50 protein-coding genes and 1 tRNA gene (2 of these 51 cut by a window edge) are annotated in these 57,671 nt (G+C 55.6%); 24 read left to right on the top strand and 27 right to left on the bottom strand.

Translation table 11 applies throughout. The features are described from left to right. From R2A130_RS08400 to R2A130_RS08410, 3 genes are all read left to right on the top strand, one after another. A protein-coding gene (locus R2A130_RS08400; RefSeq protein ID WP_256364873.1) for a response regulator crosses the window boundary here: on the top strand, nt 1-91 show its 3' end. 626 nt of this gene lie to the left of the window's left edge; only the last 91 of its 717 coding nucleotides appear in the window; its start codon lies beyond the left edge, outside the window; the stop codon is at nt 89-91. Nucleotides 92-232: 141 nt separating this feature from the next. Next, on the top strand, nt 233-1,249 hold the full coding sequence (locus R2A130_RS08405) for a TAXI family TRAP transporter solute-binding subunit (protein ID WP_009464623.1): 1,017 nt from the start codon (nt 233-235) through the stop codon (nt 1,247-1,249). A 77-nt stretch (nt 1,250-1,326) separates the two neighbouring features. Further along, complete coding sequence (locus R2A130_RS08410) at nt 1,327-3,582, top strand: TRAP transporter fused permease subunit (protein WP_009464624.1); 2,256 nt, start codon at nt 1,327-1,329, stop codon at nt 3,580-3,582. Here the strand turns inward: R2A130_RS08410 and R2A130_RS08415 are convergent, their stop codons facing one another. From R2A130_RS08415 to R2A130_RS08445, 7 genes are all read right to left on the bottom strand, one after another. Further along, a complete protein-coding gene (locus tag R2A130_RS08415; protein ID WP_009464625.1) occupies nt 3,583-4,560 on the bottom strand; it encodes an ABC transporter ATP-binding protein in 978 nt (325 codons plus the stop codon). Then, nucleotides 4,557-5,540, bottom strand: coding sequence for an ABC transporter ATP-binding protein (locus R2A130_RS08420; protein WP_009464626.1), 984 nt, complete (start codon nt 5,538-5,540; stop codon nt 4,557-4,559). The genes R2A130_RS08415 and R2A130_RS08420 overlap by 4 nt, the downstream gene beginning before the upstream one ends. A gap of 11 nt (nt 5,541-5,551) precedes the next feature. Further along, nucleotides 5,552-6,466 (bottom strand): ABC transporter permease, encoded by a 915-nt coding sequence (locus R2A130_RS08425; protein ID WP_009464627.1) that lies wholly within the window; start codon nt 6,464-6,466, stop codon nt 5,552-5,554. Between the two features lie 4 nt (nt 6,467-6,470). Then, nucleotides 6,471-7,454 (bottom strand): ABC transporter permease, encoded by a 984-nt coding sequence (locus R2A130_RS08430; RefSeq protein ID WP_040305505.1) that lies wholly within the window; start codon nt 7,452-7,454, stop codon nt 6,471-6,473. 58 nt (nt 7,455-7,512) lie between these two features. Next, nucleotides 7,513-9,078, bottom strand: coding sequence for an ABC transporter substrate-binding protein (locus R2A130_RS08435; protein ID WP_009464629.1), 1,566 nt, complete (start codon nt 9,076-9,078; stop codon nt 7,513-7,515). 81 nt (nt 9,079-9,159) lie between these two features. Continuing rightward, complete coding sequence (locus R2A130_RS08440) at nt 9,160-10,740, bottom strand: ABC transporter substrate-binding protein (protein ID WP_009464630.1); 1,581 nt, start codon at nt 10,738-10,740, stop codon at nt 9,160-9,162. An 87-nt stretch (nt 10,741-10,827) separates the two neighbouring features. Further along, nucleotides 10,828-11,610, bottom strand: a complete 783-nt coding sequence (locus tag R2A130_RS08445) for a hypothetical protein (protein WP_040305492.1) — start codon at nt 11,608-11,610, stop codon at nt 10,828-10,830. 61 nt (nt 11,611-11,671) lie between these two features. Here R2A130_RS08445 and R2A130_RS08450 point away from each other — a divergent pair, with 61 nt between their 5' ends. Continuing rightward, nucleotides 11,672-12,361, top strand: coding sequence for a response regulator transcription factor (locus R2A130_RS08450; protein ID WP_009464632.1), 690 nt, complete (start codon nt 11,672-11,674; stop codon nt 12,359-12,361). After that, complete coding sequence (locus tag R2A130_RS08455) at nt 12,358-13,737, top strand: HAMP domain-containing sensor histidine kinase (protein ID WP_009464633.1); 1,380 nt, start codon at nt 12,358-12,360, stop codon at nt 13,735-13,737. Before R2A130_RS08450 ends, R2A130_RS08455 begins: the two co-directional genes overlap by 4 nt. A gap of 695 nt (nt 13,738-14,432) precedes the next feature. Here the strand turns inward: R2A130_RS08455 and R2A130_RS08460 are convergent. The 6 genes from R2A130_RS08460 to R2A130_RS08485 all read right to left on the bottom strand — a co-directional run bounded on the left by R2A130_RS08460 (nt 14,433) and on the right by R2A130_RS08485 (nt 23,707). After that, entirely contained in the window at nt 14,433-15,896 is a 1,464-nt protein-coding gene (locus tag R2A130_RS08460) for a S1C family serine protease (protein WP_009464635.1), read from the bottom strand. 135 nt (nt 15,897-16,031) lie between these two features. Next, nucleotides 16,032-16,742: a hypothetical protein gene (locus R2A130_RS08465; RefSeq protein WP_009464636.1), complete on the bottom strand. Its 711-nt coding sequence runs from the start codon at nt 16,740-16,742 to the stop codon at nt 16,032-16,034. Between the two features lie 163 nt (nt 16,743-16,905). Continuing rightward, nucleotides 16,906-17,958 (bottom strand): serine protease, encoded by a 1,053-nt coding sequence (locus tag R2A130_RS08470; RefSeq protein WP_009464637.1) that lies wholly within the window; start codon nt 17,956-17,958, stop codon nt 16,906-16,908. Between the two features lie 39 nt (nt 17,959-17,997). Beyond that, nucleotides 17,998-18,261, bottom strand: coding sequence for a hypothetical protein (locus R2A130_RS08475; protein WP_009464638.1), 264 nt, complete (start codon nt 18,259-18,261; stop codon nt 17,998-18,000). Then, nucleotides 18,258-21,515: a CHAT domain-containing protein gene (locus R2A130_RS17545; RefSeq protein WP_009464639.1), complete on the bottom strand. Its 3,258-nt coding sequence runs from the start codon at nt 21,513-21,515 to the stop codon at nt 18,258-18,260. The genes R2A130_RS08475 and R2A130_RS17545 overlap by 4 nt, the downstream gene beginning before the upstream one ends. Nucleotides 21,516-21,517: 2 nt before the next feature. Next, on the bottom strand, nt 21,518-23,707 hold the full coding sequence (locus R2A130_RS08485; protein ID WP_009464640.1) for a caspase family protein: 2,190 nt from the start codon (nt 23,705-23,707) through the stop codon (nt 21,518-21,520). Between the two features lie 260 nt (nt 23,708-23,967). On the opposite strand from R2A130_RS08485, the gene R2A130_RS08490 reads away from it, so the two are divergent. From R2A130_RS08490 to R2A130_RS08500, 3 genes are all read left to right on the top strand, one after another. Then, on the top strand, nt 23,968-25,872 hold the full coding sequence (locus tag R2A130_RS08490; RefSeq protein WP_009464641.1) for a DEAD/DEAH box helicase: 1,905 nt from the start codon (nt 23,968-23,970) through the stop codon (nt 25,870-25,872). 156 nt (nt 25,873-26,028) lie between these two features. Further along, on the top strand, nt 26,029-27,285 hold the full coding sequence (locus R2A130_RS08495; protein ID WP_009464642.1) for a GNAT family N-acetyltransferase: 1,257 nt from the start codon (nt 26,029-26,031) through the stop codon (nt 27,283-27,285). A 1-nt stretch (nt 27,286) separates the two neighbouring features. Continuing rightward, on the top strand, nt 27,287-28,228 hold the full coding sequence (locus R2A130_RS08500; protein WP_009464643.1) for a hypothetical protein: 942 nt from the start codon (nt 27,287-27,289) through the stop codon (nt 28,226-28,228). A 128-nt stretch (nt 28,229-28,356) separates the two neighbouring features. Here R2A130_RS08500 and R2A130_RS08505 read toward each other — a convergent pair whose 3' ends face one another. Further along, nucleotides 28,357-29,454: a mandelate racemase/muconate lactonizing enzyme family protein gene (locus R2A130_RS08505; RefSeq protein WP_009464644.1), complete on the bottom strand. Its 1,098-nt coding sequence runs from the start codon at nt 29,452-29,454 to the stop codon at nt 28,357-28,359. A 100-nt stretch (nt 29,455-29,554) separates the two neighbouring features. On the opposite strand from R2A130_RS08505, the gene R2A130_RS08510 reads away from it, so the two are divergent. From R2A130_RS08510 to R2A130_RS08520, 3 genes are all read left to right on the top strand, one after another. Further along, complete coding sequence (locus R2A130_RS08510; RefSeq protein ID WP_040305494.1) at nt 29,555-29,884, top strand: hypothetical protein; 330 nt, start codon at nt 29,555-29,557, stop codon at nt 29,882-29,884. A gap of 63 nt (nt 29,885-29,947) precedes the next feature. After that, on the top strand, nt 29,948-30,517 hold the full coding sequence (locus R2A130_RS08515) for a L,D-transpeptidase (protein ID WP_156798456.1): 570 nt from the start codon (nt 29,948-29,950) through the stop codon (nt 30,515-30,517). Between the two features lie 2 nt (nt 30,518-30,519). Beyond that, nucleotides 30,520-31,218, top strand: a complete 699-nt coding sequence (locus R2A130_RS08520; RefSeq protein ID WP_009464647.1) for a L,D-transpeptidase — start codon at nt 30,520-30,522, stop codon at nt 31,216-31,218. Nucleotides 31,219-31,336: 118 nt separating this feature from the next. Here the strand turns inward: R2A130_RS08520 and R2A130_RS08525 are convergent, their stop codons facing one another. Further along, nucleotides 31,337-31,546, bottom strand: a complete 210-nt coding sequence (locus R2A130_RS08525) for a DUF465 domain-containing protein (protein ID WP_009464648.1) — start codon at nt 31,544-31,546, stop codon at nt 31,337-31,339. 446 nt (nt 31,547-31,992) lie between these two features. Between R2A130_RS08525 and R2A130_RS08530 the strand changes: the two genes are divergently transcribed. Together R2A130_RS08530 and R2A130_RS08535 are read left to right on the top strand one after the other, a co-directional pair. Further along, entirely contained in the window at nt 31,993-32,913 is a 921-nt protein-coding gene (locus R2A130_RS08530) for a hydrogen peroxide-inducible genes activator (protein WP_009464651.1), read from the top strand. A gap of 121 nt (nt 32,914-33,034) precedes the next feature. Then, nucleotides 33,035-33,244 (top strand): hypothetical protein, encoded by a 210-nt coding sequence (locus tag R2A130_RS08535; RefSeq protein ID WP_009464652.1) that lies wholly within the window; start codon nt 33,035-33,037, stop codon nt 33,242-33,244. A gap of 17 nt (nt 33,245-33,261) precedes the next feature. Here the strand turns inward: R2A130_RS08535 and acdA are convergent, their stop codons facing one another. After that, nucleotides 33,262-34,473 carry a 3-sulfinopropanoyl-CoA desulfinase gene (gene acdA, locus R2A130_RS08540; protein WP_009464653.1) on the bottom strand — a complete coding sequence of 404 codons (1,212 nt, stop codon included), beginning with the start codon at nt 34,471-34,473 and terminating at the stop codon, nt 33,262-33,264. A gap of 74 nt (nt 34,474-34,547) precedes the next feature. On the opposite strand from acdA, the gene R2A130_RS08545 reads away from it, so the two are divergent. Continuing rightward, nucleotides 34,548-35,423, top strand: coding sequence for a LysR family transcriptional regulator (locus tag R2A130_RS08545; RefSeq protein ID WP_009464654.1), 876 nt, complete (start codon nt 34,548-34,550; stop codon nt 35,421-35,423). Between the two features lie 160 nt (nt 35,424-35,583). Here R2A130_RS08545 and R2A130_RS08550 read toward each other — a convergent pair whose 3' ends face one another. After that, nucleotides 35,584-36,543, bottom strand: coding sequence for a L,D-transpeptidase (locus tag R2A130_RS08550; protein WP_009464655.1), 960 nt, complete (start codon nt 36,541-36,543; stop codon nt 35,584-35,586). Nucleotides 36,544-36,623: 80 nt separating this feature from the next. Next, nucleotides 36,624-37,415 (bottom strand): hypothetical protein, encoded by a 792-nt coding sequence (locus R2A130_RS08555; protein WP_009464656.1) that lies wholly within the window; start codon nt 37,413-37,415, stop codon nt 36,624-36,626. Nucleotides 37,416-37,541: 126 nt separating this feature from the next. Between R2A130_RS08555 and R2A130_RS08560 the strand changes: the two genes are divergently transcribed. Beyond that, complete coding sequence (locus R2A130_RS08560; RefSeq protein WP_040305508.1) at nt 37,542-39,437, top strand: ABC transporter ATP-binding protein; 1,896 nt, start codon at nt 37,542-37,544, stop codon at nt 39,435-39,437. 2 nt (nt 39,438-39,439) lie between these two features. Here the strand turns inward: R2A130_RS08560 and R2A130_RS08565 are convergent, their stop codons facing one another. Beyond that, nucleotides 39,440-39,775, bottom strand: coding sequence for a hypothetical protein (locus R2A130_RS08565; RefSeq protein ID WP_009464658.1), 336 nt, complete (start codon nt 39,773-39,775; stop codon nt 39,440-39,442). Nucleotides 39,776-39,936: 161 nt separating this feature from the next. Beyond that, nucleotides 39,937-41,697, bottom strand: a complete 1,761-nt coding sequence (locus R2A130_RS08570; protein WP_009464660.1) for a mechanosensitive ion channel family protein — start codon at nt 41,695-41,697, stop codon at nt 39,937-39,939. Between the two features lie 198 nt (nt 41,698-41,895). On the opposite strand from R2A130_RS08570, the gene R2A130_RS08575 reads away from it, so the two are divergent. Beyond that, the gene (locus R2A130_RS08575) at nt 41,896-42,606 is read left to right on the top strand and encodes a response regulator transcription factor (protein WP_156798457.1); all 711 of its coding nucleotides are present in this window, start codon (nt 41,896-41,898) and stop codon (nt 42,604-42,606) included. A 15-nt stretch (nt 42,607-42,621) separates the two neighbouring features. Here the strand turns inward: R2A130_RS08575 and R2A130_RS08580 are convergent, their stop codons facing one another. Further along, entirely contained in the window at nt 42,622-46,143 is a 3,522-nt protein-coding gene (locus R2A130_RS08580; protein ID WP_009464663.1) for an ATP-binding protein, read from the bottom strand. A gap of 245 nt (nt 46,144-46,388) precedes the next feature. On the opposite strand from R2A130_RS08580, the gene mscL reads away from it, so the two are divergent. The 3 genes from mscL to R2A130_RS08595 all read left to right on the top strand — a co-directional run bounded on the left by mscL (nt 46,389) and on the right by R2A130_RS08595 (nt 49,778). Then, nucleotides 46,389-46,808, top strand: a complete 420-nt coding sequence (gene mscL / locus R2A130_RS08585; RefSeq protein ID WP_009464664.1) for a large conductance mechanosensitive channel protein MscL — start codon at nt 46,389-46,391, stop codon at nt 46,806-46,808. Nucleotides 46,809-47,026: 218 nt separating this feature from the next. Further along, nucleotides 47,027-48,193 carry a pyridoxal phosphate-dependent aminotransferase gene (locus R2A130_RS08590; RefSeq protein WP_040305495.1) on the top strand — a complete coding sequence of 389 codons (1,167 nt, stop codon included), beginning with the start codon at nt 47,027-47,029 and terminating at the stop codon, nt 48,191-48,193. Between the two features lie 124 nt (nt 48,194-48,317). Beyond that, nucleotides 48,318-49,778, top strand: coding sequence for an HlyD family type I secretion periplasmic adaptor subunit (locus R2A130_RS08595; protein WP_009464666.1), 1,461 nt, complete (start codon nt 48,318-48,320; stop codon nt 49,776-49,778). A 4-nt stretch (nt 49,779-49,782) separates the two neighbouring features. Here R2A130_RS08595 and R2A130_RS08600 read toward each other — a convergent pair whose 3' ends face one another. From R2A130_RS08600 to R2A130_RS08615, 4 genes are all read right to left on the bottom strand, one after another. Then, nucleotides 49,783-50,091: a YggT family protein gene (locus R2A130_RS08600; protein ID WP_009464667.1), complete on the bottom strand. Its 309-nt coding sequence runs from the start codon at nt 50,089-50,091 to the stop codon at nt 49,783-49,785. Nucleotides 50,092-50,188: 97 nt separating this feature from the next. Continuing rightward, complete coding sequence (locus R2A130_RS08605; RefSeq protein ID WP_040305513.1) at nt 50,189-50,827, bottom strand: TPM domain-containing protein; 639 nt, start codon at nt 50,825-50,827, stop codon at nt 50,189-50,191. 10 nt (nt 50,828-50,837) lie between these two features. After that, nucleotides 50,838-51,740, bottom strand: coding sequence for a YgcG family protein (locus tag R2A130_RS08610; protein WP_198008685.1), 903 nt, complete (start codon nt 51,738-51,740; stop codon nt 50,838-50,840). After that, entirely contained in the window at nt 51,703-52,305 is a 603-nt protein-coding gene (locus R2A130_RS08615) for a LemA family protein (protein WP_009464670.1), read from the bottom strand. The genes R2A130_RS08610 and R2A130_RS08615 overlap by 38 nt, the downstream gene beginning before the upstream one ends. Before the next feature lie 44 nt (nt 52,306-52,349). Between R2A130_RS08615 and pdxY the strand changes: the two genes are divergently transcribed. Further along, nucleotides 52,350-53,312: a pyridoxal kinase gene (pdxY, locus tag R2A130_RS08620; protein WP_009464671.1), complete on the top strand. Its 963-nt coding sequence runs from the start codon at nt 52,350-52,352 to the stop codon at nt 53,310-53,312. Between the two features lie 9 nt (nt 53,313-53,321). Here pdxY and murA read toward each other — a convergent pair whose 3' ends face one another. Together murA and R2A130_RS08630 are read right to left on the bottom strand one after the other, a co-directional pair. Beyond that, nucleotides 53,322-54,617, bottom strand: coding sequence for a UDP-N-acetylglucosamine 1-carboxyvinyltransferase (gene murA / locus R2A130_RS08625; protein ID WP_009464672.1), 1,296 nt, complete (start codon nt 54,615-54,617; stop codon nt 53,322-53,324). Between the two features lie 118 nt (nt 54,618-54,735). Next, nucleotides 54,736-54,921 carry a hypothetical protein gene (locus R2A130_RS08630; RefSeq protein WP_009464673.1) on the bottom strand — a complete coding sequence of 62 codons (186 nt, stop codon included), beginning with the start codon at nt 54,919-54,921 and terminating at the stop codon, nt 54,736-54,738. A 123-nt stretch (nt 54,922-55,044) separates the two neighbouring features. Between R2A130_RS08630 and R2A130_RS08635 the strand changes: the two genes are divergently transcribed. The 4 genes from R2A130_RS08635 to R2A130_RS08650 all read left to right on the top strand — a co-directional run. Next, nucleotides 55,045-55,119: transfer RNA gene (locus R2A130_RS08635), tRNA-Thr, on the top strand. Nucleotides 55,120-55,329: 210 nt separating this feature from the next. Further along, the gene (locus tag R2A130_RS08640) at nt 55,330-55,593 is read left to right on the top strand and encodes a glycine zipper domain-containing protein (RefSeq protein ID WP_009464674.1); all 264 of its coding nucleotides are present in this window, start codon (nt 55,330-55,332) and stop codon (nt 55,591-55,593) included. A gap of 151 nt (nt 55,594-55,744) precedes the next feature. Beyond that, complete coding sequence (locus R2A130_RS08645; protein WP_009464675.1) at nt 55,745-57,028, top strand: hypothetical protein; 1,284 nt, start codon at nt 55,745-55,747, stop codon at nt 57,026-57,028. Nucleotides 57,029-57,032: 4 nt separating this feature from the next. Continuing rightward, nucleotides 57,033-57,671 carry the 5' portion of a hypothetical protein gene (locus R2A130_RS08650; protein ID WP_009464676.1) on the top strand. The gene runs 306 nt beyond the window's last position, so the window shows 639 of its 945 coding nt (coding positions 1-639); its start codon is at nt 57,033-57,035; its stop codon lies beyond the right edge, outside the window.

Genomic DNA, 57,671 nt, shown 5'->3' on the forward strand with positions numbered 1-57,671 from the left:
GGCTGCGTTGGGCATTGGGCGACGGACCTTGAATGAGAAGATCGTCAAACTGGGGCTCGACAAAGACGAGCTTCTGGATAACCGCGAATAGTTCAGCCATGCACCCTGCGGAAATCCGCAGGAAAGAATGAGAGGCTGGCGGTTTTCTTCAGGCCAAGTGTCTGGTCAGCCTGTGCTGCAATCTTTATTGATGTGCGACCACCGTGGGAGCGGTGTCATCATGGAGGATTAGATGATCAAATTTACCAGACGCGCAGCGACACTTTCTGTTGCCGCATTCGCCCTTTCCGCATCGCTCGGCACCGCCGTTGCACAGGAAGCAAAAGACTATGTGCTTAACACTGCCTCAACCGGCGGCACATATCACCCGGTAGGCACTGCCATTTCTACGCTGTCGAAAGTGAAGCTGCTGCCTAAGCAGAAATTCTCGTTGACTGCTGTCAATTCTGCCGGTTCCGGTGCGAACGTGCAGGCCATGGGTTCCGGCGCCGCCGACTTCGCCATTTTGCAAGGCCTGTTCGGTTCCTACGCTGCTACCGGTACCGGCCCTGTCAGTGCACCACAGACCAACATGCGCTCCGTCACCATGCTTTGGCAGAACGTGGAGCAGTTTGTTATCGCCAACGATATGGTCAAAACTGGTACCGTCGAAGACCTGAAGGCGACCAAAGGTAAGACAGTCGGCATGGGCCGCAAGAACTCGGGCACCATTGGCTCCAACACGGTGCTTCTATCCGGCCTCGGTTTAGATGTTGCTGCTGACTTTGAATTGGTCGATGCCGGTTACGGCCCGACTGCTGATGCTCTGGCCAACGGTCAGGCAGTTGCTGCAGGCATTCCATCCGGTCCGCCCACTGGTGCGATTACCAAGCTTATGGCGTCTAACGCGGGCAAGTTCACCATTCTTGATGTGACTGCTGAACAGCTGGCGGCAATGGATGGTGGCCGTGATTTGTGGACGCCTTACACCATCGCTGCTGGCACGTATCCCGGTCAGGAAAAAGACATCAGCACGATCGCACAGCCTAACTTCTTGGCTGTGAATGCAAACGTTGATGAAGAGCATGTCTATCAGCTCACCAAGACGATGTATGAAAACCTGGGTTTCCTCACTGCGATCCACCCCGCAACAAAAGCCATGAAGATCGAAGCTGCAATGGCTGGTCTTCCGCTTCCGCTGCACCCCGGTGCTGCAAGGTACTACAAGGAAGTCGGCCTCGACATTCCTGAGCGCCTGATGGCCAAATAAACAGACGATAGAGCGGCGTTCGGGTAATGACCCGGACGCCGTTTTCCCTAATGCGGGAACCTTGGGAGGGGAAGCCGATGTCTGCATCCGAACCGATGCGCGATGGTGCGCGTTCCGCAATAGGAGCCGTTGATCTTCCCGACCAACAGATCACCCGCGACGATATTTTTGCAATCGATGAAGCGTCATCGCACGATGATGTGCCTCGTGTTTTACGCTGGTCCATCGTTGCGATGGCCGTTATTTTTGGTCTTTGGCACGTCGCTACCAATGTCTGGCTGACCGAGCCTATCCGCTGGCAAAATGCTATTCACTTTGCAGGCTTCGCGTTTCTTGCAGCCGTCATTTACCCGGCGTTTCAAAGCGCCGTCCGAAGCCGACGCGCATTCTATTTCGATCTCGCATATGGCCTGGTTGTTGCCGCATCCGCTCTATGGATTGCTGCCGCCGAAACCGGCTTATACGAGCGTTCGCTAGCCGAAACCGGCCTGTCTTGGCAATTTGGCCCGCTAGACTGGGCCGCTGGTGGGATACTGATTTTTGCCGCGCTGGACCTTTCCCGTCGCGTGGCTGGATGGGTCATTCCGATCCTCATCATTCTGTCTTTGGCCTACATCTTGGGCATTGGTACCATGTTGCCCGGCGTATTCCGCGCAGCCGCATTACCAGTTGATGACGTGCTTTTCCGCACTCTCTACAATGACGAGGGTATGTTCGGCATTTTGGCGACGATCTCGTCAGCAAACATCACACTCTTCATGATCTTTGGTGGCTTTCTGGTAGCCTCCGGTGCCAGCGGCTTCGTCATCGAATTATCGAAAATTGTGGCTGGTCGTATCAAGGGTGGCGCGGCTTTCGTTGCTGTCATTTCTTCTGCGCTCACCGGCACTATTTCTGGATCCGCTATCGCCAACACGGCCTCGACCGGTGTGATCACCATTCCGCTGATGAAATCGAATGGGTTCCGCCCGAAATTTGCAGCCGGTGTCGAAGCTGCGGCCTCTACCGGCGGACAACTCATGCCGCCAATCATGGGGGCAGGGGCCTTCGTGATGGCAAGCTACACGTCCATTCCTTATTCCACGATTGTAACGGTCTCCATCGTTCCTGCGATCCTGTACTTCCTGTCTGTCGCGTTCATCGTGCGCATTGAAGCGGTGAAGCATGATGCCGGTTCCGACATTGATCTGACGGTGGATATGGGGCGCCTCATCTCTGGTGCTTTGGTTTTTGTCATCCCGCTCACGGTAATGATCTGGCTGCTTATGTCTGGCGTCACGCCGAGCTATGCGGCCTCGTGGGCTATCGGTTCCTTGGTGCTTGTATCGTGGGGAACCAGCTTGCTTGCACTGGTCACGGCAGGAAGGTTGAAACCGGTTACTATGGGGCCGAAGACGATCACCAACGCAATTTTGATCGGTGTTCGAAGCTCAATCATGACCGGCGTGTTGCTGGTGGCCATCGGCATCATGAACAATGCTATCGTCACGAGTGGTATTGGTAACGGCTTTTCGTTGATGATCGCCCAATGGTCGCAAGGCTCTGTCGTCTTGGCCATCGCGCTCATCGCGCTGGCATCGCTTGTGCTTGGTATGGGCCTGCCCGTGACGGCTGCTTACATCATTCTAGCGATCCTTACTGCACCGGCACTTGCTGGAATTCTGGCCGATGGCATTATCGTCGAGCAGTTGGTGGCGGGCATTTCCGATCCTGCGAAGTCGGCGATGTTCATGCTGATAGACAGTCCGCTTGTGGCAAAGGTTGCGACAGGGATGAGTTTGGAAGAAGCGCAGACGCTTGTTTCCACCATGCCGTTTGAGCTTGCCGTCACCATCAGGCCTTTGCTGGTGGACCCGACCGTGCAGGCGACATTTCTGCTGACCGCGCATCTGATCATCTTCTGGTTGAGCCAGGATTCAAACGTTACTCCGCCTGTCTGCCTCGCAGCGTTTGCGGCCGCAGGTATCGCGGGTTCCAGGCCTATGGAGACGGGATTCCAATCATGGAAGATCGCCAAAGGTCTCTACATCGTACCTTTGATGTTTGCCTACACTCCGTTGATTTCAGGCGAATGGTTCGAGGTTCTTCAGATTGGTTTCTTCGCGCTGTTTGGCATCTATGCCACCAACGCGCTGATCCAGTTTTACGCGGAAGGTCCGTTGGGAGTTATATCGGTGCCGCTGCTGATCGCTGGTTCTGCGGCTAGCTATTATCCGCTCAACTGGCCGATAAATATTGCTGGTGCGATAATGGTAGTGGCTGCAGTCGTACTGTCTGTTCGGGCAGGGCGCTCCGGTTTGAAACAACCAGTGGAAGTCGCAGCGGTAGGCTGACTAGTCGCGGCTCGTTTCTGCCAAATGGCAAGCGACTCTCGTTTTCCCCACACCACGTAATTCTGGTGGATCGACCTTGCAACGTTCCACTGCAATCGGGCAGCGCGGGTGAAACACGCAGCCTGATGGCGGGTTGATCGGGTCAGGAATTTCGCCTTCCGGCGGTGTCGCCTCGCGCCCAAATCCATCTAGTTTCGGTGCGGCCTCGAGCAGCATCTGCGTGTAGGGGTGCAACGGTGCGTCGAACAGTGTGTCGCGGTCAGCCTCTTCCACCAATTGCCCGAGATACAGCACGCCAACCTTGTCAGCCATGTGGCGAACGACGGTGAGGTCGTGGCTGATGAAAAGGTAGGTGAGGCCAAACTCGTCCTGTAGATCGCTCATGAGATTGAGCACTTGTGCCTGCACTGAAACGTCCAACGCAGACGTGGGTTCATCGCAAACGATCAACCGTGGTTCCGATGCAAGTGCGCGTGCGATGCAAATGCGCTGCCGTTGGCCGCCTGAAAACTCGTGCGGGTATTTGCCAGCATCACGAGCGGACAGGCCGACTTGTTCCAACAATTTTTCCGCCATGTCAGTCGTGTCGCCACCGCGTGCAGCAACCGGTTCGGTTATGATGGACGCAACCTTCCAGCGCGGGTTAAGGCTGGCATAGGGGTCTTGGAAAATCATCTGAATGTCGGAGCGCACCGCATCCACTTTGGCATCGTCTTCCTCGCGATAGAGGTCCACTCCTTCGATTTCTACTGCGCCAGCCGAAGGCGGTAAAAGACCGACGATGATCTTGCCGATGGTGGATTTACCCGATCCGCTTTCGCCCACAAGTCCATAAACTGTGCGTTCTTCAATCTCGAAATCTACCTTGTTCACCGCCGTAAGCAGCGCCTTGTCACGACGTTCGATCAGCCTGTTCAACCATGGCTTCGACACGTCGAAAATACGGGTGAGATTGCGGACTGCAACGAGGATACTCACAGGTACAAATCCTCGACGAACCAGCAAGCTGCACGGTTTTGATAGGCTTCGAGGCGCGGTTCCGGGTTCTGGCGGCAGCGTTCACGCGCATGTTCGCATCGTGGATGGAAGGCGCAGCCATCCGGCAGCGAGTCCAATCGCGGCATGGCACCTTCAATCTGGGTAAGGCGTTCTTTGCCCGCGGAAGCTAATGGCGTCGAACCCATGAGACCGATGGAGTAAGGGTGTTTCGGATCGGTCAGCACGTCCTTTGTTGGGCCGAGTTCTGCCAGACGTCCGGCGTACATCACGGCGACTCGGTCTGTCGCTTCTGCAATTACACCCATGTCGTGGGTGATGAGCATGACAGCTGTTTGGCGCTCGCGGCACAGACGGCGCAACAGCGCGATGATTTGTGCTTGCACCGAAACATCGAGCGCTGTGGTCGGCTCATCGGCAATGATGAAAGAGGGTTCCGCGCACAGTGCCAAAGCGATAACGACGCGCTGGCGCATGCCGCCGGAAAACTGGTGCGGGTATGCGTCGATGCGCTCTTCTGCAGCTGGAATGCCAACCTCTTTTAACCCGTCGATGGCGCGTTGATGCGCTTCATCTTTTGACACATCAAGATGTTCGAGAATGGTTTCGCGCAACTGATCACCTATGGTGAGCAAGGGGTTCAGCGAGGTTAGAGGGTCTTGGAAGACCATGCCGATTTGCTTGCCTCGCAGGCGACGCATCGGTTCGCCTTGCAGATGATCGATACGATCTCCGTTCAACCAAATCTCACCGCTGGCGATGTGGGCAGGCCGTGTCAGCAAACCTATGACGGCGTTGCCTGTCATGGATTTCCCAGCGCCTGACTCGCCCACTACGCCAAGAATTTCGCCGGGCGCGATGTCGAAACTCACACGGTCGACTGGACGGAGTACGGAATGGCGGGTTGGGATGTCGACGATCAAGTCGCGGACGGACAGAGTAGCTTCGCTGTTTCGGTTCATCTGGTGATCGCCTAGCGCAGCTTGGGGTTAAGCGCATCGCGCAGCCAGTCGCCCAGCAAATTCACGGAGAGTGCGAGAACAAGCAGCGTGACCGCAGGGAAGAGAATGATCCACCACTCGCCGGAAAACAGAAAGCCCTGACCGATGCGAATAAGCGTGCCGAGCGATGGCTGCGTGGGCGGTGCGCCGACGCCAAGGAAGGACAGCGTTGCTTCTGCGATGATGGCCAGCGCGAGTGAAATTGTAGCAATTACGAGGACGGGTGACAGCACGTTGGGCAGGATGTGACGCAGCATTATCGCGCCGGGTTTCCGGCCGATCAGTTTCGCTGCCATCACGTATTCCTTGTTGCGTTCTACCAGTGTCGCGCCCCGCACGACGCGGGCAAATTGTACCCAGTCCGACAAGCCGATGGCGATGATAAGCACCCAGATCGCCACTTCATCACGGTGTTCTACTGGCGTTACGCCTTTGGCGATGCCGAAGATAAGCATGGCGACGAGGATGGCGGGGAAGGTCAACTGCACATCGGCGATGCGCATGATGATGGTCTCGGTCCAACCACCGACATAGCCCGCCACCAAGCCCAACGTAACGCCTAGAACGAGCGCGAATAGAACGGCCGTGAACCCGACAAAAAGCGAAATCCGCATGCCGTAGAGAATGGTGGAGAAGACATCGCGGCCCTGATCGTCTGTGCCGAGCCAGAACGTGTCGCCGGTGAAAGCGTTGGGTTCCATCGGCTTGGAGAAGCCATTCATCAGATTGAGAGATGCAGGATCGAACGGATTATAAGGCGCAATCAGCGGAGCGAATACCGCAGCCAGAACCAGAATGAGAACGACCATCAGCGACACCACTGCCACCGGGGAGCGGCGGAATGACCATGCAACGTCAGAATGCCAGGCGAGGATGAGCGCGCTCATGGCTTCAACCTTCAGCTGATGAGCGGTCGACGCGCAGGCGCGGATCGATGTTGAAATAGAGGATGTCGACGATGAGGTTGATACCGACGAACATGACGGAGATCAGCATCAGATACGCAGCCATGACGGGGATATCGACGAACTGGATCGCGTTAATGAACAATAGGCCGACACCAGGCCACTGGAACACCGTTTCAGTGATGATTGCGAAGGCAATAATTGCGCCAAGCTGAAGGCCGGTAACTGTAATGACGGGCACGAGTGTGTTCTTCAGCGCGTGCCGGAAATTGACGGTTTTTTCTTTCAGGCCGCGTGCGCGTGCGAAGCGAATATAGTCCGCCCGTAGCACCTCAAGCATCTCAGACCGCACCAGCCGCATGATGAGTGTCATCTGGTAGAGACCCAGCGTGATGGACGGTAATATGAGTGCCTGCAGGCCGGACCATGTGAGGAAGCCAGTGGTCCAGCCGCCGATTTTGACTGTGTCGCCGCGCCCGAAACTGGGCAACCAGCCGAGTTCCACAGCAAACAGATAGATAAGCAAAATGCCGATGAGGAAGGTGGGCAGTGATACGCCTATCAGCGAGGTCGCCAGCACTATATTGGCCGCAACACCGTCTCGCCTGATGGCTGTGAAAACTCCGAGAACGACGCCGAAGAAGATGGCTAGAAAGCCGGAAACTGCCGCTAGTTCAAGTGTTGCGGGAGCGCGTTCCTTGAGAATCGAAGAGACCGGTCGGCCCTGTCGGTAAGATACACCGAAGTCCCCCTGCACGGCTTTGCCGAGAAACTTCGCGTATTGAATGACGAAAGGTTGGTCGAGGCCGAGTTCGCCGCGAAGGCGTTCGATATCGGCGTCAGTGCGTTCCTGTCCCAACATGTTGTCGATCGGGTCGCCAACGAAGCGGAACATGGAAAATGCCACCAGACCCACCACAAGCAGGACCACGATGGACTGGAACACACGTTGGATGGTGAAGGCGAGCATGGCATTGGCTTGCGCCACAGTTTCCTGTGGCGCAAGCCCTGATCACAGTTGGCTGCCGTTAGTTCACAGTCACCCAACGAAGCAGAAAGAAGTCGTCCGGTCGCTGTGTCAGGTCGATATTCTTGCGCGCACCCCAAACGAGAGGTTGAACGTAGAGCGGCACGTAGGCCACTTCGTCCTGCAAGATTTTCGCGCTCTCATCCAACATTGCCTGACGTTTCGTATCGTCGAGTTCAGATTGGATCTGCGGCAGTAGCTCATCAATGCGAGTGTTGGAAAAATCGCCAAAGTTCCAGGAACCAAGCTTCTTTTCAGCGTTCGGCGTGGCGGCCAAAAAGCGGATGGGGTGTTCGGCATCGAACGTACCCGGTGACCAGCCCAACAGGTACATATCGAAATTGTCTGCCCGCAGCTCCGGCCAGTAATTGCGCACCGGCATGGCATCGAGTTCGGCCTTGATGCCGATCTGAGCGAGCATCGAAACGATGGCCTGACAGACAGCTTCGTCGTTGAGATAGCGGTCGTTGGAACATTTCAGACCGAACGAGAAACCATCTGGGTAGCCCGCTTCGGTCAGCAATGTCTTGGCTGTTGCCACATCAGTTGCCGGACGTGCGGCGAGGCTTGGGGAGTAGCCGCGCATTGCGGGGCTGACGAGTTGGGACGCAGCTTCAGCCGAGCCGCGCATAATCGTCGTTAGGATAGCATCTACATTGACGGCCTGTGCCACGGCCTGACGCACCTTCACGTCTTTGAACGGGTTGGGCTTTTCAGCATCCGCGCCATATTTCAAAGTCTCCGCCTGATGGGGAAAGCCCAGCATGATGACGCGGGCTTCGATGCCCTTGATGATCTTCACGTCAGCGGTTTGTTCAAGTCGTGCAGCGTCTTGGATAGGCACCGGATTGATGAGGTCGACGTCGCCAGACAGCAGAGCAGCAACTGAAGTCGCGGGGTTCTGGATTGGCGTGAACTCGGCGCGGGTGATGTTGTGTTCCGCCGTGTCCCACCAATTGGCGAAGGGCGTTAGCACCGTTTTCAAGCCCGGCTGACGTTCGGTCAAAACGAAGGGGCCGGTGCCGTTTGCGTTTAGCGTGGCGTGGGTTTCGGTGTCTTTGGCAGGCACGGTTGAATCGTTAGCTTCGGCCCAACCCTTGTCCATAATCATGAAGTTGGCGATGGAATCTGGGAAAATTGGATTAGGTGCGGTTGTCATGAAATCGATGGTGTAGTCATCAACGATTTTCACTTCAGATACCGGCGCGAACCATGACCGTGTGTCAGCCGCTTCGCTCGAAGCGCGCTCGTATGAGAACAATACGTCTTCGGCGTTGAATTCTGCGCCATCGTGGAACGTCACGCCCTGCCGTAAGGTGAAGCGCCAACCCTTGTCGCCCAGCGGTTCCCAGCCCTCGGCCAATGCGCCTTCGATGACCATATCTTTGTCGCGGCGGACAAGGCCTTCATAGACATTGTTGAGAAACGAAAAAACCGGCGCTGAGTTGGATGCGTGGGGATCCATCGTGTCAGGGTCGGTTTTCGATGCCCATTTGAATGTTTCAGCCTGGGCCGTTGTCGCCAACAATGTTGTGGCCAGCAGGGCGGTCGCGAGGTGCTTTAGCAAGGGGAACTCACTTTCGTGGTGGTTGAAACAAATCGGCCGGGCACGAGGCCCGGCCGATAGGTATTTTAACGTTATGCCTGACTACTTCGACATTTTGAAGTATTTGAACTTTGCAGTGTCTTCTGGATCGACAACCGTGTCGACCTTGGAGGACAGACCCCAGTTCAACACTTGGTGATGAATCGGGATGTAGAGCTGCTCGTCCTGCACCACTTTCCAGATGTCAGCGATCATGCCGTTGCGCTTCTCGAGATCTGTTTCAGACGCAAGCGCCTGAATTTTGGTGTCGAGATCTGCGTTGGAGAAGCGGGTGCCGTTCCACGATCCGTATTTCTCGCCTTTGGTATGGGCGAGGAAGTTGAAGATGTATTCTGAGTCGTAAGTCGGAACACCCCAACCGAGCATGTAGAAATCTGTTTCAAGGTTGTTGATGAGCGGGAAATGCTGCGCTTTTGGCTTGGCATCCAACTGCACATCCACGCCGATCTGCGCCAGCATACCAACGGCTGCCTGACAGATACCTTCATCGTTGACGTATCGGTCGTTAGGGCAATCGAGACGGATGGAGAAGCCTTCGCCGTAGCCAGCTTCGCTCATCAGAGCTTTGGCTTTTTCCACGTCGGTGGTCGGCACAGCATCAAGCGTTTCCGTCCAGCCGTTGACAAATGGCGGTGCAATCATGCCAGCGGGGATCGATTGCTCGCGCATGACGACTTTTTTGATAGCTTCGCGGTTGATGGCCATGTTCATGGCTTGGCGAACGCGAACATCGGCCAGCGGGTTCTTGCCTTCGACGTTGTCGGAAGTCAGATCGGCATCGCCAGAGTTCATGCCGAAGAAGATAACGCGGTTCTGTGGTGCGGTCTTCACGGTCAAACCTTCAGTGCTGTTCACACGTTCGAGATCCTGCACCGGCACGTCCTGAATGAAGTCCACTTCACCTGACAGCATGGCGGCGACGCGGGTCGCAGCATTCTGGATAGGTGTGTAGATGATCTCCGTCACTTCCATGGGGAATTCGTCTTTGCCCCAGTAGTCCGTGTTCATTGTCAGAACGGTTTTGGTGTCCGGCTCGCGGGAAACCAGTTTGTAGGGGCCGGTGCCGTTGGCGTTGCGTGCCGCGAAAGTTTCTTCGCCACCTTCGTAGTCCTGGACTTTCACAGCGTTGTTAGTCTCAGCCCATGTCTTGTCGAGAATGAACATGTTGGTGAGGTTGCTGGGCATGATGGGATTGGGGCCGGTGGTTTCAATATCGACACCGTATTTTCCGTCTGCGCGGACTTCCTTCACGGAGGCCAACAGTTCCTTGAAGTCGGAATCCTTGGTCATGGCGCGGTTGAGTGAGAAGACCACGTCTTCGGAGTCAAACTCGGAACCGTCGTGGAATTTTACGCCTTCGCGTAATTTGAACTTCCAGACGTTCGGGTTGTCGGCGCTGACACCCCATTCGGTGGCGAGAGCAGGCACGATCTTACCTGTCATGTCGCGAATGATGAGCGGCTCCATGATCTGGTGCGCCAGTGAAGACGTGGGGCCTTCGTTTTGCGCATGGGGATCAAGTGTTAGCGCATCACCTGCGCGTGCCCAGCGCAGGGTTTCAGCCGATGCGGTGGTTGCCGTAAACGCGATGGCTGCGGCGAGAAGAATCTTGGTATGTTTCATAAGGGAACTCCCAGGTTGGATCGCCCAGATGCTGCCAAGATTTTTGCCTGCGGTCTATAGAAACCGAACGCAGGTTCGTGCGTTACTTCAGTTGGTCATCAGCGCGAAGCTGGATGACTGGTCGCTCTTGTTCTCGACAACGATGGTGAAATTACCAGTAAACGCAGGTGTCCAGCCGCATTGGCTGACGTTGCTCGGGTCTGTTCGCGAACATATCAAGTGGCCATCGGCGTCGTAAATATACATGTCTAGATTAGCCTCGTTGTGCCCCTCAGCATAAACTTCTGCGAACTTCCCACCTTCGAATGACAGGTTTCGGTAGTGCCGCTTCCCACGTGGTTTGATGCGGGCCTTCGAATAGACGGCGCCGTTGACCACGCCTTTACTACGGGCGGCTCGAACGTCTTCTGCCAAGCTGGCGACGGTTTCATTGCCGTTCGACATCTTAACCGCCAGTCCAAGCATTTCTTCCCATGACATAACGAGGGCAGAGCCATCGCTGGTATGGGCTGCGCCTCCTTCTTCTTCAGATGGTAGTGGCACTTCGCGCAGACCTGCCTTCCGGCGCAATTTAGCGGCTGTAATCATCGTGTAGGGATCATTGTCCGCACGCGCTATTTCGAAGAGCTTGTGAGATGTCACTGCCATCGAGATGCCGCCTGTGACAGGCAGCGTATCTGAAAAGTTGATGTTTGGCTTGGCAAACGTTGTTGCTGGTAGCGCCAGTGCTGCTGCGATGGTGATGAATAGCACGCGGTAGATCGGGTTCGACATTTCGATAACTCCATGAACGTCGCGAAAAGTTAGCAAAGGGGCGCGCAGGTTAGAACCGGAAAGACGGTTCAAAATATGCATGACTGAATTTGTCATAGGAACGACGCCCCTAATTCCCCTAGACTGTGTTCATGTTCACACGCACAACGCTAAGCCCATGACAATTCTCATCGTGGAAGACGACAGCGTAACCGCGCAGGCAATGGCAGAAATGGCAGAAGAGTTGGGCCATGAAGCTGTTGTGGTCGATAGTTTCGAAGCTTGTATTTCAGCGGTCGAACAGCACGCGCCGGAACTCATCCTGCTCGACAGGATGCTACCGAGTGGTGATGGTTTGGATGCGATTGCCAAGCTGCGCTTGAAGGGCGCCGGATGCTTGGTAATGGTCGTCAGCGCGCTGGGCCGTGCTAGCAACCGCGTTGAAGGATTGGAGAAGGGTGCTGATGATTATCTTGCCAAACCGTTCGATCCGCTGGAATTGCGTGCGCGCATGAAGGCGCTTCTTCGGCGCAATGCAGTGCAGAGCACGGACAACGACTTAATAGTCTTTCACGATCTGGAAATTCGCCTCAAAGCCCGCACCGTTCACAGGGCTGGTTGCCATATAGCAGTTTCGCCGAAAGAGTTTGAGCTCATCTGCTATTTCGCCAGCAACGCCAATGAGGCAGTTACCCGCAAAATGTTGCTGGAACACGTGTGGAAGCTGAACTTCGATCCACAAACCAATGTCGTCGATGTTCATGTAGGCCGTTTGCGGCGTAAGCTGGAGTTCGATGGTCTGCCGCCGCTGATCCACACCATAAGGGGTGAGGGCTATCTCTTTACGTCGGACCCTGTGGGCACTTGACCCGTTCACCAGCTTTGTTGCGGCTTGTTACGATGATCGCAATCAGCACGACGCTGTTGGCAGCGCTTTCCGCCTTCGCGATTTATCGCGCCGTGGAAAAGGAAGCACAGGCGCAACTGCAGGCTGTTTTGGATGCTGACCTAGAGGGATTTGCTGACCTTTACGCCCAACGTCGAACGATTTCTGTGCGGGAGGGAATGGAGCGTCGTATCGCCAATGGTACAAAGCCCGAAGAACAGATTTTTCTGCTGAAAGATCAGAATGCCGACAAGCTTGGTGGCAATGTTGATGACATGCCGAACGCTTTGACCGTGCAAGACCGTTGGGTAGAATTCTCGCTCACCGATGCTGAAGGCATTGCAACAGCCTATCGCGGGTCGGCTACAGAACTTCCAGGCGGTTTCGCGTTGATGAATGCGCGCGCGACCACGGCCCGGGATGCGTTGCTGGCCTCAGTTTCCCAAATTTCTTTCGTTTCTTTACCTTTAATTGCCTGCATTGCTGCTTTGGTTGGCTGGATGATCTGCGGCCCTATTCTACGCCGAATTGATCATCTTAACGCTGTTCTCAGCGACGTCGAAACTGGCCAGTTGGATCGTCGCGCAGCGCAATCGCACTGTGATGATGAATTCGGTCGACTTGGCGAGAACATCAACCGAATGCTGGACCGTGTTCAAGATTTGAACCGACAAACGTTATCGCTCGCGGACCACATTGCTCACGAACTTCGGACACCGTTCAACCGGCTGAAACTTGCACTTGCGCAGTTGAGCAAGGATGCTGCTGATCCTAAGGCCAATCTCCTAGTATCAGTTGAAACGATCAATTCTGAAATTGATCAGACTGTTTCGGTCTTCGAGGCACTGCTCGACATTTCCCAAACCGAAGCCGACGCGCAAAGTCTCTCCGGCTTCGTCATTTGTGATCTCCACCAGATCGTTGATGATGTTGTGGAACTTTACTCAGCGGTTGCAGAAGACCGCGGCGTCGAACTGGAAGTTCCTGAAGTTGGGGTTTTTAAGGTTTTGGGTGACGGGACCCTGCTTATGCGCTTGATTGCGAACCTGTTGGATAACGCGATAAAATTCACACCCGAAGATGGTCGGGTGACGGTTGGACTTTCGACTTTTGAGGACAGGGTTGTGTTGACGATTTCCGATACAGGGCCGGGTGTGAAAGCAAACATGCGTGATGACATGTTCCGCCGTTTTGTGCGCGGGACCGACACGCAGAGCGTGCCCGGCCACGGGCTTGGGTTGGCGTTGGTGAAGGCGATTGCTGTGCGTCACGGGGCGCGGGTTTCGCTTCCTGAAGTCGAACAAGGTTTTGCAATTGAACTTCGTTTTCCGGCGCAAAGGGCAAGTACTGGGTCGTGACGACCCAACCAATTCTCGTGCATTCTATCGCAGTTGCGGTCTTGATTGCGGGCTGCACGACGACAAACGTACCTTCGAACTGGCTCGAACCGTCGTTGGCACATGTCAGCAATGTGTTTGTTGATACATAGACCCGACCCGATGGCGAGATAGTCGACAGCAATTTTATGAATTTGGCATTTTCCGGCGGAGCTACCCGCGCGGCTGTCTTCGCCTATTGAATGCTGTCACAGATGTAAGCGAACACCCACCAGGCAGTAATCGACAGGTGACAGGCTACGTTTGCTTCCTATTCGTTGACGTCGAAATATGCTTCGATTCCTTCCGCTCAACCAGGCGCAACTAGCAGCAGGATCTCATCAACTACCGCTGCGCCCTATCCAAAGCGAAGGTGGATTGGTTGTGGGGAAATCTCACAGGGTGGAACTGCCGCGATCTCAAAATCCTCGTTGATCAAATGCGCTTGGACCAGTCGGATGCTTCGATCGAGGATAATTGAACTATGTGCCAATGCTGTTGAATCTGTCGGTCGAGCAAGTCGACCTAAAGATGAAACCGGTTGCCATGCGCTGGAGTTAAGCCTCGTCTTCCAAGGCTACCTTACCAGCACTCGCGGGTTTTCTCAGGCGGGGAAACTAACCATTTTCGCTCCAGGTGTCGATGCGCCGAAGTTCATCGTGCCTTAGTGGCGTGGCTTAATAGGCTGCTGAAATTTCATCTGTCGAATTGCCTTGATGGCTACTTTCATCGCTTGTGGATTTGCGTGGCAGCGTAACAAACAGCGGTCGATCATTTCCGCGACGCATAAGCACCGGCAGAGCTTCTGCAGTGGCCTCGCTCCACAAGCGTTCTATGTCATCGTTTGTCGGCCCATGATGCATGGCAAACATCTCAACGGTGTCACCGGGCACAATCCCACCCAACTCAGCTGCTGAGCTTTTTGCGACTGTCGTAACTATGGATGTTTTGTCAGCTTGCTTCTCGACGATGAGGCCGTGTGGCAAGCTTCGCTCGCTCCTAGACGGGCGCTCTTTAGCGGAAACCTTGGTCTGGATTTTCTGCTCTCCAATGGTGAGCTGTTTAATGAAATGGGCTTCTTTTTGCAGCTTGCCAGAGCTAAGCCGGTGCACCTTTAGCCCTTTCAATTTTTGACCGGGCAACTTGTCCAAAAGTAGTTTTCCCAAATCTCGCAAGCTGTTGAAGCGGGTTCCATCTGCTTCCGCCAAGACGTCTCCGACTTTGATCCCTACTGCCCCAGCTGGGCTGCTGTAGTCCACTGCCGATACCAGCAAGCCTGCGCGGTTCGTCCAGCCGATAGTTGCGCCCAGTGAGGGCGAAATTTGCTGGAGTTGCAGACCCAGTGACGGCGCAGTTTGCTGTCCGTTGTGAAAACGAAACAGCGCGCGTTCAATGTGGCTGACCGGTGTTGCGAGGCCGATGCCGGCGAAGCTCGAAGTCTCGTCTGGAATTGCTGTGTTCATGCTGACAACTTCACCGTTTGCGTCCACCAACGGTCCGCCGGAACTGCCGTGATTGATCGCGGCATCATGCTGGATGTAGTCGACTGGGTCATCGTCACGGAAGGCTACATCAATGTTGCTGATGAAACCGCGCGTAACGGTACTAGCGTAGCCCAGTGGAGCGCCAATGGCTGCGATTGGGTCACCGAATTTTGGTTTGGATTTTGACAATTTTAGTGTCGAAACCCCAGTCTGGATGTGTGGATCAAGAATGGCAACGTCGCTTGCACGATCATCAATCTGCACTGTCGCCTCTAAAACCTGCCCCTCGAAGGTGCGCACCCAAACAGTTTCTGCTCCAGCAACCACGTGGCTGTTCGTGATGATGATCAAGCCCGGTGTGTAGCGGGCGGCATTTATGATGTTGTCGATCGCGTAAAAGAACCCCGAGCCGTAACCTCCAAGGCTCGCAGGATGCGATACACCTCTTGGATCGTTCGGAAAAACTTCGACCACGGCTGCCCGCGCCTGTTCCAATTCTTTGAGTTCGAAATTGAGAACCGTTTCAGGAAACAACGCATCTGGCGAACGTTCCGGCAAGTATTTCGGCGGCCGTGGCGCTGACATGGCAGGTGCGACGAGTGCCGCGCTTCCGGCCAGTACGCCGCCGGTTAGGAAACCTCTTCTGTTGGACGGCATGGTGCGCTCCTTAAGTGCAGACGTGTGTCATTGATCGCGTGGGCAGGCCAAGCGCGATGTGTGGTTTGATTTTCGGCAGTGACGTAGTCGAAGTGCTCCGCCCGAGCTATGGAGACAGGCGGCGCTGATCTTCGTTTAGTTTGTCAGCAGCACATAGGTGTTGCGGATGCGACCCTGATTGCGGATGCCGATGGAGAAAGTGCCCGTCCAACGCGGATACCAGCTGCAACGCAGTTTGTCTGAGTAGGAACGGTCCTTGCAGACCGTGTTGCCGTTCTGATCCAGCACAACCATGTCTAGATTGGTGTCGCCATCGCCGATTAAAGTGACCTGCGCCAGACTACCGCCCTCGAACGTGTCGCGGATAATGTGGGTGCGACCGGCAAGTAAGCCCTTCACGAGGCGACCGGGACCGCGCAGACGACCGCGTGGTTGTTCTGCCTTCACATCTTCGATCAGTCCCTTGTAAGTCTCGTTGTCACCGGCAAGTTTGCTCGCGGTGGCCAGCATATCTTCCAGTGTTGTGGGAGCGGTTGTCTTGTCGGCCTCTTCCGTGGTGTCAGCACCGTCTTCGACTTTTTCTTCGACCTCGATTTCTGAGTCGCTCACCGGTGTCGTTGCGATAATTTTGGCAGCTGCAATGACGGCCAGCGCGTCGTTGTTTTCTGTGCCGTAGGCATAGAGGTCATAAGCGGTGGAGATCGCGTTTTGACCTGTGTCGACCATTTTGCCGGTCTGAACTTGGTTCAGCCCAGTCTGGTCCTGCGCGAACGATAGCGTGGGAGTTGCTACAGATACCGCAACAATGGCGGCTGTTGCGAAAAAAGTGCTCTTCAATTTCGTCATTCCAGTTAGTCTCCATCACTTGTGCGTATCCCGGGGCGGGGTCGCTGTAGTGAATATCTACCAGTCGGAAATGTGGGCCGACATTCGTTATAGATGACAAATTCCGTTATGCGCCTAAGCCAACACAGATGGCCGCACGAGATGAGGCCATCTGTGTTGATACTTATCTTTGTAACGTGTTCAGCACCCAATCGCCGTAGTTGCCTGCGCGAGTGTAGGCGGAAAATTGCGCTTTCACATCGCAGCCTTTGCCATTGCGCGCGGCCATTCCCCACGACACAACGCCCGCCTGGATGTAGCTACCGTTGTTCAATTTCACGACCAATGGTCCGCCGCTATCGCCTGAGCATGCGCCCTTTGGGCCTTGCGGTGAGCCGGAGCAGATCATGTTTTCGCTCATAGGGCGTGGGGCCTTGGAGACAATCTCCAGCCATGCAGCTTGCGCATTCTTGCCGCTCAGACCCAGCTGTTGTGCGGCCAATGAAAAGGCTTTCACGGCACCGCGGGCGCGTTGGTTCACGATGGCGCGGTTGCACACCTGCCGGTCGATCATCTGGATGGTCGCCTCACGCAGATCGCTTGATGGTTTGCCGCTTTCCGTCAGGCCCCAACCTGTGACTATTGTCGGGATGCCCGGGCGCTCGAGCACGTCGGCGAATTCACCGGAGGGAATGGAGATGGTGCTGTACTTCGTCTGCGGTCTGCGGGCGAGTTTTATGAGCGCAATATCATTGTCGAAGCCGTTGGGGTTGTAACCCTCGTGAGAATAGATCGCTTCGATAGGAACGAGGTCGCCTTGTCCGTTGGCAATCTTGTTGGTACCGGCGAGGATGCGAACTGTGTCTTTATCAACGAGCTTCGGCCCTTCCTTCGTCATCGAGATAACGCAGTGTGCTGCGGTTAGAACCCACGTGTCCTGAATGAGAGATCCGCCGCAGAATTGGCCCAAACGGGTGCGGTCTTTGTTGGTTTTCATCAACGCGACCTGCCAAGGCCATGCACCATTTTCTGCAATCTGGCCGTTAACGACGCGGCTTGTTTCTTCTTCGGTCTCGGAGTCGATGAAGGCCTGTTTCTCTGCGCTGCCTGCGCGATCGTACGGCATTATTATGTCGCTGGCTTCCGCGTCATAATTGAAGGCGGATTGTGCATATGCCGGCTGGTAAAGTGTTAGAGCTGTGGCGGCGAGGCAGGTTTTTGCAAGTGTCTTCAACATGATTGGTCCTTTGATTTGTAAGCGATGAGACGGTTGAATTTAACTCATGGATTTGCCCACGAGCAGGAAAGGGAATGTTGCGATTAACCCCGCAAATGCGATGGCGAATAGCGTTGTGTATTTTCGAAAAAACTTGGTCTGCCCGCTGTCCTTGATTTTTTGCATCATGGTCTGATTGCTTGGCAGAGCGGTATCCTCGAACTTCCGTATCAATGGCACGATAATGCGTAATATGTTGATGGCTGCGAAGACGCCGAGCAGCATCCATCCGACCAAAATAACGATGACGATGTTCAGGATCATTGAGTGCCAACCAATACGAATGGTGCCCAAGCTGCGGGGTGCGCATATGCGGGCTTCGACTTGTCATCCATAAGTTTGAGCATAGCTTTCTGCAGTGCTTTTGCGCGAGATAGGCTATTGTTCTGCCGCTGCGCTTGCAACGTGTTTATGGTGAGGTCTGCAGCGGCATCGTCCAACACTGGCCAGTGCGAAACCAGCAATGACCGTGCGCCTGCATAAAGCGCTGCACTGGCTAATCCAGACAGTCCCTCGGCGCCGTTCGATCCATCTCCCGCAGCCGTATTGCATGCTGAAAAAATCACCCACTCGGCATCAAGATCAAGCAGTGCCAGTTCCGAAGCGGTGAGCAATCCGTCGTCTTCTTCGCTGGCTTTCTTTGGTGGAGTGAACACAAGGGCTGGTTCCGTTAGGCCCGATAGTTCTCCTGCGACAAGGCCATGAGTTGCGAAAATGACCACATCAGCACCTATGAACGCGGTGGTTTTAACTGCAGTTTCGCTTGCTTCCTCAGCCAATTTCAATGTGGATGATGGTGCATCCAGTGCCTTGGCTATGCTTTCCAGTTCGCGTTTTGTGTTGGGCAACGGAGCGAGCGCGCGAACCGCTTCGACATTGGCAAGTTCGCCATCGAAAAGCGCCGTTGCATTTCCTAGCGCCCTCGTAGCTCCTGCTATTCCGCCCAACACAGGTGCGCCAAACGCTACGAGTTGCGGACCATCGCTTTTCGTAGTGTCGGCTCCGTTCGATTGAGCTTCCGGTCCAGCGATATAACTGATGGATGGAAGTGTAACGAAGGCGTGGTCGCGGATGAGCCAAGCCGAAGAACGTAACGCTTCCGCGTCAGTATCTTCGCCTAAAGGCGGTTGCGATATTAAGAGCGACAAAGGAAGAGATGAAAGCGCGCCGTTGGCTTGATGCAGGATGACGCCGCGTCCTTTGGTGATTTTAGAAAACGGCTCCATTAATTGCTTGTAAAGAGCGTATGCCAAAGCACGGTCATAGCCCTTTGCGGCGTTGCTTACTCCTTCATCAAGGGAGTCTGCGCCGCGAACAGTGGCGCTGGTTTCAATAGAGGCCCGCAGCGTCTTGATGGAGGCTGCCAGTTCTACGGTGGAAGGTGTGAGCTTGCGAAATGCAAACCCGTTTGTGCTGATTGCCCAGCCGAAAACTCTGCTCTCGGTCTGGAAATACGACAGCACAACATTCTCTTCGCCCAGTCTGCTTTGGATCTCTTTTATCGAAACCGTGTCGATGCTCGCGCGCTCCTGAAAATCAGGGAAGCGCTTGCGTAGCTCCGCCTCGACCTGTGAGACTTTCAAGAGGATGTTTCGCGATTGGCCGTCCAGCGCAACCAATTCCGGATTGGCTTCCATTTTCCCTTGCGCGCGCATTGTATCGATGCGCTTCGCAACCTTCATAAGGCCTGTGTTGAGGTCCTGTTGTTTGCGCAACAGATCGCGCAACCCTTCGTCTTCGACACCGTTACGTTGGTTGACGCGAAACAAGACGTCTTCGACGCGGCTGCCATTGGCCCATTGTGAAGCCTGAAAAGCCTCGTCCGCCACAGCTAATGACTGCGGAAGGTCGACCAAAAGAGCCATGAGGCGTGAGAACAGGGGTTTGTTGCCATTGCGGAAAACCCGCATTCGGCGGTTTGCTTCCGGGTCGAATTGCTGCAGACCCAAGATGCTTTTTTCCTGCGCGACAATTTCCTGAAGTCTGGCGATTGCGGTGCGTGATACGGTTAGCGCGTCTTCCCGCTCATCTTGCTCAAGCAGCAGATTGGCATAGCCATTAATGATAGGCAGGTCCGCCACGCCCCGTATGGCAGCGTTTTCCATTTCTTTGATAGCCAAACGGTACAAAGATAGCGCTTGATCTCCTTTACCGATGCGCTGAGCGGTTGCCGCTAGGCTGGCGATTTTGGAGGCTTTAACACCGGAGGTTGTCTGCGAATTCATCACTCGTTTTTCATTTTCTACAAGCAGTTCGCCTGCCTGAATATTTAATCCTATGGCGCTGTAGATGGTTGCCAGATCAAGCTGGCGGATGGAGTAAAGCTCGGTATTTGTTGAACCCAATCTGCCACTCATATCGACGGATGCTTCTGCAAGTTCCCGTGCAGCATCGGGCTCGCCATTGATCGCCAGCGTGCGCGCCAGCTCCATGAAAACGTCGGCCATCATGATAGACTCAGCTGCGCCGCCAGCGCGCATTGTGTTCATGACTGCCAGATAGCGGTTGAAGGATTCCTTGGTCTTGCCAATCGTGTCATCGGCGAAGGCAAGGGACATTTGGCCGTTGAGAACTACCGGGTGTTGAGGTGATAGCTCTGCTTTTTGTATCAAGCGCCACGCCATGTTTGCGGTGTGGGAAGCGGCCTGTTCACCCATCAGATAGGGACCGAACTCATGAACCGACTGTACGGTCAGCAAGGGGCGGGTGGCGTTCTTGCCGATGAACATATTCAGGAAAGTGGACATCGCAGCAGATGTTTGCGGATCGGATAGGAGCGACATCGCATTGGTGCGCCTCAGATGGGCGATCAGTAAATTGGGCCGCGAAGCGGGGTCGTCTGCAGTCTCACCCAATAACTCTAACGCTTCTTCAGCTCGCTCCAAGGCAGTTGCCGCCTCCAGCATAAGTAGGCTGGCGGCGCTCGCAGCACTTGTCGCAAGAGCTGCCAGCTCTGGGTCCGCAGCTTTTAAATCATCCCAATCGAAGATCGGATTCGCGAGGATCGATACCCAGTTTGGCCGAAGCTCGGCTGATATTCTCAACAGGTAGTCTATAGCTTCACGCGGCCGACCGTAGAGAACATCAAGCTCTGCGCGCTCGACGACTAAACGGGCTTCGAGCAGGTCTGCTAATGCTTGATCTTTGATTTGAGATAGAAATGCCACGCCGTTGTTGAACGATTTCTCGGCGTTCTCTCGATCACCGAGCAATCGGAAGAAGCGCACTGATAAGCCGTAGAAATGCAGAACGCGAGCGATTTCAAAATCGTTTGTTGGCGTTTCCTGAACCTTGGTTTGGTGGTGCTGATAACGTTCGATCAACACGTCAGATTCGTTGCGAAAATAGGCGTCCTGCACTTCGTCTAGCATCGTGTAGTAAACACGAGCATGGCCCAGATCATCGTCGTCTACTGCGGCTTGCGCTATGCCAACCTGTCCTGCGATCAAACAAATCAACAACGCCAACTGAATAAGAGCGAAACATATATTCTCGCGAGGATGAGGCAGGAAACGCATGGTCAGTTTGCCGGCGCTGTTTGAATTTCGATCTGGGCGATATTGCCGGTGCCGCCCTCTTTTTCATCATCCAGTGGCGCGGCACCGCGTGTGGTGGTGCCGAAGCCGGATTGGCGGAGCAGGCCGTTGAAGCTGTTAATTTCTGTGTCAGCTGCCCGCGTGCGCTCTAGGGCGCCTTGCGTCAGCCAGCTGAGGTCCGCGACCGTGCTTTGTGGTGTGGCTTGCGTGGTGATGAGCAGCAGTTTCTCGCGGCCGAAAGATTTATCATTGATACGCAACAGCCCTTTTTTAAGCGTCTCGCCAGGTTTGATGCGACCATTCCACATGAAGCTGATCGAGTAGTCGGAGCCGACGTACAGCACGTTAAGATCGAGAGGGCTGGTTGAGGCGTTTTGCGCTTCGAAATGCACCTCGTCGCCAGGTACGAGCGCAGCAACGGCAGCAGGGTCGAGGTTGCTGAACGGTTGTCCCTTGCCCTTACGGGTCTTCAATTTGACAACGAGATCAAGCTCACCCGGTGCAGTCACATCGCCGAGTTTCAGTAGGTTGTTGGTGCGCGCTATGCGGGCAAGGCTGTCGGACAAGATCGCAGCAACATCATCAGTGGATCGTATCAGACCGTCGTTCGTTTTGGGGTCTCGAAGGGCAATTGAGAATGTTTTCGTATGTCCTTCCACTGTGATCGCACCGCTTGGTGGTAGCAACCAGATATGTTCTGTACCGCCGGGAAGTGCGATCGGCGCTCCGGCCAGCGTTTCTAGTTCCGACAGACTAGGAGCAGCAAGACGCAAATCGGCAGGTTCGCCAGCAGCTACCAGCTCGAGCCGCAGACCGGACTCTTGATTAGCTGCAATCGTTTCGATGGCAGCTTCGACAATAGCGCGCTTGTCGTCGGCTAAGGTGCCGAGGTCAGGACGAGCCACCTTAAGTGCGAAGTCAAGCGATCTGGTAGTTTGGCGAGCGTGGGCGAATTCGGGGAGGTCGATAAATGCTTCTCCTGCCAGTTCTACTGTGGAGGATAGTGATGTTGTCTCCAAGACCGTTAGCTTGGCCACCGCAGCATCGTCTGCGTCCGCTGGGCTGTTCATCAACAGCAGTTCGTCGCCAACGGAAAGGCCATGAATTTGCCCTGCTGGGATGGTGAGTGTTGGGCCGCCTTGCGTGAGTTGCCACTGGCGAACAGCCTCCGCGCCATCCTGTCCGAAGACGCCACCATCAAGGTCGCCTTCGAAAAGTGGGGTTGGCTGAACGCGGTAGGTTGTGGAGTAGCGGCGCAAGATTTCTTGGCCCAGCTGACGGTAAGTGATGCCGGGGGATTGGGCGAGTGTTTCGAAGAGTGTGTAGGTGAACAGACCGTGGGACTGGCGGCCCTTTTTACCTGCGGGCAACCGCATTTCCGGTGTCGTTTCATTGGTCTGTGCTGCATAAAAAGCGACAAATTTACCCTCTGCCGAACCGCTAATGCCTTCCACCAATGCTGAGGTTTCCAACTTCTTCGTGCTGGTGCCGCGCGTGGTGGCTTGGTCCGCTTCAACCATACGGTTGTCGGGAATGGCGAGAGCATCAGCGGTGAGTTTTCGCGAGACTTCGCGGTCTTCCCCTGAGCCGGACGGTGTGCCGCGAGTGACTGTGCCGGAGTGGCAAGAGTCAAAAACTGCCCAAACCGTGACCCCCTTTTTTCGCAGGGAATCGATCATCGTTCCGATTTCATCATCCACCAGCGCGTTTTCTACGGTGCCGACGGTGTCGTTCCATGGGCCGATATCGGCGGGTAGAAAAAGTTCGTCCAGCCCATCCAATTCACTGTCGGGGTTGATTGCCGGTGCCTGCGAGCCATGGCCGGAGAAGTGGAGATAGACGAAGTCACCAGGTTCCAGTTCACCTTCAATGCGCTTCATTGCATCACGAATGCCTTGCAATGTTGGCGCGCCTGCACCCTCGACACCGTCTGCCAGCGTGATGACGTTGCTGGGTTCGAATTTGGTGAAGTTGTTGGTCAGCAAAAAGCTACGAACAAGCTGGGCATCATTGCGCGGTCCGGTGAGCCAGAACTGTTTGTCGAGATTGGGGTAGTCGGACACTGCAACCAAAAGGGCATGGTTCGTGCGCGCCCACGCGCTGTCGTTCGTACCAGTTATAAGTACGGAAAGTGCCATCGTTCCACCAACGACAAACTTCTTTAGGGTCGCCATGTTCTAATTCCCCATGCCTAAAAGCTCTGCCCGAGCCGGATTGTTCTTGGTCTCAATTGGAATGCTACAAAGCGTTGTTGACACTATCAACTGACAAACGCTGTCATGTTTAGTTAGGCTTCGTGTATCCAGCCCCTATGAAAGTGCGGTTGGCATCGCTATCAGTTGCCGTCTGCGCGGTGCATTCCTGACGTTCGTTTCGTGGATGTTTTGTCCCACACCTCTTCCGCTCTGCGCCCGACCTTTCGAAAGACCGACCAATGACCGAATTTACGGGTATTGCCCGACCCCTCGCACGGGCGCTTGCAGCGCGTGGCTATGAAACCCTAACACCCGTCCAACAATCTGTTTCCAACACCGAGTTGGACGGCGCAGATCTGCTGGTTTCAGCGCAAACGGGGTCTGGTAAAACTGTCGCCTTTGGTATCGCCATTGCGCCGACACTGTTGGATGGCGAAGAACGTTTCGGACCAGCTGATAAGCCACTGGCATTGGTGATTGCACCAACGCGGGAACTGGCACTTCAGGTTTGTCGCGAGTTGGAATGGCTCTATGCAGATGCTGGTGCTGTCATCACGTCTTGTGTCGGTGGCATGGATATCCGCACCGAACGGCGGGCGCTTGAGCGGGGCGTTCATATTGTCGTCGGTACGCCCGGCCGTCTTCGCGACCATATTTCACGACGTGCGATGGACTGCCGCCAGTTGCAGGCTGTTGTGCTGGATGAAGCTGACGAGATGCTTGATCTCGGCTTCAAGGAAGATCTGGAATTCATTCTCGAAGCGGCACCTGAAGAACGTCGGACGCTGATGTTCTCGGCCACCGTGCCGAACGCGATTGCAGGCCTTGCCAAAAGTTACCAGCGCGATGCGGTTCGCATCACCACGGAAGCAGAGCGCGACCAGCACGCAGACATTGAATACCGCGCCTTGGTTGTCGCACCGCGTGAGCGCGAAAACGCCATTGTTAACGTGCTGCGTTATTACGATCCTGAAAACGCATTGGTGTTCTGCAACACACGCGCTTCGGTCAATCATATGGTTGCGCGCTTTACCAATCGTGGCTTTTCCGTTGTCGCGCTGTCCGGTGAGTTGAGCCAGAACGAGCGCAGCCATGCGCTACAAGCTTTGCGTGATGGACGTGCCAAAGTCTGTATTGCCACCGACGTTGCCGCGCGCGGCATCGATTTGCCCAAGCTTGAACTCGTGATCCATGCGGATTTGCCATCTAATCCTGAAACGCTGCTGCACCGCAGTGGCCGTACAGGGCGGGCAGGGCGCAAGGGTATTAGTGCCTTGATGGTTGATGTGAAGGGCCGCAACCGTGCGGAGCGTTTGCTGCGCTTTGCCAAGCTTGATGCAACATGGGCCAACCCGCCATCGGCTGATGATGTGTATGGTCGCGATGAAGAGCGTATGCTGGCCAGCCCGGCCTTGTCCGAACCGCCAAAGGCTGATGAGCAAGCTACGATCGCCAAACTACTGGAACAGTTCTCGCCGGAACAGATTGCAGCGGCTTATCTTCGGCAGGTCCGTGCCGATCACTCCGCGCCGGAAGATATCGAAATCGTATCCGTTCACCAGCCCAACAAACCTAAATACGAGCGCAGTGAGGGCAAGCAGAAGACGTTTGAAAAGAAGCCGCGCCGCGACTTCGAAAATTCGGTCTGGGTCTCGCTTTCCGTTGGCCGCAAGCAAAATGCAGAGCCTCGCTGGCTCATTCCGCTTATCTGTAACGCTGGCGGTTTAACCAAAAGCGATATCGGGTCGATTCGAATGCAGCCTGCTGAAACCTTTGTGGAACTTGATGCGGACCGCGCCGATGATTTTATGAATGCACTCGGTGCCAATGCGACGTTGGAAAAAAACATTCGGGTTACGCCTGTTGACGGGGTGCCAGACATTGCGCCGCAGAAACCATTTGCGAAAAAACCGTACGAGAAGAAGCCGTTTAAAAAAGGCCGGTCTGCCGACGGCGACGCGCCTTTCAAAAAGCAGGGTGATTTCAAAAAACGCGGCGCAGAAGCGGGTGCCAAACCCTTCAAGAAAAAGCCGAAGGCTTCAGGGGGCGCTGCTGATGCTGCAGGCGAAGGTAAACCAAAGCCGTTCAAGAAGCCGAAATGGAAAACCAAGGGTGCTGGCAAGCCAAAACCCAAAGCCAAGTAGTTCCAAACCCGAGTTTGCCCGCAAACGATAGGGGCCACTTTCTGCAACAAGGTTTCCACGCCTTTAACCGTGAATCGTGCTTTTGTTTCGAGTTAAGGGTCTCGTTCGTCTTTCTCCTCCACCTTGCCGCCAGGGACACGGCAGCCGGGTAGAGAGATGCACCAAAAGGGCAAGACAACATCAACGAATGATCAGGTAGGCGATGATATCGTTGCGCGCGCAATCACTTCAGTTGATGAACTGGAGGCAATTGCCGACGAGTGGCGTGATCTTGCCCATCGGCAGACCGACCCTCTTAGCTATTTCCAGTCCGCTGACTGGTGCTTGTCTTGGTGCCGTGCTGCTGTGAACGCCACGGGCGAAGAGCCTGAACTTCACACCCAGACATTGTGGCAAGGCGATCGGCTCGTTTGTATCGTTCCGCTGATGAGCCAGCGAAAATATGGTCTCAATAATCTGGTCGCGCTCGGCGCGCCTGAAGGCCAATATTCAGGTTGTATGATCGACCAGGCTATGATGGATCGAACCGTCGTGGAAGAGTGGATGGCCGGGCTGCGCAAGCAGAGCCGTTTCGACTGTGTGCTTTTCGATGATCTGCCTGCCAGTTCTGCGCTGGTTCCTCAAACGCAATCGTCCGGCATCACGTTCAATCCAGAAAACGCGACCATGGTGATGGACCTTAGCGGCTTTGAAAAGCCCGAGGATGTTGACGCTGCGATGACGGCCAAGTCGCGCAAGAACCAGAAAACCAAGATGAAGCGTCTTGCCCGGCACGGTGAGGTCGAGTTGGAAGTTCTTCACGGTGGCGAGACGCAATATAAGAACGCTCTGCGCCTTGCGATGGAATGGAAGCGAAGCTGGCTGGAAGATAAGGGCCAACCACTTGCGGCAGACCGCGACGAGCGATTGCACGCCCAACTTGCTGATTTACCAATGGAACGAGGCGCCGCTGATCAGCCTGTGCAAGGCGCGATAATGTTTGTTCTACGCGTTGGTGGACAGTCCGTCGCCAAAGAGGTCGGCTTCGTTCAAGGGCGGCACTACTATTCTTATCTCGGTGCTTATGACCCCGAATGGGCGGCCCGCTCTGTCGGAACGATCCAGATCGGCCTGACGCGGAAATGGGCTGTCGAGCAGGGCATTCATACCTACGATTTTCTAGGTTCGTCCGAATATAAATCGCATCAGACGAACCATGAAATTCCGCTGGTTTCCGTAGCCGTGCCGCTTTCGATGAAAGGGCATATTTATGCTGCGCTTTGGCTTCGGCAGCTCCGCCCGTCATTCTACCGCGTTTTTCAGAACATGGGGCCGGGCCTGAAGCGACCCATCGTGCGCCTGCGTGAGCTCATCCATAGCCTGCGCGGTTCGGACCAAAACAAACCCTCATTTCAAACAGGCCAAGGAGGCTAAAATGACAAAACCACTTCTCGCAGATTGGAATGCGCAGTTTTCCAAACAGTTCGGTGAACAAACGTCTCTGTTTCAGCACCGGCTTCACTCGTCGGGCCTGTTTGATAAGGCGGCGCTTGCGAAACTCATCGATAAGACGCCGCAAGAACACTACGGCCTCAACACAATGGGGCGTGATCCATCGAATCCGGTCTGGCGCTACGGTCTGATCGGGGAAAACAGCGGCAAGACCGTTATCGACACCATTGAGAAAGGCCGAATGTGGCTGAACATTCAACGCATTCAGGACTATGCGCCTGAATATAGCGAGTTGCTTGACGATCTCTACAGCGAATTCAGCCGCGAGATGCCTGAGTTCAAACCGTTCAAGAAATCGCTCGGCGTGCTGATCTCGTCGCCGGAAGTGCAAGTGTTCTACCACGCTGATGTGCCCGGTCAGTCGCTGTGGCAGCTCCATGGCGAGAAGCAGGTTTACATCTACCCTAACCGCGAACCCTTCCTCCCGCAGCGCGCACTGGAGGGCATCATCCTCGGCGATACTGAAGAGGAGATCAAATACGACCCGAGCTTTGATGATCACGCTGATAAATTCCTGCTCAAAGCAGGCGAGGCGCTGAATTGGGGGTTGAACGGACCGCATCGTGTCGTCAACGAGAACTGCCTGAATATTTCAGCCACCACCGAACATTGGACCAGCGATGTGCGCAACAGCTACGCGGTGAATTATGCCAACGGTGTGCTGCGCAAGAGATTCGGTGCGACGCAGCTTTCACAGAAAAGCGATGGTCTGTCGGTCTACCCGAAAGCTGCACTCGCGCTGGCGTGGAAGAAACTTAACCTGAACAAGGCCGATGAATTCGTCCGTGTGCCGAGTTTCTGGCTCGACCCGAAGGGCGTCGACGGGATGACGCCGATGGAAGAGGATATGAAAAAGAGCGCTTGATTTGTGCTTACGCTGTAAGCTCTTCGGGCTTTCGCTCGGTATAGGACTGTGCAGCTAACACCAAACGGCTTTTTGCCGCCTCGCTTGGCACTTAGTGTGCCAAGCGCTTTCCATCACGAAGATCATCGCTAGTTCGACAGTTGGTCTGCCGCTTCCAGCGCTGACCAATCGAATGTGACGCCTGTTCCTGGCACATCCGGTGCTAAGGCACGGGCGTTTTCAACGAGGAGCGGGCGTGTTGTGTAACGGTCGATAGGGAACGAGTGGACCTCTAGCCAGCCTGAATCCACGATGCCGGACAGCAGGCTGACATGGAGTTCTTGCATACCGTGGCTGCACACGGGAATGCCTGCACCTTTGGCGCGCTCGGCCACTTGCAGAAAGCCTGTGATGCCGCCGCAGTTGGAACCGTCGGGCTGTATGAAGGCAAGCTTAGACTGTTCCAGTGCCATTTCGAACTCGTGGATCGTGTGCAGGTTTTCGCCCATTGCGAGCGGCATGCCTGTGACTTCGGTTATGGTGGCAAAGCCGTGATAGTCGTCAGGGATTATCGGCTCTTCGAACCACAGCAAGTTATAGGGCTTGAAGGCGTTTGCCGCTTCAATGGCTTGCTCAACGGTTAGCGCATAATTTGCATCTACCATGAATTTTCGGTTCGGTCCGAGTAACTCGCGCACCGCGGCAACCCGTTCAATGTCCGTTGCCAGCTGCGGCTGGCCGACCTTTATTTTTACCGCCTCGAAGCCACGGTCGAGATAGGATTGGATGCTTGCGAGAAGCTTGGGAAGTGGGAAGTTGAGGTCGATACCACCGCAATAGGCCTTGCACGACGTATCCGCACCGCCTGCCATTTGCCGCAAGGACTGCCCTATCCGTTTGCCTCGCAGATCCCACAGCGCGATGTCCACTGCAGAGATGGCAAAGGACGCGATGCCGCCACGCGCAACATAGTGGACATGCCACTGCATCGCTTCGTAGAGCGTTTCCACGTCATCAGCATCTTGGCCTATCAGAAACGGAGCGAGATCGTACTCGATCATCGCCGCTATGGCATGCCCGCCCTTGCCGCCTGTATATGTGTAACCCGTGCCTTCGCTGCCATCTTTAAGTGTGATCGTCGTCGTGATGAGTTCGAAATGCGTGTGGTCGCCGTGTTTGGCGTCTGTCAGCACCTCGTCCAGCGGGATATGGAACAGCCGCACAGCGATATTTGTGATCTTGGTCATGGTGCTTTCCTGCAACGTTTTGTCGGCTTAGCGGCTCCGCTCACAAAGTGTTGTAGTGGTCGTTGAGACTTGTCGAGGGGAAAGGCGTTATGTCTGCATCATGTTTCGCATTGTGCTCCTCCTTGCTCTGACCGCCATGGTCTTCGCGTCTTCCGGCGCGAAGAAGCTTATGGCTGCCCAGATGGATGGCTCTGCGAAACAAATCGTCGTCTCGATGCATGTTGCCGATCAAAGCGCGGTCTCCACTGGTGACGGTCCAGGTGATCACGATGTGCTGGGTGACAAATGTCATCAGGTCGTCGCTGTTCTTGCCTCACCGCCGATGGTCAAAGATCGCTGGGCGAAGAGCCAGCCAATGTCGGTTGATATCGACCGGTTGACGGGGATTGCTCTCAAACTTTTGAAGCGGCCACCAAGACACATCTCCTAGATTTCAAAAGTATGTCGCTGGGTCTCTGGCGGCAAATGTATGAATTTTCAGGAGTATTTCGTCATGTTGACAAGACGATCCCTATTGTCCGGTCTCGCAACAGCGCTTGCCGGTACCGCCGTTGCAGCAAGCCCTGCGCTTGCCCATCACACCAAACCGTTCAAACTCGCCCGCCGTTTCGAACCGAAACGCGTGCGTTTCCGTGGCTATGCCCGCGGCACCATCGTTGTTGATCCGAGCAACCACTATCTATATTTGGTGGACCGTCGTTTCTCGGCGATCCGCTACGGTGTTGGCGTCGGTAAGGCAGGCCTCGCGTTCAAGGGCAGTGCCCGCATTCGCCGCAAAGCGAAGTGGCCAAGCTGGACGCCGACACAAAACATGATCCGTCGCGAGCCCGGTAAATACAAAAAATATGCCGGTGGTGTTCCCGGTGGTCCGGGCAACCCGCTGGGCGCTCGCGCATTGTACCTATATAAAGGTAAGCGCGACACGATGTTCCGCATCCATGGCACAACGCAGCCGCGTTCAATCGGTCGCTCAGTGTCTAATGGATGTATTCGGATGCTCAACGAGCATGTGAAGGATCTCTACGAGCGCGTGCCTATGGGCGCTAAGGTCGTGGTTCTGTGAGCATGAATTCTAAAAAAACAACTGGTTTGAACAGGCGTAAGCTTTTGCTGGCTGGAGCGGGAGCGATTGCGCTCCCGCTTGCGGGCTGCGTGCAACGCGACCCTCAGGTTCAGGCCCGCATTCAAAAGCGCAAAGCGCAGAACGAGGCTTGGGCTTTTTACGAACGCCTTTACGGCCCAGTGCCCGACGAACAATTTCCTCTGCCTGCGATCAACCTGCGGCAGGTGAAACCCCAATTCTTCCGTCGCGAGGTCGACAACCCCACCGGTCAGGGGCCGGGTACGCTGGTGGTTGATACCAAGAATTTCTATCTCTATTGGCCACAAGCTAATGGTAGAGCCATGCGTTATGGCGTTGGTCTTGGCCGCGCTGGTTTCGATTGGAGCGGTAACGGTGTGATCCAGTGGAAACAGCGTTGGCCCAAATGGACACCGCCTGCGGAAATGATTGCCCGCGAGCCTGATCTGGAAAAATGGAGTGCTGCCAATGGCGGGATGCCGCCAGGATTGGAAAACCCGCTAGGCGCTCGCGCGCTGTATATTTTCCAAGACGGCAAGGACACGCTTTACCGCGTCCACGGCTCGCCGGAAGCTTTCAGCATCGGCAAAGCCGTATCAAGCGGCTGCGTGCGTTTGCTCAATCAGGATATTATCGACCTCTACGAGCGTGTTCCATCCGGCTCGCGCATTCTCGTGATCTGACGGCTTCTGGACAAAAAGAGAGCCGCAAGTCGGGGGGACTTGCGGCTCTAGTAAACCGAAGGCTGCTCGAGAGGGGGAAGAAGCGGCCTTGGTGTATTCTGTTGTCTTCAGTCGATAACTAGGCGGCCAAACCACCCGGGCGAAATGTTCCACGCGCAGTTAAATCTCGCAGACGATCCTTCATCCGCAATCTCGCGCGCTTCATCGCCTGCAAGCGTAGGCTGTCGGGGCGAAGCGTACCTTGTTCGTGGGTGATGGCGTTGCGTAGCTTGCGGCGGGTCTCGCGCAGGCGTTCTACGGCGTGGGAATGTTTGCGACCGTCTGTCATCGGCGTTTTCTCCAAAAATCTCAGGCAGCGACCATCGTTGCCTGTGCCGCTAACTTGGATGTTGATTATGTCGACGGCCAATAGAACTATGCCGTGCGAACGATTGATAAATGCAATCTGATAAAATCTTTGCTATCGATAGATACAGGCAATCACACGCTCATGTCTTTTCGATTGGTTTTGGCGATGAATAATGGCCATTTCGATAGTGTAAGAAAACACGCTAAGAGCTATTTCATGACCCTCGCCGAATTCGCAGTCGTTCTCGCTGTTGCCCCGTTGATCGCAACCTTGGCATACGGGACATGGCGCTTCAGCCAAGAGACCTAAGCTAAACCGAAGCGCTGCGCCGAAACCCGGCGCAGCTCGGACTTCGCCCGTTTGCCTTGTGGTGATGCGGGCAGCACAATGATGCAGACCAAGACAGTGAGATAGCCAAGACCGCCATGCCTACCCTTCGTCAGTTTAGCTATCTCGTGGCTCTTGAAGAAGAGCTGCATTTTCGACGCGCAGCCGAAAAAGTCCATGTCACGCAACCCACCTTGAGCGCGCAATTGCAGCAGCTTGAAAAGCGGCTTGGCGCTGGCCTCATCGAACGCGGTGGCACGCAAGTCATGCTTACGCCTTTGGGTCGTGAGGTAGCTGCGCGTGCACGGTTGATCCTTAGTGAGGTTGAAGAGATCAAGACGTTAACAGCGTCGTCTCAGCACGGTTTTACCGGTACAATTCGGATCGGTGTGCCCCCGACGCTGGGTCCGTACTTGTTGCCACACATCGTGCCGGATCTTCATGCCGCCTATCCGCAGCTTAAGCTGTATGTTCGCGAGAACAAACCGGCTGAATTGCAGTCGCGCTTGTTGAGTGGCGAGTACGACCTCATCGTCTCGCCACTGCCGGTCGTTCAGGCCGACCTTACTGTTGAGCGGCTTTTCCGTGAACCGCTACAGGTTGTGGCAGCACCCGATCACCCCTTGGCCGGTCGAAAAAATATCGGGCGCTCGGACCTGCAGAACGAGGCTGTTCTGGCGATTGAGCCGGGTCATCATCTGCACGAGCAGGTGAGCCATATTTGCGATGACTTCGGTGCACGCCTGTTGCGCGATTACGAAGGCACGAGCCTTGATACCCTGCGTCTTATGGTGGGTATGGGGGTTGGTATCGCCTTCCTGCCGTCGCTTTATGTGCGTTCGGAAATCGGTGCGCGGGGCGAGGTGGCGGTGCTGGATCTCAATGCCAATGTCTATCGTCAAGTGGGCATCGCATGGCGCAACCGCTCTGTGCATACTCAACTGTTCACGGATATTTCCGCGCTTATTCGCAAGATTGCCGCTGAGCGCCTGCCTGAAGTTTCGGTGATTGCCGACTGAGACTGAGATTCTGGCCTCTTCTATCGCCAAGTATTTGGAAATCTATTGGCTTCAGCTCCTGACGCACACCATCTCTTAGCTACAAAGGTTGATGTCTCAGCCTCGAACGGGAGGATCCGTCATGACGTTTCTAAAGACTTCTCTAATCGCTGGCGGGTTGTTCGCCGCTACCATCGGTACGGCATTCGCGGCAGATGCCGACAGGAATGCTGCGACTATACCGGAAGTGGCTTTTGAAACTGAAACAGCTCCAACCGGACTGCTTTGGAAAGAGGGCAGGGTGCCCTTCGTGCTTGAGCGATTTCTGAAGGATGGCCACCTTCAGGCGTAGCTTGCATTCGTCGAAATTTACGAAGACGCCCCTGAATACCCATTCCGGGTCTGGGGCGTCTTCATGTCCAGCAAGTGGCTGGCAACCTGTGTTTTGAGTATCTGCGCCGTGCCGCCGCCGATGGTGAACATACGCACGTCGCGATACATACGCTCCAGGGGTTCGCGGTCGCTGTAACCGCGCGCACCGAACATTTGCAGCGCATCATCTACAACTCGGATCGCCGTTTGCGAGGCAAAGGCTTTTGCACGCGCCGCCATCATCATGTCGGGGAAAGTGGAACCGTTGGGGCCACGTGAACGGGCGGCCTCTTGCAGCATCAAGCGCGAGGCGTGAACGCCTGCATCCATATCAGCAAGCATCCATTGTAGTCCTTGGAATTCTGCGATGGGCCTGCCGAATTGCTGGCGTTCCTTCATATATTTGGTCGCTCGTTCCGTAGCGCCTGCCGCAACACCCATGGCTATCGTACCAGCGCCGACGCGCTGGGAGTTATAGGCGTTCATGAGATCAGCGAAACCTCGTTTGAGGCCGGATGGCGGGCGCAGTGCGTAGCGTTCCTCAATGAACAGATTATCGAAAACGAGTTCGGCTTCTGGCATTCCGCAAAGACCCATTGTGTTTTCGCGACCGGCGATGATGAATCCATCAGGTTCGATGCCATTGTCTGGATCGCGCAGCACGATGAAAGCACCGATACCCTCTTCCCCACTTTCGTCGCCCAGCACTCGGGCGAATATGACGTGAAGTTTCGATACGCCTCCACCAGTGATCCAGTGCTTGCGCCCGTTCAAAACGTAGCCACTCGGAACGCGCTTTGCGGTGGTTGTCATTTCCGTGGCAGCGCTACCGGCATCCGGTTCGGTGATGCAGATGGCCGGCTTGTCTCCGGCTAACACATGTTGCGCTGTAAATTCACGCTGTTCGTCCGTACCATAGGCCATGATGGCGCTGATGCCGCCCATGTTGGCTTCCACTACAATACGGGCGGTGAGCGTACAGGCTTTGGCGATTTCTTCGATGACAACAACTGTGTCGTAAAAACTTGCGCCGCGCCCGCCGAAGCGCTTGGGAATGGTCATTCCCATCAAGCCCGCATCGGTCAGGGCCTTCACGTTTGACCAACAATACGTCCGCTCGCGATCCCATCTAGCGGCAAGCGGTGCAAACTTGTCCGCTAACTCTTTGGCTATGGTTCGGTAGGCGTCTGTGCTGGTAAAATGTTCCATAGTTCACGGTCGCGTGATTGCAGTTTCAGAGCAATAGATTTTGATTTTACTCAAAGTTCAGATAAATTGAATTTATGCAAACGCGTGTTTTTCAAACCCTGGCTCATGTGGCCCGCACCGGTTCCTTTACCACTGCGGCGAAGGCATCGAACATGACGCTCTCGGCCCTGTCCATGCAGATGAAGGGATTGGAAACCGAGCTAGGCGTTGATTTGTTTGACCGCTCCGTTCGTCCGCCCAAATTGACACCGTTGGGGCAGGCGGTCGCAAAGCAGGCCGAGGCAGTTTTAGCGCAGCAACGTGTGCTGCTCGATTTGTGCCAAAGCGATGACGAATTAGTGGGTCATTTCCGCATTGGCTTTATTTCGTCTGCATATGTCCGTGTGCTGCCGCGTCTTCTCGCTCTTGCTGCCGAGCACGCGCCAAAGGCACGGTTTGAACCACGATCTGGCCTGACCGAAAACCTTTGCGAATTGGTGGAAGCTGGTCAGTTGGACGGCGCTGTGGTGTCTCATATGTTGGGTTCAACGCGACAATTGCAGTTTGATACATTGGCGTTGGAAGAGATGGCGGCGGCCGTTCCGGTTGATCTTAAAGACTGTTCTATCGCTGAACTGACCGTCGCATGTACCTTTCTACAATTCACGCCAGAGACAGGCGTCGGGCGTTTGATTGCATCCATCGTATCCGAATGGGATCGCCTGCCAAAACATGTGATCGTGCTGGATAGTATCGAAGCGACTATGGAGGCTGTGCGTTCAGGCATCGGTTTCGCGCTGCTGCCGATGCCGGATATTGACCGCTATCTTGGAACAGGAATTGTCGTTTTGGAACTCGATCAACCGGTTGAGCGCACTTTGGCATTTGCAAGTAGGCCTGATGTCTTGAACGACCGATGGCGCTCGAAGCTAAACGATCTGCTGAAACGCTGTATTGGCGATAGCGTTTAGCCGTTTTGCCTTGCGATACAGACCTTTTGAGTTATCTGGTTTCTCTAAAATCATAAGCGCAAATATGTGATGAAAGCTGTCAACGATATGATGTAAAGGCGCTACGCTACATCACGCCACTAAACGATAGGGCGGCCTAAGTAAGACCGCCCTTCAAATGCTAACCGTCTATAAAGGTGACGGTGGTTTCACCTGCTGTCAGCATTTTGGCCAATCGTGTAGCGTCCCAATTGGTTAGACGTACGCAACCATGGCTTGCTGTGCGGTTGATATCGGCAGGATAGGGGGTGCCGTGGATGCCGTAGGTCGGTTTATCCAGATCGATCCACATGGTGCCGACAGGACCATTTGCGCCTGCGGGTATGGTCAGTTTCTCGTCCGTGCCAGCGTCGTCACCAAAGTTTTTGGGATCGTAGCTGTAGGTCGGATTGGCCGCCACCGCACGGACCTTCATCGAACCACTGGGCGATGGGGTCTCGTCGGAGCCCACCGATGCAGGCGCTGCAAACACCAGCTTTCCCTCAGCATTGAGAGCCCGCAATTCACCACTTGATTTCAAGACTTCGATCTTGGCAATTGTCACATCGAGTACCTTACCCGGCACCGTGACAATGATTTCGGTTCCCGCCTTGGTGAAATCTGCGTCGGGGTTCAATTCCTTCAACAAGTCCTCATCCATGTGAAATTTCTCGGCAAGCATTTCCGAATGAGTGTGGTAGCCGAGCTTATCCATCTTCGCCATTTCAGTGTATTTTTCAGGCGTTGGCGGGGTCGGCTCCATGGCCGCGTCGTCTTCGGTAATGGTGTATGTCTGTGCGGTTGCATCGGCGTCTTTTGACATTGCCTGCCAGACCTCGTCGTCCATTTCACCATCGACATTCATGCCCTGCATTGCCTCATAGGCTGCGATGGCGGCGGAGGTGGATTTACCCATCAATCCATCGATCACACCTGGCGAAGAGCCTGCACGGTCGAGCAGGGTTTGCAGACGGATCATCGCTGCTTTATCTTTGCTTTCCAGCGGTTTGGACTCGTTGATATTCTCGACGCTTTGTCCGAAAGTTGGCGCGATGAAGGTCGTGGCTGCCAGCATGGCTGCGGCTGCAAAAGAGATTTTCATGAAAGAGTCTGCCCGGTTTGCTGTAGTCGATTTTAGATACCAACTGAACGCGGGTGGAGCCTGAAAGGTTCAGCGGTCGGTCACGATAGCCTGCCGTAGAACGTCATGCGGGCGCTTTCAGAAAGACTGACACCGGCCTCTGCATTATAGGCCAGAACGGCCAGCATGCGGGTCTTGTCGCTTTCGTTTGGCGATACGCGGTGGATCGCGTTGCGGCCACGGAACAATACCAGCGTACCGGGTTCCATTTCCAAAACGTCCGGTGCGGCTCGACCATCTAGCAAATCTGCCAAGCGGGCGTGGGTTTCAGCGTCACCCTCTTTCTGGCGCGAGGCGTCTCGGGTGTCTTTCATATATTCAAAGCGACTTCCGCCATCTGGCTTTTCGATTAACAGCGTGATGGCGAACGAGGAATTGTCGAAATGCCATCCGAGTTCCTGTCCGCGATTGGCGTAGTGAATGTTGATGGAGGAAAGCGGGTCAGCGTACGGGTGCAGTTCCTGCTCGCCGGTCACAGCCATCACGAAATCGCGGAAACGCTGGGCGTCGTAAAGGCCGCGCAGAGGAGAGTCTGCTGCAACATCATCGTCGCAAATACAGCCCTTTGACGAGACAACTTCGCGGTTGCGCGGGTGGTTGGCATCGAAGGCGGGGTCTGCATCGGTGAGGTAAACATTATGATTTTGGGCGCAGAAATAAGCCTTGTCCTGCCCGTCACGCGCCTCTTGTTGAAGTTCGCTCAGCGCATGTGCCGTTAGAAATCCGGGCAGCACGAGAACCCCGTTATCATCCAGAACCTTACGGCAAGCGTTTTGAAACGCCTGATCATCCAGCGGATGCGTTGCAATGTTGATGATCTGATCGAAATTCATTTCGTTTGTCCGTCGCTTTTCTTTTGCGGCCTATGAAACGCCACGGGTGCCAACGGTTCAAGTCTATTCACCCAGCATTGCATTGTTGCTGATGAAAATGCGGGCAAACCGACCTATATCCTGATGATGAGTTTCGCCGACCGCATCTTCCATCCCTTTGAACGCCGCATTGCACCGCTTGATCTGCCAGTCCGACCCATGCCGGAAGGCGAGGGCGCAAAAGGCGCGTTGGCGCTGGTCTGGCATTTTGCGTCCATGTTCAAAACGGAACTGGTGCTGGTTGGAATCCTGTCGATCATATCCGCCTTGATTTCGCTTCTCCTGGTGTGGGCACTGGCCTTTATCGTCGACGGTGTGACGCAAAACGGCGGTGCTGATTTCGTTGCCGACAACTCGGGTGCGTTAATTGCGCTACTCGTGGTGTTCGCGTTGGTTGACCCTGCGATCTCGTTCATCCGTCAGACGTTCCTTTCACAAACTGTGCAAACGCTCATGCCCGCTGCGATGCGCTGGCAGGCGCATAAGGCCGTGGAGCGTCAGGACGTTGCTTTCTTTGAAGGCATGTTTGCGGGGCAGGTTGCGTCAAAAATCGCGCAGGTAACCAGTTCCGTGCAGCGCCAGATGATGGTGGCGATGCAGACTATTCCGCGTGTGACAATTCAGTTCGGTGGCTCGTTCATTCTGTTGGCCGTGTTGGCATGGCCACTAGCGGTGCCCGTGTTGGTGTGGATCATCTTGAACGGTCTCCTCGCTTGGAAAGTCGTGCCGCTTTATATGGCGCGATCCTCGAAAGTTGCGGCCGCAACCGCCCGCGCTACGGGTGCGATGACGGATGTGTATTCCAATATCGCGATGGTTAAACTGTTCGCTGCTGAAGACAGCGAGGCCGGAGCCATCCGCAAGGTGATTGGCCAGACGATAGACACGCAGCATCATGAAAACCGCACCTATATCATTTCCGACAACGCGGTCGGTTTGCTCAACATCGCTCTGGTGATTGCTATTTTCTCCACCGGTCTTTGGGGAATAGCTGGTGGATGGATAACTGTCGGTGAGTTTGTTGCTGCTGCCACCGTGTCTCGTTCGCTGGGCACGTCGTCTTACGCCTTTATCGGTCTTGGCCAGTCGGTCACCCGAACATTGGGCACTATTCGAGATGCGATGCCGGTCATTACTGCGGCTGCTAAAGTGGTGGACCGCGAAGATGCGCCGGAGCTGAAAGTAGGTACGGGGGCGATTCATTTTGATGAAATCGGTTTCAGTTATGGCCCGAAGAGCGAGAAAGTGCTGGACGGTTTTGATCTTGCCATCGCGCCGGGCGAACGGGTGGGACTGGTGGGGCTTTCGGGCGCTGGTAAATCCACACTTGTTCAACTGTTGCTGCGGTTGCGCGACGTAGACGACGGTGCAGTCCATATCGACGGACAAGATGTGCGCCACGTCCAACAGACCAGTCTGCGCGACAATATCGGTGTTGTGATGCAGGACGTATCGCTGCTTCATCGCTCTATCCGCGATAACATTCGTTACGGACGGCCCGATGCTACCGACGACGACATTCGTGCCGCTGCCGATGCTGCGCAGGCGACCGAATTCATCGAGTCGCTTGTGGATGCCAAGGGGCGCCGTGGACTAGACGCGCATGTGGGCGAACGTGGTGTGAAGCTTTCCGGCGGCCAGCGCCAGCGCATCACTATCGCGCGTGTTTTGCTGAAAAATGCGCCAATTCTTGTGCTGGATGAAGCGACATCGGCGCTGGATTCTGAAGCGGAGGCCGCCATCCAAACGAGCCTTGATAGTTTGATGACCGGCAAGACCACGCTGGCGATCGCCCACCGTCTTTCGACCATCGCGGCGATGGATCGACTGGTCGTGATCGACAAAGGCGTGATTGTGGAAGAGGGCCGCCACGAGGAACTGATTTTGGCTGGCGGTCTCTACGCTCAACTTTGGGAACGTCAGTCTGGTGGCTTCATAGCGCAGGCCGCCGCTTTGGATGATGCCGTGAATGAAGCGGCCTGAGATCAGCCGACCTTTCCGCGATAGCGTAGGCTTTGACGGTTGAGTTCCGAGATGTCCATCTCGCCGTTCAGCACATTCTCTGCCAAATCAACCGCACGGTTCAATAAATCATCAGGCGCTGCGCGATAGGCGGGGCGCGACGTTATAACATCGTACCAAACCGTGCTGCAGGCGGCATCCAGCAGTACGCGCTGAAAGCAGTGGTCGAGATGTATTGGCCAGCCCCGTTGTGCTGCGACGGATGGAAGCTCTTGCCGTGTAAGCGCTAACCAGCGTTGCTCAAGTGCTGCGCGCACGTCATGGTCTTGAAAGAGACTGGCAGTCGGTTTTGAGGGCACGTCGTGCGCTCCCGCTGTGGGGTTTATATTTGGAGTACGAGACATGGAAAAACCCGATCCCGGCACGATGTGGCTGTTGAAACTGTTTGGATACGCAACGCCGGTCGTAATCATTCTGGCAATCGCGGCGGGCTTCTGGCTGAACTAGAAGTCCCCTTACCTTAGGGCGTTTTGAAGGGAATCGTAGAGTTCAACTCTGCGATCTGTTCGGGTTCGAAACGCGGCATTCCGAAGTCGTTGTTCTTCTCGCGCTCTTTCACATTTTCAGCTTTTGCCTCTGCTATCTTTTCATCGAGACCACTGTCCTTGCCCATGTAAAGCGTCTGGGACGGGAAGGCGAAGTCGGAGCCGCTTTCCTTCACGATTTCCATGATGCGGAGGAGCAAGTCTTCCTGCACTTCGAAAAAGACGTGAACGTCGGATGTGTCGATATAGGCAAAAATAGTCACATCAAGGCTGTGCGCACCAAGGCCTGTAAACCGCACGCGTGCAGGGTGGTTGTTGACCATCTGGTGCGCGTAGAGAAGCGCCCGCAGTTCGACGAGTAACCAGCGCATCTGGTCAGTGGTTGTTTCGTAGCGCAGCCCCAAAACCGTCTCGAATTTGAAGCGGTCGCGCTGGGAGTAATTTTCGATTTCCGTTGATGCGAAAGCGCCGTTGGGGATCGTCACCAATGTGCGGTCCAGCGTGCGCAGGCGAGTGGAACGAATGCCGATCTCTTCGACCGTGCCCATTGTGGCGCCAAAGGCGCAAAAGTCTCCGACGTTGACGGGCTTGTCGGCTACAACGGTGATAGAGCCCACGAGATTCTCGACCGTTTTTTGCGCACCTAGAGCCAGCGCAAGACCACCTATGCCCAATGCAGCCAAACCGGTGGTTACGTCCACACCGAACAGGTCAAGGATTACGATTGCTGCTATGGCAAAGATGGCAGCCTTAACTATGCGCCGAGCCAACATTACAACAGCAACTGAGGTTGTCCGGCTGCTGCGTTCGATGGTGTAGCGGCTGGCATTGGCAACGGCGTCGATGATCCTGCCGGCAAGCCATGCAAATGACGCTACGGTGGCCACGACAATGATCCAATTGATCGCTTCGCGCGCCACCACCTGAATGCCTACCGATAGTACTACCGCACGGTAAATCCACACGCCGAAAACAACGCCCAGCGGAATGCTGATGGATCTCAGAAAACCATGACCGATAATTTCGAAGCGCTTGTAGAGGACCCGGTAAAGCAAGGCGACCACGAGACGCGACAACAATTGACCGACTGCCAGTGCTGCAAACACCAGAAGGCCGATGGCCAACCAATGACCGGCGGAAACGGACGCAACCGTCCAGTCCTTCAGGTTTTCGGGCAGTATTTGGTCCAGCAGACTTTCATCCGTCACGGCCAGAAGAAATGTCACTCGGGACAGCGTGTCTGGCGAAACCTGCCATATACGTACGCCTTCAGGTGTTTCAATTCGCTGAAGAAGGAGAGGTACCTGTCGGTGGCCAGAGCTCAAGAGGCCTACACGGTCAAGATTTGGTCCAAGATCGTCGCCTGCTGCGCCTTCCGGTCGGTTTGAAATCTGCAGCGTTTCAGAAAAACTGCCGTCGCGGTCCAGCAGGTCCTTTAGCTCCCGCGCTAGTTTGCGGGCCTCGCTATCGCGCCGATTTTCTTGTTCTTCCGATACAAACAGATAGCGACCGGCACGTTGGAAATCGTTGCGGGCGATGGATGCGAGATAACCTTCAACCGTGCCGCGCGGTGTGCCTCGTCCAAGTGGGTCCGGTGCTGGTGCTGCGTCGTCGGCTGCTGGTGTTGCTGGTAAAAACTGGGCTTGCGCTGGTGCGATGACTGTAAATGCGATGACCAATAGAGCCAGCCTGAAAAACGCAGCGACTGGCGTAAGCTTCGTCACGATGTCTGTCATGCTTTTAGTCACGAGCACGGTCTCTAATTGCGGTGATTTGCCAATATTGGACGCAGTGTTCACGCCACCGTGGCGAATGCAAGGTTTGTTTGCTGTACCATACCAAATGTGGACCGCGACACGCCGTCCGACACCAGCGCTTTGCAGCGGCTTGATTTCAGTTCATATCTCACCGGTAAGACTACGGGGGAGCTGGGCATGACCGACGACACAAACGCGATAAGCGCGATTGATGAGCCAACCGCACGGATCGTTATTGTTGACGACCATCCTTTATTTCGAGGTGCAATGCGACAGGCGCTTAGCTCTGGACTAGACCTTGGAATGGGGACGGCTGGTCCTGTTGCTATTCTGGAAGCTGGAAATTTTCGCGAGTTGCAGAAGCTGCTCAGTGAAGAGACCGATATCGATCTTGTGCTGCTCGATCTCGCCATGCCCGGTGTCAGCGGTTTTTCCGGCCTGATGACTTTGCGATCCGAATACGCGGCCATCCCTGTGGTCATCGTGTCGGCCAGTGATGACTCGGTCACTGTAGCGCGGGCACTCGATTTGGGCGCATCCGGTTTCGTGCCGAAATCTGCGCCGATGGAAACAATCCGCGAAGCCATAACTGCAGTGATGGAAGGCGATGTGTGGAAGCCTGCCGATCTTGATCTGGCTGCTGAAGGTGATCCAGAAATTGCTGACCTGATGACTCGCTTGCAGACTTTGACGCCGCAGCAATCACGGGTTTTGTCGATGATATCGCAAGGGCTGCTCAACAAGCAGATCGCTTATGAATTGTCCGTGTCTGAAGCTACGGTAAAGGCGCATGTCTCTGCTGTGCTGTCGAAGCTGAATGTCGATAGTCGCACGCAAGCTGTAATCCAGATTTCAAAACTGGGTGCTGGCGCGATTTCGACCGAATAACACTACTTTCGGGCCTTATTGGGCGGCCTGCATGTCGCGTGCGGCATCCTTTGTCATCTTGGAATGATGGCGTGCCAGCAATGCGCGTAGAGCCGCAGGCTTCAAAGGCTTGTTCAACAGCGCGATGTCCAAATCGCGCGTGGTTTGCTTGATGTCTGCGCTACGGTCGGCGGTGACGAGAACGGTTGGAAACCCTTCCCCCAACCTTTCTCGCACAGCAGAAATCACGCTGAGGCCGTCCTCATTGTTGAGGTGATAATCTGCCAACAAAACTTGCGGATCAATCCCATCCAACGACGCTAATAAGGGGCCTGATCCTTCGAATGTGTGGACCTGACAGCCCCAACCGCTGAGCAGAGTTCGCATTCCATCAAGCAGGGCGGGCTCGTTATCGATGCATATGACGCTTAATCCGGTTAGGGATTTGCGCGATTTGGACTGCCCTTGCGTTTGAGCAACCGGCAGATCGAGTGGTTCCGCGCGGGGCACGGCAACAGTGAAGACCGAGCCCTCACCGGGCGCTGATGTCAGATAGAGTTTATGGTCCAATGTGGTGGCAAGGCGCTGCACGATGGACAGACCTAGGCCGAGGCCGGAAGCGGCCCGCTTGCCGCCTTCAAGCCTACGAAACTCCTGAAAAATGGCTTCGCGGCTTTCCAAGTCGATACCCTGACCGGTGTCGTGAACCTCAAATATGATGTTGTCCGCATCGCGTCTAACCTGAAGTTCCACGTCGCCAACGGATGTATATTTGATTGCGTTGGAGACTAGGTTTTGAAGCATCCGGTTGAGCAATGAGAAGTCCGAAGTGATGAACTCGTCAGACTTACGAACATCGAAGTGCAGGTCTTTCGCATCCGCGATCGGGCGGAATTCTGTTTCCAAACGGTCCAACACCCGCTTCACCGGAAAGGTAGAATAAGTGGGGGCGAGCACACCGGCGTCTAACCGCGAAATGGCTAGAACTGCGCCCAAAATGTCTTCAACAGATTCCAGAGCGGAATCGACGTTGCCCGCCATCTCACGTTCGGGCGTATCTGCCATTCGCTCGACCAGACTTGATGTGTAGAGCCTTGCTGCGTTCAGCGGTTGGAGAATGTCGTGGCCAACCGCTGCAAGGAATTTCGTCTTTGAAATATCTGCAGCTTCAGCGGCTTCGCGCGCCGCATCGAGATCGACGTTCAACCGCGTCAGTTCTTCGGTGCGTTGCTGAACGCGATTTTCAAGCGTTTCGTTGGCGGTCTGCAACGCTTCTGCTGCTGCAACACGCTCGGTCGTGTCGCTCCACGATATGATGAGGCCGCCTGCAGGAACCGGGTTCGCGACGCTTTCCAAAATACGGCCGTCTTGGGCAAGTTTCAGTACGGCGGTGCTGCTCGTTTCGCTTAGCGCTTCGGTCAACTCGTCGTCTGATAGCGTATCACCGCAACGGCTGTTGATGATTGCGGCCATCGTATCAAGCGGCAATCCGGATACGATCTCATCTTCATGCAAATCTAGAAGACGCAGGAACTGACGGTTCCAACTCGCCAACCGCAGGTCGCTGTCGAACACGCATAGGCCTTGTTGAACCTGATCGAGTGCGGTGCGCAAAAGATCGTGGTTTTGCTGCAAGGCTTGAGAGGCGTCATTGAGCAATTGTCGAGTGCTGTCGCCTTGTGCAGCGTTCCGTTCTAGCAGCAGTGACATAACCAGACGTGCGGATGCTGCTCCAATTGCAGACGCCAAGAGCTGTTCCGCGTGGGCTATGAGATTGCTGTCTGCTTGCTCGCGATTTCCGGGTCGTTCTCCACGGCTCTCATGAAAGGACGCCATCGCGTGTTCCGTCATTTCTGGACCAAGATAACTGGCAACCGCATGGCGCAGATCAGCGATTGTAATGCCGTGTTCGTTGCTGGGTTCGCGCCGCGTGGCTATCTGGCCTGAAATTGCGAAACGTTCAGCCTGCACTTGTTCCAGCGGGTACGCTTCGCGCCACAGGGTCGCGATTACCAAGGCGACCGTGTTGCATAGTAAACTGAAGAAGACGCCGTGGTTCAAAGGTGCGGCATCCACACCGAACAATGCCTGTGGGCGCAAGGCTTCGATACCGAATGGTCCGTTCAGCATCAGCGATGCTTCGGGCGGCAACAGCGTTGGAACGAAGAGTGTGTAGCTCCAGACCGAAAAACCTGCGAGCATTCCGGCCAGTGCAGATAACGCAGTTGCACGCCGCCAGACGAGACCGATGAAGAAAGCGGGCGCAAACTGCGCGACGGCGGCAAATGAGAGCAAGCCGATTGAAATCAGCGCCGCGCTGTCATCTGCAACTCTGTAATAGATCCATGCGAGGGCTAGGGTTGCGAAGATTGCGATCCGGCGAATGCGCAGCAGATTGGCGGCCATGCCAGACCGCGCTTTTGCAGGGTCACCATTTTCCATCCGCGGGCGATTTTTCAGCAATAATGGTAAGACAAGGTTGTTGGAGATCATGATTGCCAGCGCGACGCATGCGACGATCACCATCGCTGTGGCTGCAGAAAGTCCACCGATGAAAACCAGCAAGGAAAGACCAACCGAGCCGTTCAGCAAGGGCAGGGCCAGCAGATAACCATCAGCGTTCACGCTGTCGCCAAAGATCAAAAGGCCGCCTATTGCAACCGGGACAACGAACAGGTTGATGGCGATGAGATAGAGTGGGAACAGCCAACGGGCCGTGCGCAACTCAGCCATAGAATGGTTTTCAACGACACTGACATGGAACTGGCGCGGCAGCAGCACGAAGGCGCAAAACGAGAGCAGGGTGAAAACCGAAAGTGTGGCGATATCAACCCGCATGGGCGAGCGCGATTGCACATAGGCGCTCTCTGTAGCCTGCGTTACCAGGTCGCCGAAGCCATCAAAAATCGCGAATGTGATGAAGAGGCCTGCCGCTAGAAACGCAACCAGTTTCACAATTGACTCCATGGCCACTGCCATCATCAATCCGCCCTGGTGCTCCGTAGCGTCTGCGTGTCTTGTGCCGAAGGCGATGGCGAAGACCGCGAGCAGGACCGTAATGGCCACCGAGGTGTCGACCGGTGCGCCCTGAATAGCCAGAATGCTGGGCTGGGTGCCCGCCAGCAGAATGTCGACCGAACTGGAGATCGCTTTCAACTGCAGCGCGATATATGGGACCGTGCCCAAGACCGCGATGATTGTCGCCACCACACCAACGGTGGTGTTCTTGCCGTATCGTGCAGCGAGAAAATCTGCGACCGACGTGATGCGTTCAGCCTTCGCCACGCGCACGATGTGGCGCATGAGGGGAAAGCCAAGCGTCAGCATAAGCACTGGGCCAAGATAGATGCCGATAAAGTCTAGCCCCGAAGTGGCTGCGTAACCGACTGAGCCGAAGAAGGTCCACGATGTGCAATAGACCGCCAGTGACAGAGCATAGATTGCCGAGCGGAAAACTGGGCTGCGAGATTTTCTGCGGTCGCGGTCGCCGATGCTGGCGACGACGAAAAGCAAGAGCAGATAGCCGAGCGCGGCGAATAAAATGCCCCAACTGTCCATCATCTGCTCCCCGCAACTTCATTGCTGCGCCGATTGGGAAAACACCATGCCGGACTGGTTGCTGTCCAGTTTTACAAGCGCATCATCGGCATCGCGGCGCATGTGTAAGGTAAATTGGACGCGCTGTTTGTAAGTTCAATATCTCAAAACATCATGTTACCCGTTTGCTTCAGGTCAGATAGGCCTTGGTTTTAAGTGCGATGGGGCGAAATTGTCTGTCGCGGTTTCGAGGGACGAAATTTCAAATGTTGAATGAATTCAAAGAGTTTATTGCCAAGGGCAATGTCATGGATCTCGCCGTAGGTGTGATCATCGGTGGTGCATTCGCGCTGATCACCAAGTCGCTCATTGACGATCTGATCATGCCGGTTGTCGGTGCGATTTTCGGCGGCCTCGACTTTTCCAACTATTTTGCTCCGCTTTCCGAAAGCGTGACTGCTACAACACTGGATGCTGCCCGCGAACAGGGTGCCGTTCTTGCATACGGCAACTTCGTCACTGTGTTGGTCAACTTCCTGATCCTCGCCTTCATCCTTTTCATGATGGTGCGCTACGTGAACAAGCTGCGCGCGAACATGGAAGAGCCTGCAGCTGAAGAAGCCCCGGCTGAAACTCCTGCTGACATCATGCTGCTCACGGAAATTCGTGACGCACTGAAGAAGTAACACAGATATCTGCCCGTCCGGTGCGCCGCCCACGATAGGCAGCCGGACAATGATGGCGGGTAGGTTCCTCAGGTGAACCTTGGAAAGGCTTCGGGAGTGATGATCCCGGAGCCTTTCTTTTTTTGTTTTTTGGCGGGCAGGGCGACCGATTTTGATCGGTGGACAGATGCAACCTGTCGGCTAATGTTGCGGCAAAGCCCCACAATTCGCGATACGCCATGACCCTTCTGCAAACCCTGCGTCCTGCCACACGTGACCTTGACCAGAGCGACATTGTCGCCGTTATCAATGGTGCGCGGAACAAACCCGGCATCGTGCCTTTGTGGGTGGGTGAGGGGGATCTGCCGACACCTGCTTTCATTATCCGTGCTGCAAAAACTGCGATGGATGCGGGCGAGACGTTTTACACGTGGCAGCGCGGTATTCCCGAATTGCGGGAAGCGCTGGCTGATTATCACACCCGCCATTACGGCATTGAAAATGACCGCGAGCGGTTCTTCGTTACCGGTTCCGGAATGCAGGCAATTCAACTGTCGCTACAGGCGCTTTCCGGTGTTGGAGACGAGGTGATCATGACCACGCCCTGTTGGCCCAACATCCACGCCGCAACACAGGTGGGCGGTGGAGTGCCAGTCCATGTTGAGCTCGATTTTTCTCAAAACGGTTGGTCGTTGGACATCGACAAGCTGTTTGGTGCCGTGACTGACCGCACGCGGGCGATGTTCATCAACAGTCCGGCTAACCCGACCGGTTGGGTTGCTCCGCTGGAAACCTTGCGCGCCATTCTGGAGTTCGCCCGCGAACGGGGCATCTGGATCATTGCCGACGAGGTGTATCATCGTTTCGTTTATGACAGCGATCTTGCACCATCATTCTATGAGTTGATCGAGCCGGAAGACCGGGTGATTTTCGTCAATACATTTTCGAAGAACTGGGCGATGACCGGCTGGCGGGCAGGTTGGATTTCTGCGCCACCTGAAATCGGTCAGGTGTTGGAAAATCTCATTCAATATTCGACATCGGGCGTAGCACCCTTCACGCAGAAAGCTGCGGTCACTGGCCTGAATGACGGCGAACCGTTTATCGCGATGCAAAAGGAACGAGCGCAGCGCAACCGAGATGTTATGTGCGATGCACTGACAGCAACGGGTCGTGTGGAACTGGCGAAACCGGCGGGCGCATTCTATCTGTTCTTCAAGGTGCCGGGTTATCCCGATAGCAAGGAACTCGCGCTACGAATAATCGAAGAGGCCAATGTTGGCCTTGCGCCGGGAAGTGGTTTTTACTCGGGCGGGTCGGAATTCCTGCGGATGTGCTACCTTCGTGATCCAGCGCAGATCGATGAAGGTGCCGCACGTTTGGTGAAGTTTCTGGAAGCTTTGTAAGGCGCACCGGATTTGCCGCAATCGTTAGCTAACGCACAGTTAGCTGCTGCGGGATGTGGTAGAAGATTGAACGAATGAAAGCGCAGCGGCAGTACCATGGCCTTGCTGCAACAGGGGAACGGATATGAGTGACGGGCAGGAACTGGGCAGGATCGCCACCAAAAAAGTGCCAGCCGATCAGGCTAAACCGGGAAACCCCGAACACGCTGCGATGATCGCACAAGCGCTTGGTGGTGCAGCCGGTGGCGGTGCCGGCAACCTGCCCGGTGAACGGGCCAAACCACCCCATTGGGGCCTTACGGTGCCAACATCTGTGAAGTCTTTCACAATTTTTGGTATCGCTATCGTCATCCTCTTTTTCGGCGTTTTCGGCGGTTGGGCAACAACCGCGCCGATCTCCGGTGCCGCTGTTGCGCCCGGTACCGTTGTTGCCAGCGGGCAGAATTTCCGCCTGCAGCATTTTGAAGGTGGTATCATCAAAGAAATCATGGTTCGCGAGGGCGACCGTGTTGAACCGGGTCAACCTATCCTAAGCCTAGACCCCACGCAGGCGCAGGCCACGCGGGACATGGTATCAAATCAGCTTCTTGCCTATCAGGCTCGCGTTCAACGGCTGCGGGCAGAACGTGACAATGTTGATATGGGTGTCACGGCTGAAGCTGCGGAGAAATTCCGCGCAGCTGGCATGGCGGGTGATTTGGAAGAGCAGGAGCGTGAATTCGACAAGCGAGTGGCGCGTTACGAGTCAGAAGCGAAGATTTACGACCAGCAAATGCTGGCACTCGAAGAGCAGATATCCGGTCTGGAAATCCAGCGAATTTCCGTCAAAGAGCAGATGGAAAACCTGACGCAGGAGCTGACCGCCAAGAAACGTTTGGTGGATCGCAAGCTGACGCCACGTTCGGAGTATCTGCGTCTGAAGCGCAACTATTCCGAGCTTGAGGGTCGTCTTGGCGCACTGACATCGGATGTGGGCCGTGCAAAATCCTCAATCGCCGAGGCACTTGAACAGAAAAGCCGCCTCACAGCAGCCCGTTCCGAGCAAGCTGTCGCGGAGTTGAACAATGTGCGTACCGAAATCAGCTCACTGGTCGAACGTCGCCGTGCCGCCGAGGAAGTTCTTAGCCGTGTAATCCTGCGCGCACCTGCCGCCGGTACGGTGGTGAGCCTGAACAAAAACACTCCCGGTGCTGTTGTTCGTGCCGGTGAGGATATTGCGGTAATTTTGCCCGCTGGTGGTGAGTTGATAGTCGAGGCGCGCATGTCGCCCCGCGATGGTTCTATCATCTCGGTCGGACAGGCAGCCAAATTGCGGTTTGCGTCCCTGAACACGCGCACGACGCCGGAAGTCGACAGCGAAGTGACCTACATATCCGCTGACAGCGTTGTCGATGAGCGGACGCAGGAGCCGTATATCGTCGTGCGTTTGAAAATTCCCGAGACGTTGCCATCGCAGATTGATGTTTCGGAAATCTACGCCGGCATGCCGGTGGAGTCTTATGTGGTGACCGGCGATCGGACGTTTGCAGAATACGTCATCCGACCGCTGGTGGACTCGTTCAATCAGGGCCTGCGGGAGCGCTAGGGTTCTAGCTGACCGTACCCGTGCCCAGCACCATCGGTGCGATAGTGGTGTTGACGAAAATCTGCAGGAACGTGATGCCGAGTAAAAGCACGATTGGCGAGATGTCCACCGCGCCGAGGTTCGGCATGACGCCTCGAATTTTCGACAGAACAGGTTCCGTCATATCACCGACGAAACGTGCAATCGTATCGACCACAGGGTTGCCGCGATTGACGATGTTGAAGGCGAACAGCCACGACAGCACGACCGAAATGATGACAATCCACCAATAAAGGTTCAGCACCGCGTTGATGAGCCAAAGTACCGCGATCATGGTGCGTCTCTTTCAAAATTATCATGGGGCAAGATCGCCCGTCTGTTGGGAGTGACTTAGGTTGTGGGGCTGTGAACCTCAAGCCTAGAACTTCCGGTCAGATTTCGACCAGCAGGTCGTCCAACTCGTTGCGGCCTTCCGGCTGCGGCGGGAAATGCGGTGCAAGAACAGCACCTGCTTCCCCGATAACCTGAATGAAACCGTCTGCGACTTCGCCCTTCGCCGCGTGGTCTATCAGATGCTCCACCATGGTATTCCAGACGGATTGATCGACATGTTCGTCGATCCCTTCGTCGGCGACGATCTCTGCATAACGCTCTGCCAGCGAGACGAAGAGCAGCACGCCGGAGCGTGCCTGCGTGGTATGGATGCCGTGGGCGAGGAATTGTTTTACCGCATTGGCGGATGCGCGGCGGTAGGCGACGGAGCGTGGCACGAACAGCAATCGCCATTGCGGGCGCAGTTGGAACATGACCAGCGATAAGACGAAGGCTGCCATTTGCGCCGAGACGATAATGCCACCGCCGATATCATACCCGAATGCCAGCGCGCCAAGCCAAACCAACGCGCCGGAAAGCAGCGACCACAGGCCCGCCATAAAGCCTGCCACATAGAAATAATCGTCGCTGGCATGGGCTACGACGGCAAAGATTTCACCGCTTGTCGTGCTTTCAGCTGCGCGAATGGCGCAGGTGATGCGTTCGTGGTCGGCCTGCGTGATGGTGTTATTGCTCATGTCGAAATCCTCACCAGCCACCGGAGGCGCCGCCGCCTCCACCGCCGCCGCCACCGCCGGAAAAACCACCGCCGCCGAAGCCGCCGCTGCTTCCGCCCCAGCCACCACCACCGCCGACTATTACGCCGCCGGATGATCTACGGCGCTTGCGGCGTTTCTTGGCAGCGGGCGAGTTCTTGCCCGCTTCCATGCCGAGCCATTCGTAGTGATCGGGTTTGATTTTCTTTCCGAAAGTGCGGACCAGAAAGCTCATCAGGATGGGGCCGAAGAAGATCAATCCCCAGACGATGATGAAGATGATACCGACGGGATCGCTTGCCCAATCGGACGTCGGTTTTGGCTTTGCGCGGGTTTTCCACTCTTCGAGGGCTGCTTCATCCGCCTCCAACACCTCCACCATCCGGTTCACACCATTGGCGATACCCAATTCGAAATTGCCCTGCTTGAACGCAGGCGTGACAGTGTTCCGAATGATGAGCGAGGCGATTGCGTCCGTCAGCGTGCCTTCGACGCCATAGCCGGTTTCGATGCGCATCTTGCGGTCGTCTTTGGCGATTATGAACAACACGCCGTTGTTCAATTCGGCTTGCCCCAAGCCCCAACCGCGCAACAGTTTTAAGGCTTCGCCTTCGATGGTCCGCCCGCGGAGATCGGTCACTGTATAGACGACGACTTGGTTGCCGCTCTTGGCCTCATGCGCTGCCAGTTTTGCTGTGATCTGCTGCTCGACGCTTGGGCTGAGAATGCCTGCGCTATCGATCACCCGTCCGCTGAGAGGCGGTAGCGCCTGTGATAATGCCGATGTCACCATCAGCACCAGCAGCATCATGCTGGCAGCAAATAATTTGAGCGGGCGCACGATCATATTGCGGCGATCAATTTCCGAAATCGACCTTTGGCGTCGTCGTTTCACTTGCGGCCACTTCGAAGGTCGCGAATGGGTCGTTGTCGGAATACATCAATGAGCGCCACCAGCGGCCGGGGATGGTTTTCAGCTCGGTGTTATAGACGCGCACAGCCTCGATATAGTCGCGGCGGGCCACTGCGATGCGGTTCTCAGTGCCTTCCAATTGCGATTGCAGGGTCAGAAAATTCTGGCCGGATTTGATTTCGGGATAGCGCTCAACCGTCACCAGCAAACGCGAGAGCGCGCCGGATAGTTGCTGCTGGCTTTCCAGGAATTGTTGGATCACCGCAGGGTCGGAAAGCTGGCTGGCATCGACGTTGATGCTCGTCGCCTTGGCACGGGCTTCCACCACGGATGTGAGCACGTCTTTTTCCTGTTCGGCAAAGCCCTTCACGGTTTCCACCAGATTGGGGATGAGGTCGGCGCGGCGTTTGTACTGGTTCAGCACCTGCGACCACTGCGCTTTGGCCTGCTCTTCATAAGTCGGGATATTGTTGACGCCGCACCCGGTGAGCCACAGGGCGGCAAATGCAATGGCGAGAAAGCGCAGGACAGATTTCGAATGGGGCATGGTGGCCTCCGGTACGGGCGAACAAGATTTGCAAGATCTTATAGATGGCTGCGGCAGCATTCGATAGGCTTGTTGAATTGCTGCAAGGGGATGACGTCATGACGGGTGCAACACAGGGAGCCGTGATCGTGATTTCCAGCCACGTGGTGCGGGGTACTGTGGGCAATCGTGCTGCGGTTTTTGCGCTGGAGACGTTGGGTTTTCCCGTCTGGGCCATGCCGACGGTTACGTTGCCCTGGCATCCCGGCCACGGGCCTGCGTCGCGTATCATCGCTGATGATGCCGAGTTTGCAGCGCTGCTTGCGGACCTTGCGAAGCACCCGAAACTGGGTGAGGTCGCTGGCATCGTAACGGGCTATTTCGGCTCTGCCGGTCAGGTGGCTGCGGTGGCTGAATTGGTGGATGCGGTCAAAGCCGCCAATCCGCAGGCGATCTATCTTTGTGATCCGGTGATGGGTGACGTGGTGGATGGTGAGGGCAGGCTTTACGTTCCGCAAGCGCAGGCAGACGCTATCGTGCGAGACTTGCTACCGCGCGCCGACTGGGTGACGCCCAACCCGTTCGAACTGTCGATCTTGTCCGGTGACGAGATCGCAACCGCCCCTGAAACCATTGCTGTCAGTGCCAAGAAACTCGCGCGTGACACCGTTGTGGTGACGTCTGTTCCTGCTTTGCGGCGCGGCCATATCGGTAATCTGCTGCTGCGCGATGGTCAGTCCACGGTGGTGGAACATCGCGCGGTGGAAACGCATGGACGTCCGCTGAACGGGTTGGGTGACCTCGCTTCAGCGCTGCTGCTGGGGCGAAGCCTTTCAGGCGTGGATGCAAAGCAGGCGTTGGGTCTTACCTGTGCTTCTTTGCACGAGGTCATGGCCATTTCTGCGCAAGCAGGAAGCGACGAACTTCTCTTAGAGAGCGCAGCGCAAAGCCTGCTGCGGCCGCGCAGTCCTGTGGAGACGCGAAGCCTTTCGGTCGTGCGAAAAGCGCCTAAGCGGAAACCGGCTTAGTCTGCCCTCTTAATCACCCGATACCCGTTCGATGTCTGCACCGACACCGGACAGTTTTTCTTCCAGTAGTTCGAAACCACGATCTAGATGATAGACGCGGTTCACCTGCGTTTCACCGTCAGCGACCAGTCCGGCGATCACCAAGCTCATGGAAGCGCGGAGGTCGGTCGCCATCACTTGTGCGCCCGACATGCGTTTGACGCCGGTAACGGTCGCAGTCTGGCCGTCGATAGAAATATCTGCGCCAAGGCGCGCCAGTTCCTGCACGTGCATGAAGCGGTTTTCAAAGATCGTTTCTTTCACCGTGCTCACGCCATCGGCGCGGGTGGCGAGCGCCATGAATTGCGCCTGAAGGTCTGTGGGAAAGCCGGGAAAGGGTTCGGTGGTGAAGTCGATAGGGGCGATGCGGTCGCCGGAGCGAGAAATACGCAGGCCGTCACTTTCGTAGCCGACCTGCGTGCCTGTGGCTTCCAGCACGTCCAACGCATTTCGGAGCAATTCGGGACGTGCGCCTGCCAGCAGAACGTCACCACCGGTCATCGCAACACAGGCGGCAAATGTGCCGGTTTCGATGCGGTCTGGCAGCACGGAATGTGTGGTGCCGTGGAGTGAAGAAACGCCGTCGATGGTGAGTGTCGATGTGCCGATGCCGGAAATTTTTGCGCCCATGGACACGAGGCATTCCGCAACATCCGTCACTTCCGGCTCGCGGGCAGCGTTCTCGATAACGGTCTGGCCGTTTGCCAGTGATGCCGCCATCAGCATGACATGCGTCGCGCCGACCGAGACTTTTGGGAAGGTGAAGTGACCGCCTTTCAAACCGCCTGCAGGCGCCTTCGCATTCACATAGCCCGCGTCGATATCGATCTCGACACCGAGAGCTTCGAGCCCGTCGATGAACAGATCGATGGGTCGTGTGCCAATGGCGCAACCGCCGGGCAGCGAAACCTTTGCCACGCCGCAACGGGCCAGAAGCGGACCGATGACCCAGAAGCTGGCGCGCATTTTACGAACGAGTTCGTAGGGTGCGGTCGTGTCCACTATGGTCTTGGCACGAAATTCCAGACGACGACCCGTCGTGGTGCTGTCGCCTTCGCGTTTGCCGCGCACCTGAACATCGACGCCGTGGTTCGACAGAATCGCGGTCAGCGCTTCGACATCGGCCAGACGCGGCATGTTTTCCAACAGCACCGGTTCGTCGGTGAGCATGGATGCGATCATCAAAGGAAGGGCTGCGTTCTTCGCGCCGGAAATAGGGATCGTGCCGGAAAGAGGTCCGGCAGCGCGAATGAGAATGCTGTCCATCGCGGGAGGCTCCGAAATATGAGGAGGGCCGCGTTTTATCACGCGACAAGTTTGAGTGCGGGCTTAGATCAGCACGGTGAAACCGGCAAGACTTTGGCACGGCGTAGTTTTATCGTGGCTAATCGTCGTTGGAAGGTGGTGGGGTGCTTTTCACCGCCCGCGCCTTGCCTTTGCGGCGCATGAGATTGTCTCTCAGCGCCTGTTTCAAACGGGCCTCGCGCCGCAGCACTTCTTCATTAGGCTTTTTGGCTGGCTTCTGGTCGCCATTATCGTTGTCTTGATCATGTTCTGGGGGTGTCGACATGTTAGCTTTCGGCAAAGAACTTTCCGGTACAGGTGAGAAGTGGCGGTTTTCATATTGACCCGGGCTTTCGCCCCACTATAAGCCCTTGCGCAGGCAGGCAACCATTGGTGGCCGTCCAACGACGCTGTTGTAGCTCAGTGGTAGAGCACCTCATTGGTAATGAGGAGGTCGGGAGTTCGAACCTCCCCAACAGCACCATTTCCCGATTTATATTTGCTTTCGCGCTCCAATCATCGGCCCGTTTTGCGAAGGCTGCGCACGCTATTGCGGTGTTTGTGAAATATTTCGTGATTATTGGCGTCGGAAATTTGCCGGAACCATCATCAACTACGTCCGTTATGAGCACACTATCGACGCATTCGAACCTGTTCGTTGTGATCGGTCAAAAAGGATTCATAGGAGAACTTCATGTTGAACATTCCATTTTTTCGCGTCACCGCTGCAATCGTCGGCCTGTTGATGCTGGCCGGTTGTAACGCCACGCAACGTGGCGCGGCTGTAGGCGCTGGTGTCGGCGCAACCGTTGGCGCAGTGGCAACTGGCAGCGCCGGTGGTGCTGCCGTTGGTGCGGCGGCAGGTGGTCTGGCTGGTGCTCTTATCGGGCGCGCTTCTGAAGACGGCAAATGCCGCTACCGCGACCGCCGCGGTCGTACATATATCGCCAACTGCTAGTTAATTCGGCGATTTTGATCTGGAGGGCCAGCCCGTGCATTGCACGAGCTGGCCTTTTTGCTTTGTGGTTCGAGCCAAGTCTTTCATTCGCCGCAAAATCGCATTTGAATGACCTCGACAGGGCGGATGCCCGTATTGGAAAGGGCATCGCATGTCGCGTGATCTTCGCAAGGCGCAATCAGGGCTGGACACGATAACCGGAGCGACGCTGGCCATCTTGGCTCTGGCGTCCGGCGTTTATACCTATTTGGGCGTGCGCGATCTGCTCAATGGATCGCCAACAGTCGTTTTTCTGGGTGCGATTATCTATTCGGTCGCGGTTTCCGTCGGGATATTCGGCTTCTGGTCCTATCTCATGCGGTTCATGCCCCATATCCGAACCCCCAGCGCGCGGCGTTGGCTGTATCTTGCCATGGCGCTGGGTTCGGCGATGATTATCGCCATGTCGTCGTGGCTCAACGCGGCAGCGCTGGCTGGCGGTGCTGCGCTGGAGCAGCATCTGGCGAACACGACCGAGCAATATCAGCAAAAGCTGGAACAAGCCCACGACAACGCGTTGGCCGCGCAAAGCCTGCTGCCGGATATCGAACTGGCTTCACAGCGTTTCGAGCGATTGAGCGCAGAAGAGGCATCGACCGGCGCACTGACAGGAACATCCGGCTCAGGCACCGTGGTGCAGTTGCTGTCGCAGATGTCTCGTCAGCTGCAGGGTTTGAGTGCGGAGATCGTGCAATCCCGGGTGCCCACGAAAGAACTGTTTGAAGAAGGCGGAAAGCGCCTTGCCGCAATGCGTAAACTGGTGTCGCAGCCCGGTCCGGTGGACATTCGCGCAAATGCTTTTGCAGAAGAAGCGGTTGCGCTTTCCGGCACGATTGCCGCTTTGCAACAGACGTCCATAGCACCGGCAGTGCGCCGTGCTGCCGATGATCTGGGACGTTCCTTCATCGCGCCGGTTGCAGATGGTTCCACTGCCGATCTTGCAAGCCGTCAGACCGATGTTGTTAGCCGTGTCGAACAATCGGTCAAAGATCAAAGCGCTGCGTTGAGCGCAGCAGCGGATGAGATTTTGCAGCGCCCACCCGTGGTGCAGGTGCGTTTCGTGCCACTGTCTTCGCCGGAAGCCGTGCTGCGATACGCAAAGGACTTTTTGCCGTCGTGGGCGGGCGCAATTTCCATCGATCTGCTGCCTGCGGTGATGATTTTCATCCTGTGCATCGTCCAAGGCGCTATCCGCTCCGAAGAGGGCGCTGATCTTGGCGGCGATGAGGTTACCGCGTCTGAAATGATGCGCGCCGTGCGCCTTTATAAGGAGTTGAACGCACTCGATGCGCCAACGTCTTCGCCAGCAGCACCACCCCCAGATGATGGGCCTGCGCCTAATGTTGCGCCTGATAGTGACGGGTCGAACGTGACGCCGCTGTCTCACAAGGCTTGAGCGGATGGATACTGGTGGCATCGGTGGAGCAGGAACTCCACCGGCACGAAATGATCGTATCGATCGCGTGCAATCGGCGGCCAAACGTCCGCTGACCTCGTTGGTCGGCACCATTCAGGATGGTCGTTTCCTGCGCGTTATCTTTCTTGGCATGCTGGCGCTGACTGTAGGTACCGTCGCTCAGGACTATTCCGCGATGCTGGCTGCTGCGCCCGAGGGGCAGCCGGGCCTTCAGCGCATCGAACCCACGCCGATGGACCTGCCGAAACCAGGCGACCAAACACGCCCCTATCTGCCGCGCACGATGCCGCTTGGGCCTAGTCGTGATCGACCGGATTTGCCCGGTTATCGAGGCCCGCTCGACGGTCCTGCCATGACTCAGCCTATGGAATTTGCGTTGACTGTCGATGGCCGCGCGAGCGCTGTTGGCACTATTGATCCCGGTTCAGCAAAGCGGTTTGCGGACTTTCTGAGCGACAACGACAAGCAGATCGGCGAACTCACGCTGCATTCTCCCGGCGGGTCTGTGGCCGATGCGCTGGCGATGTCGCGTGCTATCCGCGAAGCTGGGATTTCCACCCGCGTGTCCGCCAATGGCTATTGCGCCTCATCATGCCCGTTGCTGCTCGCAGGGGGCTTGTAT

Origin of the sequence: Ahrensia sp. R2A130, assembly GCF_000179775.1 — a bacterium.
GTDB lineage: Bacteria > Pseudomonadota > Alphaproteobacteria > Rhizobiales > Rhizobiaceae > Pseudahrensia.

Bases quoted from the DNA above. Each gene is read 5' to 3' on its own strand.
- R2A130_RS08405 (WP_009464623.1), top strand. From the start codon at position 233: ATGATCAAATTTACCAGACGCGCAGCGACACTTTCTGTTGCCGCATTC.
- R2A130_RS08410 (WP_009464624.1), top strand. From the start codon at position 1,327: ATGTCTGCATCCGAACCGATGCGCGATGGTGCGCGTTCCGCAATAGGA.
- R2A130_RS08420 (WP_009464626.1), bottom strand. From the start codon at position 5,540: ATGAACCGAAACAGCGAAGCTACTCTGTCCGTCCGCGACTTGATCGTC.
- R2A130_RS08425 (WP_009464627.1), bottom strand. From the start codon at position 6,466: ATGAGCGCGCTCATCCTCGCCTGGCATTCTGACGTTGCATGGTCATTC.
- R2A130_RS08430 (WP_040305505.1), bottom strand. From the start codon at position 7,454: ATGCTCGCCTTCACCATCCAACGTGTGTTCCAGTCCATCGTGGTCCTG.
- R2A130_RS08440 (WP_009464630.1), bottom strand. From the start codon at position 10,740: ATGAAACATACCAAGATTCTTCTCGCCGCAGCCATCGCGTTTACGGCA.
- R2A130_RS08445 (WP_040305492.1), bottom strand. From the start codon at position 11,610: ATGACAAATTCAGTCATGCATATTTTGAACCGTCTTTCCGGTTCTAAC.
- R2A130_RS08450 (WP_009464632.1), top strand. From the start codon at position 11,672: ATGACAATTCTCATCGTGGAAGACGACAGCGTAACCGCGCAGGCAATG.
- R2A130_RS08460 (WP_009464635.1), bottom strand. From the start codon at position 15,896: ATGCCGTCCAACAGAAGAGGTTTCCTAACCGGCGGCGTACTGGCCGGA.
- R2A130_RS08465 (WP_009464636.1), bottom strand. From the start codon at position 16,742: ATGACGAAATTGAAGAGCACTTTTTTCGCAACAGCCGCCATTGTTGCG.
- R2A130_RS08470 (WP_009464637.1), bottom strand. From the start codon at position 17,958: ATGTTGAAGACACTTGCAAAAACCTGCCTCGCCGCCACAGCTCTAACA.
- R2A130_RS08475 (WP_009464638.1), bottom strand. From the start codon at position 18,261: ATGATCCTGAACATCGTCATCGTTATTTTGGTCGGATGGATGCTGCTC.
- R2A130_RS17545 (WP_009464639.1), bottom strand. From the start codon at position 21,515: ATGCGTTTCCTGCCTCATCCTCGCGAGAATATATGTTTCGCTCTTATT.
- R2A130_RS08485 (WP_009464640.1), bottom strand. From the start codon at position 23,707: ATGGCGACCCTAAAGAAGTTTGTCGTTGGTGGAACGATGGCACTTTCC.
- R2A130_RS08490 (WP_009464641.1), top strand. From the start codon at position 23,968: ATGACCGAATTTACGGGTATTGCCCGACCCCTCGCACGGGCGCTTGCA.
- R2A130_RS08495 (WP_009464642.1), top strand. From the start codon at position 26,029: ATGCACCAAAAGGGCAAGACAACATCAACGAATGATCAGGTAGGCGAT.
- R2A130_RS08500 (WP_009464643.1), top strand. From the start codon at position 27,287: ATGACAAAACCACTTCTCGCAGATTGGAATGCGCAGTTTTCCAAACAG.
- R2A130_RS08505 (WP_009464644.1), bottom strand. From the start codon at position 29,454: ATGACCAAGATCACAAATATCGCTGTGCGGCTGTTCCATATCCCGCTG.
- R2A130_RS08510 (WP_040305494.1), top strand. From the start codon at position 29,555: ATGTTTCGCATTGTGCTCCTCCTTGCTCTGACCGCCATGGTCTTCGCG.
- R2A130_RS08515 (WP_156798456.1), top strand. From the start codon at position 29,948: ATGTTGACAAGACGATCCCTATTGTCCGGTCTCGCAACAGCGCTTGCC.
- R2A130_RS08520 (WP_009464647.1), top strand. From the start codon at position 30,520: ATGAATTCTAAAAAAACAACTGGTTTGAACAGGCGTAAGCTTTTGCTG.
- R2A130_RS08525 (WP_009464648.1), bottom strand. From the start codon at position 31,546: ATGACAGACGGTCGCAAACATTCCCACGCCGTAGAACGCCTGCGCGAG.
- R2A130_RS08530 (WP_009464651.1), top strand. From the start codon at position 31,993: ATGCCTACCCTTCGTCAGTTTAGCTATCTCGTGGCTCTTGAAGAAGAG.
- R2A130_RS08535 (WP_009464652.1), top strand. From the start codon at position 33,035: ATGACGTTTCTAAAGACTTCTCTAATCGCTGGCGGGTTGTTCGCCGCT.
- acdA (WP_009464653.1), bottom strand. From the start codon at position 34,473: ATGGAACATTTTACCAGCACAGACGCCTACCGAACCATAGCCAAAGAG.
- R2A130_RS08545 (WP_009464654.1), top strand. From the start codon at position 34,548: ATGCAAACGCGTGTTTTTCAAACCCTGGCTCATGTGGCCCGCACCGGT.
- R2A130_RS08550 (WP_009464655.1), bottom strand. From the start codon at position 36,543: ATGAAAATCTCTTTTGCAGCCGCAGCCATGCTGGCAGCCACGACCTTC.
- R2A130_RS08555 (WP_009464656.1), bottom strand. From the start codon at position 37,415: ATGAATTTCGATCAGATCATCAACATTGCAACGCATCCGCTGGATGAT.
- R2A130_RS08560 (WP_040305508.1), top strand. From the start codon at position 37,542: ATGAGTTTCGCCGACCGCATCTTCCATCCCTTTGAACGCCGCATTGCA.
- R2A130_RS08570 (WP_009464660.1), bottom strand. From the start codon at position 41,697: ATGACAGACATCGTGACGAAGCTTACGCCAGTCGCTGCGTTTTTCAGG.
- R2A130_RS08575 (WP_156798457.1), top strand. From the start codon at position 41,896: ATGACCGACGACACAAACGCGATAAGCGCGATTGATGAGCCAACCGCA.
- R2A130_RS08580 (WP_009464663.1), bottom strand. From the start codon at position 46,143: ATGGACAGTTGGGGCATTTTATTCGCCGCGCTCGGCTATCTGCTCTTG.
- mscL (WP_009464664.1), top strand. From the start codon at position 46,389: ATGTTGAATGAATTCAAAGAGTTTATTGCCAAGGGCAATGTCATGGAT.
- R2A130_RS08590 (WP_040305495.1), top strand. From the start codon at position 47,027: ATGACCCTTCTGCAAACCCTGCGTCCTGCCACACGTGACCTTGACCAG.
- R2A130_RS08595 (WP_009464666.1), top strand. From the start codon at position 48,318: ATGAGTGACGGGCAGGAACTGGGCAGGATCGCCACCAAAAAAGTGCCA.
- R2A130_RS08600 (WP_009464667.1), bottom strand. From the start codon at position 50,091: ATGATCGCGGTACTTTGGCTCATCAACGCGGTGCTGAACCTTTATTGG.
- R2A130_RS08605 (WP_040305513.1), bottom strand. From the start codon at position 50,827: ATGAGCAATAACACCATCACGCAGGCCGACCACGAACGCATCACCTGC.
- R2A130_RS08615 (WP_009464670.1), bottom strand. From the start codon at position 52,305: ATGCCCCATTCGAAATCTGTCCTGCGCTTTCTCGCCATTGCATTTGCC.
- pdxY (WP_009464671.1), top strand. From the start codon at position 52,350: ATGGCTGCGGCAGCATTCGATAGGCTTGTTGAATTGCTGCAAGGGGAT.
- murA (WP_009464672.1), bottom strand. From the start codon at position 54,617: ATGGACAGCATTCTCATTCGCGCTGCCGGACCTCTTTCCGGCACGATC.
- R2A130_RS08630 (WP_009464673.1), bottom strand. From the start codon at position 54,921: ATGTCGACACCCCCAGAACATGATCAAGACAACGATAATGGCGACCAG.
- R2A130_RS08640 (WP_009464674.1), top strand. From the start codon at position 55,330: ATGTTGAACATTCCATTTTTTCGCGTCACCGCTGCAATCGTCGGCCTG.
- R2A130_RS08645 (WP_009464675.1), top strand. From the start codon at position 55,745: ATGTCGCGTGATCTTCGCAAGGCGCAATCAGGGCTGGACACGATAACC.